The 57259-nt window shown below is 72.6% G+C and carries 48 protein-coding genes (2 of these 48 cut by a window edge); 20 read left to right on the top strand and 28 right to left on the bottom strand.

Annotated features, from left to right (window positions below; all coding sequences use genetic code 11):
- The 5 genes from manA to F1615_RS12190 form a co-directional block, all read right to left on the bottom strand.
- A protein-coding gene (gene manA, locus F1615_RS12210) for a mannose-6-phosphate isomerase, class I (RefSeq protein ID WP_149548929.1) crosses the window boundary here: on the bottom strand, positions 1 to 711 show its 5' portion. It extends 441 nt beyond the left edge of the window; the window shows 711 of its 1152 coding nt (coding positions 1–711); it begins with the start codon at positions 709 to 711; its stop codon lies beyond the left edge, outside the window.
- Between the two features lie 91 nt (positions 712 to 802).
- Positions 803 to 1930 (bottom strand): SIS domain-containing protein, encoded by a 1128-nt coding sequence (locus F1615_RS12205; RefSeq protein WP_149548928.1) that lies wholly within the window; start codon positions 1928 to 1930, stop codon positions 803 to 805.
- 88 nt (positions 1931 to 2018) lie between these two features.
- Positions 2019 to 2189: a Trm112 family protein gene (locus F1615_RS12200; RefSeq protein ID WP_149548927.1), complete on the bottom strand. Its 171-nt coding sequence runs from the start codon at positions 2187 to 2189 to the stop codon at positions 2019 to 2021.
- A 128-nt stretch (positions 2190 to 2317) separates the two neighbouring features.
- Positions 2318 to 3688, bottom strand: coding sequence for a phosphomannomutase/phosphoglucomutase (locus F1615_RS12195; RefSeq protein WP_149548926.1), 1371 nt, complete (start codon positions 3686 to 3688; stop codon positions 2318 to 2320).
- A gap of 137 nt (positions 3689 to 3825) precedes the next feature.
- Positions 3826 to 4248, bottom strand: coding sequence for a DUF3499 domain-containing protein (locus tag F1615_RS12190; RefSeq protein ID WP_037940096.1), 423 nt, complete (start codon positions 4246 to 4248; stop codon positions 3826 to 3828).
- Positions 4249 to 4531: 283 nt separating this feature from the next.
- On the opposite strand from F1615_RS12190, the gene F1615_RS12185 reads away from it, so the two are divergent.
- Positions 4532 to 4993, top strand: a complete 462-nt coding sequence (locus F1615_RS12185) for a metallopeptidase family protein (RefSeq protein WP_149548925.1) — start codon at positions 4532 to 4534, stop codon at positions 4991 to 4993.
- 323 nt (positions 4994 to 5316) lie between these two features.
- Here F1615_RS12185 and F1615_RS12180 read toward each other — a convergent pair whose 3' ends face one another.
- The 3 genes from F1615_RS12180 to F1615_RS12170 form a co-directional block, all read right to left on the bottom strand.
- Positions 5317 to 6774 carry a DUF5719 family protein gene (locus tag F1615_RS12180; protein WP_149548924.1) on the bottom strand — a complete coding sequence of 486 codons (1458 nt, stop codon included), beginning with the start codon at positions 6772 to 6774 and terminating at the stop codon, positions 5317 to 5319.
- Entirely contained in the window at positions 6771 to 10409 is a 3639-nt protein-coding gene (locus tag F1615_RS12175; RefSeq protein ID WP_149548923.1) for a glycosyltransferase family 2 protein, read from the bottom strand. The genes F1615_RS12180 and F1615_RS12175 overlap by 4 nt, the downstream gene beginning before the upstream one ends.
- 214 nt (positions 10410 to 10623) lie before the next feature.
- A complete protein-coding gene (locus tag F1615_RS12170) occupies positions 10624 to 10887 on the bottom strand; it encodes a WhiB family transcriptional regulator (protein ID WP_003975777.1) in 264 nt (87 codons plus the stop codon).
- A 715-nt stretch (positions 10888 to 11602) separates the two neighbouring features.
- On the opposite strand from F1615_RS12170, the gene F1615_RS12160 reads away from it, so the two are divergent.
- The 4 genes from F1615_RS12160 to F1615_RS12145 all read left to right on the top strand — a co-directional run bounded on the left by F1615_RS12160 (position 11603) and on the right by F1615_RS12145 (position 15539).
- A complete protein-coding gene (locus F1615_RS12160) occupies positions 11603 to 12145 on the top strand; it encodes a cysteine dioxygenase (protein ID WP_149548921.1) in 543 nt (180 codons plus the stop codon).
- A gap of 33 nt (positions 12146 to 12178) precedes the next feature.
- Positions 12179 to 13162 (top strand): 2-phospho-L-lactate transferase, encoded by a 984-nt coding sequence (cofD, locus tag F1615_RS12155; protein WP_149548920.1) that lies wholly within the window; start codon positions 12179 to 12181, stop codon positions 13160 to 13162.
- Complete coding sequence (locus F1615_RS12150) at positions 13159 to 14475, top strand: coenzyme F420-0:L-glutamate ligase (protein WP_149548919.1); 1317 nt, start codon at positions 13159 to 13161, stop codon at positions 14473 to 14475. The genes cofD and F1615_RS12150 overlap by 4 nt, the downstream gene beginning before the upstream one ends.
- A gap of 62 nt (positions 14476 to 14537) precedes the next feature.
- Positions 14538 to 15539 (top strand): DNA-3-methyladenine glycosylase family protein, encoded by a 1002-nt coding sequence (locus F1615_RS12145; protein ID WP_149548918.1) that lies wholly within the window; start codon positions 14538 to 14540, stop codon positions 15537 to 15539.
- Positions 15540 to 16113: 574 nt separating this feature from the next.
- On the opposite strand, the gene F1615_RS12140 is transcribed toward F1615_RS12145, so the two are convergent.
- The gene (locus tag F1615_RS12140) at positions 16114 to 17196 is read right to left on the bottom strand and encodes a sugar phosphate nucleotidyltransferase (protein ID WP_149548917.1); all 1083 of its coding nucleotides are present in this window, start codon (positions 17194 to 17196) and stop codon (positions 16114 to 16116) included.
- Positions 17197 to 17292: 96 nt separating this feature from the next.
- Positions 17293 to 18744 (bottom strand): peptidoglycan recognition protein family protein, encoded by a 1452-nt coding sequence (locus tag F1615_RS12135; RefSeq protein ID WP_149548916.1) that lies wholly within the window; start codon positions 18742 to 18744, stop codon positions 17293 to 17295.
- 129 nt (positions 18745 to 18873) lie between these two features.
- Between F1615_RS12135 and F1615_RS12130 the strand changes: the two genes are divergently transcribed.
- From F1615_RS12130 to F1615_RS12110, 5 genes are all read left to right on the top strand, one after another.
- The gene (locus tag F1615_RS12130) at positions 18874 to 19635 is read left to right on the top strand and encodes a TIGR03089 family protein (protein ID WP_149548915.1); all 762 of its coding nucleotides are present in this window, start codon (positions 18874 to 18876) and stop codon (positions 19633 to 19635) included.
- A gap of 162 nt (positions 19636 to 19797) precedes the next feature.
- Positions 19798 to 21006 (top strand): LCP family protein, encoded by a 1209-nt coding sequence (locus tag F1615_RS12125; protein ID WP_149548914.1) that lies wholly within the window; start codon positions 19798 to 19800, stop codon positions 21004 to 21006.
- A gap of 243 nt (positions 21007 to 21249) precedes the next feature.
- Positions 21250 to 23028 carry an LCP family protein gene (locus tag F1615_RS12120; RefSeq protein WP_149548913.1) on the top strand — a complete coding sequence of 593 codons (1779 nt, stop codon included), beginning with the start codon at positions 21250 to 21252 and terminating at the stop codon, positions 23026 to 23028.
- 80 nt (positions 23029 to 23108) lie between these two features.
- Positions 23109 to 24731, top strand: a complete 1623-nt coding sequence (locus F1615_RS12115) for an LCP family protein (protein ID WP_208818294.1) — start codon at positions 23109 to 23111, stop codon at positions 24729 to 24731.
- 161 nt (positions 24732 to 24892) lie between these two features.
- Positions 24893 to 26467: an LCP family protein gene (locus tag F1615_RS12110; RefSeq protein WP_149548912.1), complete on the top strand. Its 1575-nt coding sequence runs from the start codon at positions 24893 to 24895 to the stop codon at positions 26465 to 26467.
- A gap of 50 nt (positions 26468 to 26517) precedes the next feature.
- On the opposite strand, the gene F1615_RS12105 is transcribed toward F1615_RS12110, so the two are convergent.
- On the bottom strand, positions 26518 to 27555 hold the full coding sequence (locus F1615_RS12105) for a glycosyltransferase family 2 protein (protein WP_149548911.1): 1038 nt from the start codon (positions 27553 to 27555) through the stop codon (positions 26518 to 26520).
- A gap of 242 nt (positions 27556 to 27797) precedes the next feature.
- Here F1615_RS12105 and F1615_RS12100 point away from each other — a divergent pair, with 242 nt between their 5' ends.
- Positions 27798 to 29159 (top strand): LCP family protein, encoded by a 1362-nt coding sequence (locus F1615_RS12100; RefSeq protein ID WP_244328705.1) that lies wholly within the window; start codon positions 27798 to 27800, stop codon positions 29157 to 29159.
- 7 nt (positions 29160 to 29166) lie between these two features.
- Here F1615_RS12100 and F1615_RS12095 read toward each other — a convergent pair whose 3' ends face one another.
- Complete coding sequence (locus tag F1615_RS12095) at positions 29167 to 29724, bottom strand: acyl-CoA thioesterase (RefSeq protein WP_149548910.1); 558 nt, start codon at positions 29722 to 29724, stop codon at positions 29167 to 29169.
- A 120-nt stretch (positions 29725 to 29844) separates the two neighbouring features.
- On the opposite strand from F1615_RS12095, the gene F1615_RS12090 reads away from it, so the two are divergent.
- Positions 29845 to 31116, top strand: a complete 1272-nt coding sequence (locus F1615_RS12090) for an LCP family protein (protein WP_208818293.1) — start codon at positions 29845 to 29847, stop codon at positions 31114 to 31116.
- A 58-nt stretch (positions 31117 to 31174) separates the two neighbouring features.
- Here F1615_RS12090 and F1615_RS12085 read toward each other — a convergent pair whose 3' ends face one another.
- Entirely contained in the window at positions 31175 to 31540 is a 366-nt protein-coding gene (locus F1615_RS12085) for a four-helix bundle copper-binding protein (protein WP_149548909.1), read from the bottom strand.
- A 230-nt stretch (positions 31541 to 31770) separates the two neighbouring features.
- Here F1615_RS12085 and F1615_RS12080 point away from each other — a divergent pair, with 230 nt between their 5' ends.
- A complete protein-coding gene (locus tag F1615_RS12080; protein ID WP_149548908.1) occupies positions 31771 to 32934 on the top strand; it encodes a phospholipase D-like domain-containing protein in 1164 nt (387 codons plus the stop codon).
- A gap of 41 nt (positions 32935 to 32975) precedes the next feature.
- On the opposite strand, the gene F1615_RS12075 is transcribed toward F1615_RS12080, so the two are convergent.
- Positions 32976 to 34133, bottom strand: coding sequence for an acyl-CoA dehydrogenase (locus tag F1615_RS12075; RefSeq protein WP_149548907.1), 1158 nt, complete (start codon positions 34131 to 34133; stop codon positions 32976 to 32978).
- A 176-nt stretch (positions 34134 to 34309) separates the two neighbouring features.
- Between F1615_RS12075 and F1615_RS12070 the strand changes: the two genes are divergently transcribed.
- Positions 34310 to 35653: a UDP-glucose dehydrogenase family protein gene (locus F1615_RS12070; RefSeq protein ID WP_149548906.1), complete on the top strand. Its 1344-nt coding sequence runs from the start codon at positions 34310 to 34312 to the stop codon at positions 35651 to 35653.
- A 255-nt stretch (positions 35654 to 35908) separates the two neighbouring features.
- On the opposite strand, the gene F1615_RS12065 is transcribed toward F1615_RS12070, so the two are convergent.
- A complete protein-coding gene (locus F1615_RS12065) occupies positions 35909 to 36415 on the bottom strand; it encodes a CGNR zinc finger domain-containing protein (protein WP_149548905.1) in 507 nt (168 codons plus the stop codon).
- Positions 36416 to 36552: 137 nt separating this feature from the next.
- On the opposite strand from F1615_RS12065, the gene F1615_RS12060 reads away from it, so the two are divergent.
- Entirely contained in the window at positions 36553 to 36912 is a 360-nt protein-coding gene (locus F1615_RS12060) for a VOC family protein (RefSeq protein ID WP_149548904.1), read from the top strand.
- A 17-nt stretch (positions 36913 to 36929) separates the two neighbouring features.
- Positions 36930 to 37322 carry a VOC family protein gene (locus tag F1615_RS12055; RefSeq protein ID WP_149548903.1) on the top strand — a complete coding sequence of 131 codons (393 nt, stop codon included), beginning with the start codon at positions 36930 to 36932 and terminating at the stop codon, positions 37320 to 37322.
- Between the two features lie 9 nt (positions 37323 to 37331).
- On the opposite strand, the gene F1615_RS12050 is transcribed toward F1615_RS12055, so the two are convergent.
- From F1615_RS12050 to F1615_RS12035, 4 genes are all read right to left on the bottom strand, one after another.
- Positions 37332 to 38459 carry a dipeptidase gene (locus tag F1615_RS12050; protein ID WP_149548902.1) on the bottom strand — a complete coding sequence of 376 codons (1128 nt, stop codon included), beginning with the start codon at positions 38457 to 38459 and terminating at the stop codon, positions 37332 to 37334.
- Between the two features lie 122 nt (positions 38460 to 38581).
- Positions 38582 to 39760 carry a dipeptidase gene (locus F1615_RS12045; RefSeq protein ID WP_149548901.1) on the bottom strand — a complete coding sequence of 393 codons (1179 nt, stop codon included), beginning with the start codon at positions 39758 to 39760 and terminating at the stop codon, positions 38582 to 38584.
- Positions 39761 to 39774: 14 nt separating this feature from the next.
- Positions 39775 to 40299: a 5-(carboxyamino)imidazole ribonucleotide mutase gene (purE, locus tag F1615_RS12040; RefSeq protein WP_149548900.1), complete on the bottom strand. Its 525-nt coding sequence runs from the start codon at positions 40297 to 40299 to the stop codon at positions 39775 to 39777.
- On the bottom strand, positions 40296 to 41435 hold the full coding sequence (locus F1615_RS12035; protein ID WP_149548899.1) for a 5-(carboxyamino)imidazole ribonucleotide synthase: 1140 nt from the start codon (positions 41433 to 41435) through the stop codon (positions 40296 to 40298). Before F1615_RS12035 ends, purE begins: the two co-directional genes overlap by 4 nt.
- A 153-nt stretch (positions 41436 to 41588) precedes the next feature.
- On the opposite strand from F1615_RS12035, the gene F1615_RS12030 reads away from it, so the two are divergent.
- Entirely contained in the window at positions 41589 to 42077 is a 489-nt protein-coding gene (locus tag F1615_RS12030; protein WP_149548964.1) for a GtrA family protein, read from the top strand.
- A gap of 31 nt (positions 42078 to 42108) precedes the next feature.
- On the opposite strand, the gene F1615_RS12025 is transcribed toward F1615_RS12030, so the two are convergent.
- Together F1615_RS12025 and F1615_RS12020 are read right to left on the bottom strand one after the other, a co-directional pair.
- Positions 42109 to 43383, bottom strand: coding sequence for an ATP-binding protein (locus F1615_RS12025; protein WP_149548898.1), 1275 nt, complete (start codon positions 43381 to 43383; stop codon positions 42109 to 42111).
- 33 nt (positions 43384 to 43416) lie between these two features.
- On the bottom strand, positions 43417 to 44094 hold the full coding sequence (locus tag F1615_RS12020; protein ID WP_103546455.1) for a response regulator transcription factor: 678 nt from the start codon (positions 44092 to 44094) through the stop codon (positions 43417 to 43419).
- A 512-nt stretch (positions 44095 to 44606) separates the two neighbouring features.
- Between F1615_RS12020 and F1615_RS12015 the strand changes: the two genes are divergently transcribed.
- Positions 44607 to 46103 (top strand): oligopeptide:H+ symporter, encoded by a 1497-nt coding sequence (locus F1615_RS12015; protein ID WP_149548897.1) that lies wholly within the window; start codon positions 44607 to 44609, stop codon positions 46101 to 46103.
- Between the two features lie 654 nt (positions 46104 to 46757).
- Here the strand turns inward: F1615_RS12015 and F1615_RS12010 are convergent.
- Both F1615_RS12010 and F1615_RS12005 read right to left on the bottom strand, forming a co-directional pair.
- Positions 46758 to 47312: an ATP-binding protein gene (locus tag F1615_RS12010; protein WP_149548896.1), complete on the bottom strand. Its 555-nt coding sequence runs from the start codon at positions 47310 to 47312 to the stop codon at positions 46758 to 46760.
- Positions 47313 to 47557: 245 nt separating this feature from the next.
- The gene (locus F1615_RS12005) at positions 47558 to 47935 is read right to left on the bottom strand and encodes an STAS domain-containing protein (protein WP_037939920.1); all 378 of its coding nucleotides are present in this window, start codon (positions 47933 to 47935) and stop codon (positions 47558 to 47560) included.
- Positions 47936 to 48185: 250 nt separating this feature from the next.
- Between F1615_RS12005 and F1615_RS12000 the strand changes: the two genes are divergently transcribed.
- Positions 48186 to 49100, top strand: coding sequence for an RNA polymerase sigma factor SigF (locus F1615_RS12000; RefSeq protein WP_149548895.1), 915 nt, complete (start codon positions 48186 to 48188; stop codon positions 49098 to 49100).
- Between the two features lie 154 nt (positions 49101 to 49254).
- Here the strand turns inward: F1615_RS12000 and hutI are convergent, their stop codons facing one another.
- The 4 genes from hutI to hutU all read right to left on the bottom strand — a co-directional run bounded on the left by hutI (position 49255) and on the right by hutU (position 55041).
- A complete protein-coding gene (gene hutI / locus F1615_RS11995; RefSeq protein ID WP_149548894.1) occupies positions 49255 to 50475 on the bottom strand; it encodes an imidazolonepropionase in 1221 nt (406 codons plus the stop codon).
- Positions 50476 to 50495: 20 nt separating this feature from the next.
- Positions 50496 to 51878: a formimidoylglutamate deiminase gene (locus F1615_RS11990; protein WP_149548893.1), complete on the bottom strand. Its 1383-nt coding sequence runs from the start codon at positions 51876 to 51878 to the stop codon at positions 50496 to 50498.
- On the bottom strand, positions 51875 to 53077 hold the full coding sequence (locus F1615_RS11985; protein WP_149548963.1) for an allantoate amidohydrolase: 1203 nt from the start codon (positions 53075 to 53077) through the stop codon (positions 51875 to 51877). Before F1615_RS11985 ends, F1615_RS11990 begins: the two co-directional genes overlap by 4 nt.
- Before the next feature lie 275 nt (positions 53078 to 53352).
- A complete protein-coding gene (hutU, locus tag F1615_RS11980; protein WP_149548892.1) occupies positions 53353 to 55041 on the bottom strand; it encodes a urocanate hydratase in 1689 nt (562 codons plus the stop codon).
- 121 nt (positions 55042 to 55162) lie between these two features.
- Here hutU and F1615_RS11975 point away from each other — a divergent pair, with 121 nt between their 5' ends.
- Positions 55163 to 56587 (top strand): diaminopimelate decarboxylase, encoded by a 1425-nt coding sequence (locus tag F1615_RS11975; protein ID WP_149548891.1) that lies wholly within the window; start codon positions 55163 to 55165, stop codon positions 56585 to 56587.
- 92 nt (positions 56588 to 56679) lie between these two features.
- Here F1615_RS11975 and F1615_RS11970 read toward each other — a convergent pair whose 3' ends face one another.
- Positions 56680 to 57259, bottom strand: the 3' portion of a protein-coding gene (locus tag F1615_RS11970; protein ID WP_149548890.1) for a hypothetical protein. It continues 5 nt past the right edge of the window; 580 of the gene's 585 nt are visible here — the last part of the coding sequence; its start codon lies off the right edge, out of view; its stop codon occupies positions 56680 to 56682.

Genomic DNA, 57259 nt, shown 5'->3' with positions numbered 1-57259 from the left:
GAGCCGGACGTGGTTGAGGAGCAGCGCGGCGATGACGCCGGGGTCGCCCGGGTAGTGGTGGGCGATGTCGGCGTACGGGGCGTAGTCACCGCCGAGCCGGTCGCAGGCGGCGGCCGTCTCGGTGACGGTGCGGGCCATCTCCTCGGGGTCGGCGGTGAGGATCGCGGTGAGGACCTCGCGCAGGGCCGCCTCTTCCGGGTGGGCGTGCAGCAGGTCGACGTACGGCTTGAGGGAGTCCACGGCGAGGCCGTCGAGCAGCTCGGCGGTGCGCAGCGGGTCGCGGAAGCCGCACAGGCCGTCGAACTCCGTGAGGGCGCAGACCAGTTCGGGCTTGTGGTTGGCGTCCTTGTAGTTGCGGTGCGGGGCGGTCACGGGGACGCCCCGGCTCTCCTCGTCCGCGTAGCCCTCCTTCGCCTGTGCCAGGTCGGGGTGGACCTGCAGGGAGAGGGGGGCGCCGGCGGCGAGGAGTTTGAGGAGGAAGGGCAGACGGGGGCCGAACCTGGCCACCGAGTCCGGGCCGAGTTCCCGCTCCGGGTCGGTGTCGATGACCTCGACGAGGGTGCCCCGCCCGGTGCGCGAGGGTGCGCCGGGATGGGCGCCCATCCACATCTCCGCCTGCGGCTCGCCGGTCGGTTCGGTACCGAGCAGCCGCGGGATGGCGGTGGTGGAACCCCAGGCGTAGGGGCGGATGGTGTTGTCGAGGCGGTCCATGGGGTTCTCTGCGTTCCTTCTGCCGGTTCTCGTGCGGGCGCGCGGTGTCGTGCGGCTGCGCGGAGGGACGTTCAGCGGTACCCGGGCATGATCAGGCCCCCGAGGCGAGCGCCAGGTAAACGGCGGCGAAATCCGTGACGGCGATCAGTTCCGCGAGGGTCTCCAGTTCCCCGCCCTCCTCCGGTTCCAGCTCGCTGATCGGGGTGTCGTGGGAGAGCGCCAGTTCACGGGCGGCGGGGGCGGCGGTGAGGCCGCCGATGGGGCGGTCGCGGAGCAGCACCACACGCGCGTGCAGGGCGGGCGCCTCCTCGACCCGGTCACGGAAGAAGTCCTCCGGGTCCGCGCTGGCGGCGAGCGGGCCGGCGAGCAGCGCGCTGTGCGCGGCGAGCGCCTCAGGCAGTTCGGCGACGACGGCGGGGGTGCCGGAGAGTTCGGCGAGGGCGGCGGCGAAACGGCGGCCCGCCGGGCCTGCCGAGACCCCCTCGGTCCATACGACGGGCAGCGCGTCGGCGAGTTCGGCGGCCAGGGTCTTGGCGGGGTTGCTGTAGGTCGCGATGGCGGGTCCGCAGCGTTCGGCGATGCCGTCGAGACGGTCGGCGACCTTCTCCAGGGCGTCCGGCGGGGCGGTGAGCAGGCCCGCGCGGTCCAGGAGGGCGAGCAGCGGGGTGAGCAGCGCCCACAGGACGCCGGGGGCGGAGGCGGCGAGGGGTTCGTCCTGGTCGTAGGGGGCGGTGGCCATGGGGACGAACATGCCGACGGAGCCGTTCACCGTCTCGGCGAGCGGGGTGCGGGCGGGGGCCACGGCGACGACGGTGCAGCCGCGGCGGTACGCCTGCTCGGCGAGCAGGGACAGGCCCGGTTCGGTGCCGTCCGGGGTGGCGATGAGGAGCAGGTCGACGGAGCCGGCCCAGCCGGGCAGTTCCCAGCGCAGGGCTCCCGCGGCGGGGGCGACGCCGGTGGGGGCGAGCCGGGTGACGGGACTGCCCGCGCCGGCCAGCGTGCCGAGGAGGTCGGCGGTCTGGGTGGCGGCGGCGCCGGGGCCGGCGATCAGCACCGCGCGTGGGCGGCCGTCGGGCTTGAGGGCGTTGACGCCGGCCTCGGCGGCGAGCCGCGCGGCGGTGCGGACGCGGGCGCCGGCTTCGGCGGCGCCGCGGAGCAGGGCGCGGCGGTCGGCCTCGGCGAGGCCCTCCGGTGAGTCGAGAAGCGATTCGTCGAGCATGGGCGGCAGGCTCCGATCTTCGATCGGCGGGGCGGCGTCGGTGCGCGGGGCACCGGGCCGCGGGCGCGGACGCGGGCCGGATCGTCGGTTACGCGGGGCGGCGGGCTTCGTCGACGAGGAGGACGGGGATGCCGTCGCGGACGGGGTAGGCCAGGCCACAGTCCTGGCCGGTGCAGATCAGCTCGGCGTCCTGCTCCTTGAGGGGGGAGTGGCAGGCCGGGCAGGCGAGGATCTCCAGGAGGCCGGCTTCGAGTGGCATGGGGGTCCCTTCGCTGGGTGGATGTGCTGGTCAGGGTACCGCCGGTGGAGGGGTGGGCGGCGGGGTTGGCAGATGGGGCGACGGTGGGTGGTGCGACGGCCGGGGTGGCGCGACGGTGGGTGGCGTGGTCAGGAGGATCTGATGAGGGCCAGGGCCTCGTCGCGGATCTTCGTCATCGTCGCCTCGTCCCGGGCCTCCGCGTTCAGGCGGAGGAGGGGTTCCGTGTTGGAGGGGCGGACGTTGAACCACCAGTCGGTGGAGATGACGGTCAGGCCGTCCAGTTCGTCCAGGGTGATGCCCTCGCGGCCCTCGTACGCGGCTCTGATCGCGGCGAGGCGGGCCGCCTGGTCGTCCACGGTGGAGTTGATCTCGCCGGAACCGGTGTAGCGGTCGTACTGGGCGACCAGCGCGGAGAGGGTGCCCTGCTGACCGCCGAGGGCGGCGAGGACGTGCAGGGCGGCCAGCATGCCCGTGTCGGCGTTCCAGAAGTCGCGGAAGTAGTAGTGGGCGGAGTGCTCTCCGCCGAAGATCGCGCCGCTCCTGGCCATCTCGGCCTTGATGAAGGAGTGGCCCACGCGGGTACGGGCGGGCGTGCCGCCGTTCTCCCGCACGACCTCGGGGACCGACCAGGACGTGATCAGGTTGTGGATGATCGTGCCCTTGCCGCCGTTGCGCGCCAGCTCGCGGGAGGCCACGAGGGCGGTGATCGCCGACGGGGAGACCGGTTCGCCGCGCTCGTCGACGACGAAGCAGCGGTCGGCGTCGCCGTCGAAGGCGAGGCCGAGGTCGGCGCCCTCCTCACGGACCCGCTTCCGCAGGTCGACGAGGTTGGCCGGGTCGAGGGGGTTGGCCTCGTGGTTGGGGAAGGTGCCGTCGAGTTCGAAGTACATCGGGACGAGGGTGAGCGGCAGGCCGGCGAAGACCGTCGGCACGGTGTGCCCGCCCATGCCGTTGCCCGCGTCGACGACGACCTTCAGGGGGCGGACGGACGTCAGGTCGACGAGCGAGCGCAGGTGCGTGGCGTAGTCGTCCAGCGTGTCGCGCCGGGTGATCGTTCCGGGTCCGCCGGCGGCCGGCTCGGGGGCGCCCGACTCGCTCCACCGCTCGACGAGTTCACGGATCTCCGTCAGGCCCGTGTCCTGGCCGACCGGGGCCGCGCCCGCGCGGCAGAGCTTGATGCCGTTGTAGCGCGCCGGGTTGTGCGAGGCCGTGAACATCGCGCCCGGGAGGTTCAGGGCGCCCGAGGCGTAGTACAGCTGGTCCGTCGAGCACAGGCCGATCTCGGTCACGTCGACGCCCTGGGCCGCCGCTCCGCGCGCGAACGCGCCCGACAGGCCGGGGGACGACGGTCGCATGTCATGACCGGTGACGATGGCGGTCGCGCCGGTCACCCGGGCGAAGGCGGCACCGAGGAGTTCGGCGAGCGTCTCGTCCCACTGGTCGGGGACGACCCCGCGCACGTCGTACGCCTTCACGATCTGCGACAGATCAACAGCCACGGCCAACCCTTCCGGAAGTCCTGTCGGTCACCACAAACTACCCGTAGGGGGTGACGCCCCGCCCCGGTGTCCGGACCGGCCGGTGAACGGCTCGGGTGGGGGCTGGTGTCCGGGGAGTACTGGGGAGTACTACGGGGTTAGTTGTCCGGGGAGCGGAGGACGCGCAGGTGGCCGCGGCGTGCGACCTCCATGGGGTCGGCCGTGCGGGAACCGCCGGCGGCTCCGGCCGCTCGTTCCTGCGGGCGGGCCGCCTCGCGCACCGCGTTCGCCAGCGCTTCCAGGTCGTCACCACTGGGCTGGGCCGGGGCCGAGCCGTCGAGGAGGCGGACGACCTCCCAGCCGCGCGGTGCGGTGAGGCGCTCGGAGTGCTCGGCGCACAGGTCGTAGCAGTGGGGTTCGGCGTAGGTGGCGAGGGGGCCGAGGACCGCGGTCGAGTCGGCGTAGACGTACGTCAGCGTCGCGACGGCGGGACGGCCGCAGGCGGTGCGCGAACAGCGACGTACAGGGCTCACGATGTTGGACGGTACCGCACTCTTGAGCGGGCCGCGACGACTCTCCACCAGGTCACTCCACCGTGTCGTAGTGTGAAACGCCCCACATACCCCTTTGGGCTTACCTTGCTGACCTGGTTCTACGCGCGGGTGGGCGGAGATGGCCGGTTCTGATTTCGGTCACCAGTTGGCACAAACACCGTCAAATGCCTTGAGATCATCGGTCCGGGAGGGATACGGAAACGAGCCCAACCTTGGCCGGAATGGTCATGTTGTGACATGGCGCTCGGGTCGGCGCGAAGGCGTGTGGGGATCGGGCGGGGCGGCCGCGTGACGACTACCCTTCGCTGTGATGGACAGCCCTGTGACTCCCCGTCCCGCCGGCCCCGTGCCCCGACGCCGTGATCGCCACGGCCGGGGCATGCGCGGGCCGATCGCACCACCCCAGGTGCCGCTCGCCGCCAGCCGCGCGGAGACGTTCGCGGATCTGGTGCAGGACTCGGTGGAACGGCTCGAGCGGCGGTGGCCGCAGCTCGCCGACATCGATTTCCTCGTGCTGGACGTTCCGCGGCTGGACGGGGCGGGAGCGGGGGCGGGAGCGGGGTGGAGCGACGAGGCGGTGCCGCTGGGCGGGACCGTGACCGCTCGTGAGGGGCGGCCTGCGCGGGTGGTGATCTACCGGCGGCCGGTCGAGATCCGGACGAAGGGGCGTGACGAGCGGGCGGCGCTTGTGCACGAGGTCGTGGTCGAGCAGGTGGCGGACCTGCTGGGGTTGACGCCGGAGACCGTGGATCCCCGGTACGGGGAGGACTGACGGGGGGCTGGCCGCGGGTCGTATGCCTGCGGCGCAGCGGGCTGTGCGGTGGGGGTGGGCGTAGCGCCTGGTGCCGGTGGGTGGGTCGGGGCCGGGTCGGGGGTGTACGTCCTCGGACTGGCGCGACCGGGTCGCTCGGTGGAGGTGCGGGGCGTTGACTCGCACCAGCCGCTGCGGGCGCACACCCCCGCCCCGTCCCCTCCGCGCCGTACGCGGCTGTCCCACGCCCACCGCCAGCCGCGCTCTGCGCCGTACGCGCTGCTGCTCCCGCGGGCCGCCACCACCCTGGGCCGGGGGGCGTGGCGCATCCCCGGCGCGCGGCACTACTTCTGCAGGACCGACAGGTCCTCCGTCGCCTCCGGTACCGCCACCGTGCCCCGGTCGTCCGGGAGGGGCTGGACGGTGAAGAACGGGACGCCGTCCGTCGTCGTCGCGAGTGTGCGGGACGCGTAGACCGGCGTGTCCGACTCGGGTTCGAGCGTGAGCGCGTACGTCCCCTTGGATCCGGAAGGCGCCTCGATGTGCTGCGTGGTGCCGGACTTGATCGTGTACGTCTTGGACGAAGGCGTACCCCCCTCCGTGCCCGCGGAGGCGGTCACCTTGACCGTGGCGGTGGCCTCGGGTGCGGTCACCGAGAGCGTCGTGCCCTTGGCGGTGTTGTCCACGGCCGTCGCGCGCGTGCCCACCGGTCGTGCCGCCGGGATGAACGCCGACTCCTGCTCGTCCCCCTTGCCGCGCAGCACCCGTACCGCCGCCACGACCGGCACGGAGCCGTCCGGCGCGGTCAGCACCAGGGAGCCGGCCTCGCCGCGTGTGATGTCGCCCAGGTCGACGGCCGCCGTCGTGCCGCCCTTCAGATGCAGCGTCTCGTTGCCGGCCGGGGTGATCAGGCCGGAGGGGGAGGCGAGGCGTACCTTCAGGTCGACGTCGGCGTCGTTGGGGGTGAAGGCGACCAGGCGTACGGCGGTGGCGTCCTTCGGGATGCCGGGCAGGACCAGGCTGTTCGACGGGTCGGTCGACGCGGGCAGCCAGTCGCCGCCCAGCTTGTCGTCCAGGGCCTGTACGGCCGCGCCGACCCGGCCGCTGCGGACGACCACGTGCACGGTCACGTCGGTCTGCTTCTCGTCCGTGAGCGTGGACAGCAGGACCGGCTCGGAGGAGTGCGGCTGGACCGTGATGCCCTCCCCCACGGTCGTCTTGAGGGCGCCGTCCTTGCCGTAGAGCTCGATGTCCACGACCGCCGCCGAGTCGTCGGGGTTGGTCAGGTGGACGTAGTCGGTTCGGTCGGCGCCGGTGCTCGTGGCCGGGAACCAGAACTCGGTGTCGGCGGCCGTGCAGGTGACGCCCTGCAGGCCGCGGCCGGTGCCCGCGGCCACCTCGGTCGTCTGCTGCACGGTCCAGCCGGGCGCGAAGCGGCCCTCCGCGGTGCCGACGAGGGCGGGGGCCTCGCCTCCGGAGGCGTCCCCGGTGACCGGTTTGCCGGGGTCACCGGGCTTCAGTACGGGCTTGTCGCCGGACTTGGGGTTCTTCGTGGCCGGGCGGAGTTCGGCCCCGCCCTCGTTCTCCGTGCCCTCCGTGACCGGCGTGAACGACGTGTACGTCGTCTCGGCCAGGTCGGAGGTGCTGGGCTGGGGGCACAGCAGGGTCGTGCGTTCCACGGGGAGGTGGGCCGCCGCCCTGGCCGGCTCGTCGGTGGCGCCCGGTGAGGACACGGCGGCGAAGCCGGTGACGGCGGCGAGGGCGGTCGCGCCCGCGATCAGGGACAGGGTCGTGCGGTTCACTGCTGGCTCCCGTCGGGACGCTCACTGCCCGTGCCGTTGGGGTCGTACGAAGTGTCGTAGCCCTGCGTGTAGTTCTGGTCGTAGCCGCCCTGGGTGTACGTCTGGTCGTACGGCTGCTGCTGGGTGCCGTACGCGTACGGGTCGTACTGCTGCTGGTAGGGGTCCGGCTGGTACGGGCGGCCGTAGGCGTCCGTGGGGTACTGCTGGTACTGGTCGGCCGGGTAGGCGTTGTCGGTGGGGGGCGTCGCGTCCCAGTCGCCGTGGTCGGGCTGCCGGGGGACGGGAGCCGGGGGGTGCTCCGGCGGGGCGGGGACGTCGCCTTCGGCGGCTGCTTCCTCCGGGGCGGCCTCCGCCTCCGCCTGGGCGCGCAGGCGGCGGGCCCGGCGGCCCTCGCCGGCCAGGGCCTCGGCGGGGACGGACGGTTCCTCGGGCAGGTCGTCGTCGACGTCGCGGCGGCGGCCGGGCAGTGCCATGACGACGAGGACCACGGCGAGCAGGCCCTGGGCCCACAGCCACGCGGTGTGGGTGACCGGGTCCTCGTAGGTGACGTCCAGCGTGCCGCCGAAGGAGGGGAGTTCGAAGCCCTGGGCCCAGCCGTCGACCGTGGTGCGGGTCAGCGGCTTGCCGTCCAGGGTGGCGGTCCAGCCCTCGTCGGCGGCGTCGGCGAGACGCAGGACGCGGCCCTCGGCGCCGTTCGGGATCCTGGTGTGGATCTCGACCGGACCGGCTGCGACGGGTTGTGGCTCCGCGTCGCCCTCCCGGGCGGGGACGATGCTCGCGCGGGCGACCTGCCGGTCGACCCGCCACAGCGCGCCGCCCGCCTGCTGGCTGAGCCGGCTGAGGCCGGGCGTGGCGTCCAGGACGCGGGTGACCTCGCGCGGCGCTCCCTGGTGGACCAGGACGTAGCGGACGGCGAAGCCGCCGAGTTCGTCGGCCTGGTCGGCGCCGGAGCCGGCGACGAGGTTGGCGACGACCTTGTCGAGTCTGGTGTTCTCGCCGTCCACAGCGGCGATCTCGGCGTCGCCCATGCGGGCGCCGGAGCCGCGGACCAGCACGTAGCCGACCCGGGCGGTGGAGTCGCTGTCGAGGACCAGGGTGCGGGCCTGGTCGCGGGTGCCGCTCTCCTCGGCGACGAAGGCGGGCACCTGGACGGGGTCGCGCCGCTCCACGGGTCCGTCGGCGCCGCGGATCATCCAGCCGGCGGCGAGGACCAGCGGGCCGGCGGCGCAGGCGAGGGCGATCAGGGCGGCGACCGGCTGGCGCCAGCCGAAGCTCTGCTCGGCGACACGCGAACGCGCGCCGTCCGCGCCGAGCGTGGCGGCGGCCAGGACGGCGATGCCGTAGACGAGGGTGGCGGGGCCGGCCCAGGTGGAGTTGTTGGACAGGACCGCGAAGACGATGCCCACGAGGGCGGCCGTCCACGCCGTGAGGATCGCCGTGCGGCGTTCGGAGCGGAGCAGCGCGGCGAGGGCGGCGAGCACCAGGCCGGTCAGCACCAGGCCGCCGCCGGTGCCGGGGCCGCCCGGGCTCGCGCCGAGCAGGTCGAGGGCGGACGCGGCGGAGGGGCCGTACTCCAGGCCGGCCTCCCGGAAGAAGCCGAACGGGAGCAGGGAGAGCGACCACGGGGCCAGGACCAGCAGGGGCGTGCCCAGCTGGGCGAGGAAGCGGAGTCCGTAGGCCGGGATGTCGGTTCTGCGCAGGGCCAGTACGCCGACGCCGAGGACCAGGGCGACGGGCCACACGATCGGGGTGAACGCGGTCGTGATGGTGAGCAGCAGCGCGTACGCCCAGGTGGCGCGCCAACTGCCGCGCACACCTGAGGGGTTGCTGAGGCCGCTCGCGGCGATGCCCGCGCGCGCGACGAGCGGCAGCAGCACGGCGAGTACGGCGGTGCCGATGCGGCCGCCGGCCAGGGCGCCGGTCGCGGCGGGCAGGAAGGCGTAGGCGACGGCCGCCCACGCGCGCAGCAGCCGGGACTCGACGAGCGGGCGGGAGGCGAGGTACGCGGTGAAGCCGGCCAACGGCACCGAGAAGACCAGGAGAATCGTGACGGCGAGGCCGGTGGAGCCGAGGAGGAGCGAGGCGAACGCCGCGACGACCGCCAGGTAGGGCGGTGCGGATCCGGTGCCGCCGGCGCCCACGGCGTGCCAGGCGTCGGTGTAGCGCGCCCACAGGTCGCCCGCGTCGGCGGGCGCGGGGAGCAGGGCGCCGCCCGCGAGCGCGCCGCCGCCGAGGAGCCCGCGGCAGGCCGCCAGGGAGACGAGCAGCAGGACGAGGAAGAGCACCGGGCCGGGCTTGCGCGCGATGCGCTTGAGGCGGGCGAACTGCTCGACCTCGAGGAAGTCGGCGTCGTCGCCGCCGGGGCCGGACTCGATGGCGCTGCCGTGCCGTCCCGCGCCGGAGGCGGCCTCGGGGTCGGAGCGGCCGACGAGGTTGCTCGCGACCTGTTCCACGGTGACGCGGACGGTCGCGCCGGGCGGCGGGAACAGTGGCCGCAGTTCGCCCTTGTCGGTCTGCGGGCTGCCGCGGTGGCGCCGTCCGGCGAGGATCCGTTCGGGTCGCAGCAGGGTGCCCATGAGGCCGCGGATCTCGTCGACGGCCTGCCCGGGCGCCTTGCCGACGAGGTAGGCGAGGGTGCGCAGCAGGGTGCCGAGGACGACACGGAGCAGCACCCAGGGCAGCACGGCGGTACGGGCGTTGACGAGCAGGGTGTAGACGGCGCCGGCCTTGTCCACCTTGTGCGGGGAGGCGGCGGTGCGGCCCACGCAGTCGACGGTCCGGCGCTCGCGGGAGGCGGCCTCGGCGTGCCGGACGACGGCCTCGGGGGCGATCAGGACCCGGTGTCCCGCCAAGTGCGCGCGCCAGCACAGGTCGACGTCGTCGCGCATGAGGGGCAGGTGCCGGTCGAATCCGCCGAGCCGGTCGAAGACGTCGCGGCGGACCAGCATGCCCGCGGTGGACACCGACAGCACGGGCCGTACGTGGTCGTGCTGGCCCTGGTCCTGCTCGCGGCGGTCCAGGCCGGTCCAGCGGCGGCCGGAGTTGGCGATGGAGACGCCGACCTCGAGGAGCTGCCTGCGGTCGTACCAGCCGCGGAGTTTGGGACCGACGACGGCCACGTCGTCGCGGCCGAGTTCGTACTCGTTCTCCACGACGCGCAGCAGCTGGGCCAGCGCGTCGGGTTCGGGGGCGCAGTCGTCGTGCAGGAGCCAGAGCCACTGCACCGGTTCGCCGTGCGGGAGTTCCGGCATGTCGTACGCGTCGTCGCGCCAGCTGCGGGTGACCGGGTCCCAGCCGCTCGGCCGCTTCAGGTACGGCAGGTCGTCCGGTGTGAGGTGCGGTGCGCTGCGGTTGCACTCCTCGACCGCCTGGCCGAAGCCGGTGCGCCGGGCGAGATGCAGCACGTGGTCGTCGCCGAGGGCCTCGGAGACCAGCCGGGCGGAGTCGTCCGCGCTGCCGGTGTCGGCGCCCATGGCGAACTGGACGGGGCGCTCCTGGCCGAGCAGCCCGGCGAGCGCGTCGGGCAGCCAGCGGGCGCCGTCGTGGGAGACGAGGACCGCGGTCACCACGTGACGCGGGAACTCAGGACTGGCAGCGAGGTCTTGCCGGGCTGCCGTGTGGCTGTGCACGGACATCGAGGTACGGGCCCCGGTTCGGTGGACTGTGGGGGACGCCTGTGCCCGATGGGGGCAGCGGGGCGTCTCGGACGAGCGACCACACTATCGGCTGGGCACCACAGCGGCCCGCCGCCTGTGGACAACCACCTGCGACGGGCCTTAAGTGACGTATGTACGAAGTGACGTGCCTACGACGGAGATGACGCGCGTACGGCGGTGACGCGCCGTTTCGTCAGACGGCCGCCTTCTTGAGCCGGCGGCGCTCGCGCTCGGACAGGCCGCCCCAGATGCCGAAGCGTTCGTCGTTGGCGAGGGCGTACTCGAGGCACTCGGAGCGGACCTCGCAGGCGAGGCAGACCTTCTTGGCCTCCCGGGTCGAGCCGCCCTTCTCGGGAAAGAAGGACTCGGGGTCGGTCTGGGCGCACAGCGCGCGCTCCTGCCAGCCGAGTTCCTCGTCCGCGTCGTCGACCAGCAGTTGCTGCACCAGCTCGGTCATGTGCGCCCCTCGTCTGTCTTTCGCGTCCCCGTGATCTAGCCGTTACCGATTCCGGCTGAACGACACGAGTGAAATTACAAGTGTGCTGCTCCGGGCGAGTCAAGCCGAGATCTGCTATTGGGCCCCTTATTCACTCTGCGGAACCAAGGCCGAGCAGAAAGTGTTCAAATCACCCTAAACCTTGACACACGCACGGGACCCGCGAGGGCTTCCAGCCCCACGCCGAGCCTCTACAGGGAGGACGCCCAGTGGATCGATCCCGTTCCGACACACGCGACGAAGCGAACCGGATCACAGTCGGATCACGGAATCGCAACGGCGCGCCTGCCGCCCGGCCGTGCGCACCTTGTGTCCCGGGAAACGAGTGAGCAAACCTTTCACCTGCGAGATGAACCGGATGAGGTGAACCATGTCCCACATACCGGGCGTCGAGTTGACAGTGCACGAGTGAACCGGTGTCCTAGTGGGCATGCTCGCGAATCAGGCACTCACCACGACCCGCTCCGCCGGGTTCCTCGGTGCTGCCCGCGCTCGCTGTAGCTGTCGCTGTTCCGGCTGTTGAGCTTTCCCCCATCGCTCCCGCCGGCGCCGAGTCCCACACGACCCGGCCGCTGTCTCCTCCGCTCCCACCGGGGCACCCTCGCCGTCGCCCGCGATCCGGGCGTGACGCGGCAACGCTCCCCCACCGCTTCCCCGTCAAGGAACCCCCGCGCCCATGAACAGCGACAGCGATCTCCAGATCGCCGGTGACATCCTCGAAGTCCCGCACCTGCTCCAGCCGCCGCGCGAGCACCCGGCCACCGTCGCCGAGTTCGCCGGTCTGGCCCGCTCCATCGCCGCCGACCGCTCCCAGTGGGAGCACCTCGTCCGGTACGACGCCACCAGCCGCTGGTACCACCGGCTGCGCACCGGCCCGGGCTACGAGGTGTGGCTGCTGTCCTGGGTGCCCGGTCAGGGCAGCGGGCTGCACGACCACGGCCGTTCCTCCGGCGTGCTCACCGTCCTGGACGGCGCACTGACCGAGCGCACCGAACGCGGCACGCGCGCGTTGCGGGCAGGCGCGCAGCGGGTGTTCGCACCCGGCTACGCGCACGAGGTCGTCAACGACGCGCTGGATCCCGCGGTCAGCCTGCACATCTACTACCCGGGCCTGACCGAGATGCCGATGCTCCTTCCGTCCGGGCTTCGTTCGGCCGGGGAACCCCCTGTCGCCCCGCACTGCGAGGCGCGCCCGGCACCCGGTCCGGTGACTGCCTGACGCGATGCCGTAGCGGCCTGCGAGGATGGCCCCATGCGCATTGTGGTTCTGGCAGGCGGCATCGGCGGTGCCCGTTTCCTGCGCGGTCTGAAGCGGGCCGTGCCGGACGCGGACATCACCGTCATCGGCAACACCGGGGACGACATCCACCTCTTCGGGCTGAAGGTCTGCCCGGACCTCGACACGGTGATGTACACGCTCGGCGGCGGCATCAACGAGGAGCAGGGCTGGGGGCTGACCGACGAGACCTTCCGCCTCAAGGAGGAGCTCGCGGCGTACGGCGTCGGCCCTGAGTGGTTCGGGCTCGGCGACCGCGACTTCGCCACGCACATCGTGCGGACGCAGATGCTCGGCGCCGGGTATCCGCTCAGCGCGGTGACCGAGGCGCTGTGCGACCGGTGGAAGCCCGGTGTGCGCCTCATCCCGATGACCGACGACCGCGTGGAGACGCATGTGGCCGTCACGCTGCCGGACAGCGGCTCCGCCGCGGGGCCCGGCGAGCGCAGGGCGATCCACTTCCAGGAGTACTGGGTGCGGCTGCGGGCCTCGGTGCCGGCCGAGGCGGTCGTACCGGTCGGCGCGGAGCAGGCGAAGCCGGCCCCGGGGGTCCTGGAGGCGATCGCCGAGGCCGACGTCATCCTCTTCCCGCCGTCCAACCCGGTGGTCTCCGTCGGCACCATCCTGGCCGTGCCCGGCATCCGGGAGGCGATCGCCGACGCGGGCGTCCCGGTGATCGGCCTGTCGCCGATCGTCGGGGACGCGCCCGTGCGCGGCATGGCCGACAAGGTGCTCGCGGCCGTCGGCGTGGAGTCCACGGCGCCCGCGGTGGCGGAGCACTACGGCTCGGGCCTGCTGGACGGCTGGCTGGTCGACACCGTGGACGCGGGCTGTGTGGAGCGCGTCGAGGCGGCCGGGATCCGCTGCCGGGCCGTACCGCTGATGATGACCGACGTCGACGCGGCCGCGCGGATGGCGCGCGAGGCGCTGACGCTGGCCGAGGAGGTCCGGGCGGTATGAGCGGCGCGCGCCCCACGCCCGGCGGCTACCGCGTCTGGGCCGTACCGGGTCTGCCCGAGGTCCGCCGGGGCGACGACCTGGCCAAGCTGATCGCGGCCGCCCAACCGGACCTGTCCGACGGCGACGTCCTGCTCGTCACCTCGAAGATCGTCTCCAAGGCGGAGGGGCGGATGGTCGAGGCGGCCGACCGGGAGGCGGCGATCGACGCGGAGACGATACGCGTCGTGGCCCGGCGCGGGCCCCTGCGCATCGTGGAGAACCGGCAGGGCCTGATCATGGCCGCGGCCGGGGTCGACGCCTCCAACACCCCCGCAGGCACGGTCCTGCTGCTGCCCGAGGACCCGGACGCCTCCGCGCGGGCGATCCGCGAGGGCCTGCGCGCCGCGCTCGGCGTCGAGGTCGGCGTGCTCGTCACCGACACCTTCGGCCGCCCCTGGCGCGCGGGCCTGACGGACGTCGCGATCGGCGCGGCGGGCGTACGGGTGCTCGACGACCTGCGCGGCGGCACCGACGCCCACGGCAATCCCCTCGGCGCCACCGTCGTCGCCACGGCCGACGAGCTCGCCGCCGCGGGCGACCTGGTCAAGGGCAAGGCCGCCGGCCTCCCGGTGGCCGTCGTCCGGGGGCTGCCGCACGTGGTGGCGTCCGATGACGGCGAGGGCGCGCGGGCGATGGTGCGCGGCGCGCGCGACGACATGTTCCGCCTGGGCACGTCGGAGGCCGTACGGCAGGCGGTGACCCAGCGCCGTACGGTGCGGGCCTTCACGGACGAGCCGGTCGACCCGGGCGCGGTGCGCCGCGCGGTGGCGGCGGCGGTGACGGCACCGGCCCCGCACCACACCACGCCGTGGCGCTTCGTCCTGCTGGAGTCCGCCGGGTCCCGCACCCGTCTCCTGGACGCGATGCGCGACGCCTGGATCGCGGACCTGCGCCGTGACGGCAAGACGGAGGAGTCCATCGCCAAGCGCGTCCGCCGCGGCGACGTCCTGCGCAACGCGCCCTGTCTGGTCGTACCCTGCCTGGTCATGGACGGCTCGCACACCTACGGGGACGAGCGGCGGGACGGGGCGGAGCGGGAGATGTTCGTGGTCGCCATGGGCGCGGGTGTCCAGAACTTCCTGGTCGCGCTGGCCGGGGAGCGGCTGGGCTCGGCCTGGGTGTCGTCGACGATGTTCTGCCGCGACGTGGTCCGCGAGGTGCTGGACCTGCCCGCGAGCTGGGACCCGATGGGCGCTGTCGCGGTGGGTCACCCGGCCGGGGATCCACGCCCGCGGCCCGAGCGGGAGGCGGGCGGCTTCATCGAGGTGCGGTGAGCCGGGCGCGCGGGCGCCTACCCTCTTAGAGGCCCCGCTCTCCTCTCCACCCTGGGACTCCCGTGGCAGGACGATTCGCTCCCCGCCCCACCCGCACGACCGTGCGCGGCGGTCACGTCGCCGTGCCCGCGGGCGTCCCCCGCCAGGCACCGGCCCCGGCACGGGTGCGGACGTATGTGCCGGACGGTCCGCTGGACCTCGGCCTGGTGCTCGGGCCACTGCGGCGCGGGCCCGGCGATCCGACGTTCCGGGCGCTGCCGGACGGCTCCGTGTGGCGGGCCAGCCTGACGCCTGCGGGCCCGGGGACACTGCGGGTGACGCAGCGGGCCGGTGAGGTCCGGGGCGAGGCGTGGGGCCCGGGCGCCGAATGGCTCCTGGAACGCCTGCCGGAGATGCTCGGGGCGGCCGACGACCCGTCCGCCTTCGTCCCCCGGCACAGGCTGCTGGCGCTGACCCGGCACCGGCGGCCCGGACTGCGGCTGACGCGGACCGGGCTCGTGCTCGAGTCGCTGATCCCGTCGATCCTGGAGCAGAAGGTCACGACGGGTGAGGCGTACCGGGCGTGGCGGCTGCTGGTACGGAAGTACGGCGAGCCGGCGCCCGGGCCCGCGCCGGAGCGGATGTCGGTGATGCCGGCGCCCCGTACCTGGGCGCTGATCCCGTCCTGGGAGTGGCACCGCGCCGGGGTCGACAACAAGCGGGCGTCGACGGTGCTGCGGGCGGTGCGGGTCGCCGCGCGGCTGGAGGAGGCGGTGGGAATGCCTCCGGAGGCGGCACAGGAGCGGTTGGAGCTGGTCTCGGGGATCGGGCCGTGGACGTCCGCGGAGACGGTGCAGCGGAGTCATGGCGCGGTGGACGCGGTGACCGTGGGGGATCTGCATCTGCCGGGGATCGTGGGGTGGGCGCTGGCGGGGGACCGGTATGCGGATGACGCGGTGATGCTGTCGCTGCTGGAGCCGTATGCGGGGCAGCGGCACCGGGCCGCGCGGTTGGTTCTGCTGAGTGGGTGTGTGCCGGGGAGGCGGGCGCCGCGGATGCCGTACGGCGACATCGGGCGGCTGTGACGCCCGGTTGCCCCGTGAACCGGCGTTGACGCGTGCCGGGGGATGCTCGCGCAGCCCGGCGCCTACGGGGTGCCGTCGCGCCCCCCATCGCCCCAGCGGCACGACTGCCCGCGGGAACGACGGTGGCGGCCCGCGAGAGCGGCAGGCGCGTACGGCACGGAGCACGGCTCACGGTCGGCGCGAGACAGGCCCGTACGGCACGGAGCACGGCTCACGGTCGGCGCGAGACAGGCCCGTACGGCACGGAGCACGGCTCACGGTCGGCGCGAGACAGGCCCGTACGGCACGGAGCACGGCTCACGGTCGGCGCGAGACAGCCGCGTACGGCACGGAGCACGGCTCACGGTCGGCGCGAGACAGCCGCGTACGGCACGGAGCACGGCTCACGGTCGGCGCGGGACAGGCGCGTACGGCGCGGAGGGGTCGGGGCGGGGGTGTGCGCCCGCAGCGGCTGGTGCGAGTCGACGCCCCGCACCTCCACCGGGCAACCCGGTCGCGCCAGTCCGAGGACGTACACCCCCGACCCGGCCCCGACCCACCCACCGGCAGAAGGCGCTGCGCCGGCCCGCGACGGCTACTGGTCCGAGGAGAAGCGGACCGCGCCCGCCGGGATGCGGGCGTCGCACCACACGCGGACGCCCTCGCGGAGTTCGTTGCGTGCGCCTATGACCGCGCCGTCGCCTATGACCGTGCCGGTCAGGACCGACCGTTCGCCCACCCGTGCCCGCGTCCCGATCAGCGAGTCGGTGACGACCGCGCCCGGTTCGATCACCGCACCCGGCAGGATCGTGCTCCCGAAGACGCGCGCGCCCTCCGCCACGAACGCGCCCTCGCCCACCACCGTCCCGCCCGCGAGCTTCGCGTCCGCCGCCACCGTCGCCGTGGGCAGCACCAGCCGGTCACCGCAGCGGCCGGGCACCGCGGGCGACGGCGCACGCCCGAGCACCAGGTCCGCCGAGCCCCGTACGAACGCCGCCGGCGTCCCCAGGTCCAGCCAGTACGTCGAGTCGACCATCCCCTGCAGATGCGCCCCCGCCGCGAGCAGCCCCGGGAACGTCTCCCGCTCCACCGACACCACCCGCCCCGCCGGAATCGTGTCGATCACCGAGCGGCGGAAGACGTACGCCCCCGCGTTGATCTGGTCGGTGACGATCTCCTCCGGCGTCTGCGGCTTCTCCAGGAAGGCCAGCACCTTCCCGGTGTCGTCCGTCGGGACCAGCCCGTACGCCCGGGGATCGGTCACCTTCGTCAGATGGAGCGAGACGTCCGCCCCCGACGTCTCGTGCGTCCGCACCAGCGCCCGGATGTCCAGCCCCGTGAGGATGTCCCCGTTGAAGACCAGCACCGGCTCGTCCGGCCCCGAGTGCAGCCGGGACGCGACGTTGCGGATGGCGCCGCCCGTACCGAGCGGCTCCTCCTCCGTCACGTACTCGATGTGCAGCCCCAGCGCCGAGCCGTCCCCGAAGTACGGCTCGAAGACCTCGGCCAGGTAGGACGTGGCCAGGACGATGTGCTCGACGCCCGCGGCTCTGGCTCTCGCCAGCTGGTGCGTCAGGAAGGGCACCCCGGCCGCCGGGACCATGGGCTTGGGCGTGTGCACCGTGAGCGGTCGCAGCCGCGTGCCCTTGCCTCCGACCAGGAGGATCGCTTCTGTCACCTGTCGTCTCTGCTTCCTGCCGGGACCGGCCGAGCTGTCTTTCGGCCGGCCAGTGTATGCAGACCGTTCTCCGGCAGGAAGAAACGCCGGCCCGCCTCAACGCCCCTGGTAGCGGGCCGCCGTGGAACGCACGGTGCCGAGCTTCTTGTAGAGCTTCCCCCCTGGGCACGAGGTGTTGAACCCGTCCCGGTGACCGGAGATCACGTTCAGTCGTACCTTCTTGCCTTTTCGGTAGAGATTGCCACCGCCGGACTTCAGATATGTCTTGGCGCGTGGATTCATGCCGTGCAGCCCGAGTTTCCACGCGGTGAGCCGGGCGACGGCCTTCTGGGCCGAGGACGACGGCTTCTTGGAGCCGTAGGAACCGATCACCGCGATGCCCGTGGTGTTGCTGTTGAAGCCCATGGTGTGGGCCCCCTTGACCGCCTTCGCCACTCCACCGGCCCTGCCCTCGTAGATCCTCCCGCACTTGTCCACGAGGAAGTTGTAGCCGATGTCGCGCCAGCCCAGGCTCCTCACGTGGTAGCGGTAGAACCCGCGGACGAGCGAAGGCGCCTGGGCACACGTGTAGTTGCTGCCGGAGGCGGTGTGGTGCACGAAGGCCGCCTTGACCTTGCCCGTGTACACGAACTGCTTCTCCCGCAGACTCTCGTTCGCTCCCCAGCCGCGCCGGGTGACGATGGCGGGGCGCGGCCCGATGTACGGCTTCGCCCGCTGCTCCTCGGTCAGTTCGGTCCCGCGCAGGGTGAGGAGTTCCTGCCGGGTCTGCTCGGCGTTCAGCGCCGGGATCTCGGTGGCGCCCGGGGCCACGAGTGAGGAGTTGGCCGCGGAGGCGGCGGTCGCCTCGGCGCTCATGGGGCTCGTACGGGCGTCGGCGGCCTCGGCCGGGAGCGGAGCGGCCGCATCCCCGGGGTCGATGAGTTCGAGCCGCAGCCCGGACGGCAGCCCGGGGGACGCGCCGGCGGCGGAGTCGGCCCCGGACCCGTCGGCCCCGGACCCGTCGGCCCCGGACCCGTCGGCCCCGGACCCGGCGGCCTCGGACCCGGCGCCCGGTTCGCCGTGCTCCGGCCGCACCCGGACCTCCACGCCGTCCGACTCCCCCACCCACAGCGGCGCCGTGGCGCCCCGCACCCGGCCCGAGGCGGCCTCCGGGGTGCCCGGGTCGGCACCGTGCTCGGTGTAGTGGGTCTCGACGTCCTGCCAGTCGGACCAGCCGCCGTCGGCGGCCGCGCGGGTACGGACCTGGACGCGCCCGTGGAGTTCGGCGGCGGGATCGTCCCAGATGACGCCGAGGAGGGAGAAGTGCCGCACGGCCCGCGGGGCGAGGCCGTGGACGGCGGCGCCGGAGGCGCGGTCGTGGCCGAGGAGTCGCAGGGGCAGCGACTGGGTGCTGCCGGGGACGTCGGGCCGGTCCGTCACTGCCGCGCGCGTGGCCGCTTCTGCCGTGGGCGCCGGTCTCGCGGCCGCCGCGGTGGCGGGCGGAGCGAGCGGAAGGGCGAGGGCGGCGGCGCAGGTGACACCGATTGAGGAAGCAAGAATTCCACGCATGCTCCTGAGCTTGGACATAGTCAGACAAATCTGTCCATCGGGGAGTTGACGGGCTGTCGGAGGACGTTCCCCCGAACCGGTGCCCCCGACGGGCGGTGCGCGGGGACGGGCCCGCGTACGCTTGCGCGGGTGAACGCCACCGACCGCACCCCTGCCGACCTGCTGAGTTCCGCGCTCGCCGCGGACCCGGGACGCCCCCTGGTGACCTTCTACGACGACGCCACGGGCGAACGTGTCGAATTGTCCGTGGCCACCTTCGCCAATTGGGTGGCCAAGACCGCCAACCTCCTCCAGGACGAGCTGTCCGTCGAGCCCGGCGACCGGGTGGCGCTGCTGCTGCCCGCGCACTGGCAGACGGCCGTGTGGCTGCTGGCGTGCGCGTCGGTGGGCGTGGTCGCGGACGTGGCCGGGGACCCGTCGGCGGCGGACGTGGCGGTGAGCGGTCCGGAGCCGGAGTCCCTGGAGGCCGCGCGGACCTGCTCGGGACCGCGGATCGCGCTGGCGCTCAGGCCGCTCGGCGGACGCTTCCCGCAGCCGCCGGAGGGCTTCGCCGACTACGCCGTGGAGGTACCGGGCCAGGGCGACCGGTTCGTGCCGTACGCGCCCGTCGACCCGGAGGAGCCGGCGCTCATCGTCGCGGGGCGGGAGTTCACCGGGGCGGAGGTGGTCGAGCGGGCCCGGGCGGAGGCGCCGGAGCTGGGTCTGACCGGTCCCGGCTCGCGGATCCTGTCGGGGCTGCCGTTCGACACGTGGGAGGGCCTGAACTCGGGTCTGTACGGGCCGCTGGCGACCGGCGGCTCCGTGGTCCTGTGCCGGAACCTGGACCGCCTCGGGGACGACGCCCTGGACAAGCGGGTGGAAAGCGAACGCGTGACGGTCATCGCCCGCTGACGCCACCCCGGGGCCCACCACCCGGCAGAGCCGTCCCCTCCCCCGTTCGGCGCAGCACCACCCCTCACGCGTCCCGCTTCCGGTCCATCGTCGTAGACAGCGGCACGCACCACACACCCGTACGCCGTCCGGTCCCGTACGCAGTGAGGGGTGGACCCGGCCATGAGCGACACCGCAGGCGCCCCCTCCGGACGGCCGGAGGACGGGAGCGCCCAGGACCCGGCGGCGGGGTCCTCGCCGGGCGGGCGGGGTCGGATCCGCCGTGGGCGGCGGCGGCGCTGGGCCCGCGGCACCGGGCTGACGGTCGCGGCCGTGCTCGTCGCCGCAGGGGGCGCCGGGTGGGCGGTGTACTTGAAGCTGGACGGGAACATCACTCCGGACGAGGCGGCGGCGGCCGAACTGGCGCGGCTCGAGAAGGACCGCCCCACCGCGCTGGTCAAGGACGCCCGGAACATCCTGCTCATCGGCTCGGACACGCGCTCAGGGGACGAGAACGGCCGCTACGGGCGGGATCCGGGGACCGAGCGTTCGGACACCGTGATCCTGCTGCACCTGTCGGCGGGACGGCGCAGCGCCACCGCGGTGTCCATACCCCGGGACCTGATGGTGGACGTGCCGGACTGCCGCCGCCCCGACGGCTCACGTTCCGAACCGATGTTCGCCGCCTTCAACTCGGCCTTCGAGGTGGGCGGTTCCGCCTGCACCATCCGCACGGTCGAGAAACTCACGGACATCCGCGTCGACCACCACGTCGTCGTCGATTTCGACGGTTTCAAGGACATGGTCGACGCGGTGGACGGCGTCGAGGTGTGCCTGCGCGAACCCATGGACGACAAGGACGCGGAACTGAAACTCCCGGCGGGCCGGGTGACACTGAGCGGGGAGCAGGCGCTCGGTTACGTCCGGGCCCGCAAGAGCCTCGGCGACGGCAGCGACACCGGCCGGATGGAGCGGCAGCAGCGCTTCCTCGGCGCGCTCGTCAACAAGGTGCGCGGCAATGACGTTCTGCTGAATCCGGTGAAGCTGTATCCCGTTCTGAACGCGGCCACCTCGTCCCTCACCACCGACCCGGAGCTGGCCAGCTTGCGCGGTTTGTACGAACTCGTTCGGGGCCTGCGTGAGATCCCCACGGAAGACGTGCAATTCCTGACCGTGCCCCGGGAGTCGTACACCGGGGACGTCAATCGCGACCAGCTCGCGCAGCCCGCGGCGGAAAACCTGTTCGAGCGGTTGCGGACGGACGCACCCGTGGCGGTCGATACGGAACGTGACCGGAAGGGCACGGAAAGGGAATCGGGGGAACCGTCCGACGGCAGTTCTCCCGCTCCGACCTTCCCGGGGAACACGGCCGCCGAGGACACCTGTACGTAAAGGCTGCCCCAAACCAACTCCACGACTGCGAACCCTTGTCCAGGGAAATGGGTGGATTGCCCCCTTGTGAGGACGTGGAATTCGTCACCGGCGTCGCCCGGGGCCGATCAGGACCGTTAGTGTGAGCGCTCCGGTGCGTCCGTTCCTTCAGGCCCGTCCTGAGGTCCCGCACTGTGTGACCGAGACCCGAGCGCCTGGGAGGGGAAAGGCGCCGCGTGGCCCCGACGGAGGATTCGAGCGACCGTGGACGCGCAAAGCCGTGGGCGGGGAGAGAACATCGATCCCGCAGATCAGTGGGTGCTCAATCCGGACACGGGTGAATACGAACTGCGACTGGGCCCTTCCGCACCGCAGTCACCCATTCCTGGCCCTCGCGGGCCGCGCCCCCCGGGTGCCCGGAATCCGGGTGCCCGCAACGCCGGCACCAAAACCCCCGCGGGCCGCGCGCCCGAGCGTCCCGGCCGCGGAGCGCCGGGGCGGGAGACGCCCGGCCGGGAGGTGCCGCCGCAGCGCAGGCGCCGGGGCGTGCCGGAGGAGCCGCCGCCGGGACGGCGCGGGCGCCGGCCGGCGAAGAAGAACGCCAAGGCGAAGAAGGTCCTGCTGTGGACCAGCGGGACCATGGCCTTCCTGGTGCTCGGCGTCGGCATGGCCGGCTACCTGTACCTGGAACACCTGAACGACAACATCACGTCCGTCTCCGACGACGGTGCCAGCACGGGTGGCTTCAAGAAGGACGAAGCGATCAACATCCTGCTGATCGGCACCGACAAGCGCACCGGTTCGGGCAACGAGGGCTACGGCGACAAGGGCAGCGCCGGGCACGCCGACACCACGATCCTGCTGCACGTCTCCAAGGACCGTTCCAACGCGACCGCGCTGAGCATCCCGCGTGACCTGATAGTCGACATCCCCGACTGCCCCACCGAGCAGGAGGACGGCAGCCAGAAGGTGATCCCGGGCTCCCCCGGCGTCCGCTTCAACACCAGCCTCGGCCAGAGCGGCCGTACGCCCAGCTGCACCATGCGGACCGTGACCGAGCTGACCGGGATCAAGCCGGACAACTTCATGGTGGCGGACTTCAACGCGGTCAAGACGCTGACCTCGGCGGTCGGCGGCGTCGAGGTGTGTCTGGCGAAGGACATCGACGACCCGGACTCGCACCTGGAGCTGCCCAAGGGCACGCACACCATCGAGGGCGAGCAGGCGCTGGCGTTCGTCCGCACCCGGCACTCCGTCGGCACCGGCGGCGACCTGAGCCGGATCGGGCTGCAGCAGCAGTTCCTGAGCGCGCTGATGCGCAAACTCAAGTCGAACGACACGCTCACCAGCCCCTCGAAGATGATCAAGCTGGCCGAGGCGGGCACCGAGGCGCTCACCGTCGACTCCCAGCTGGACAGCATCAACAAGCTCAAGGACCTCGGTCTGGAGCTGGGCAAGCTCAACGTCAAGAACCTGACGTTCACGACCGTGCCGGTGGTCGACAACCCCGCGGAGACGGTGAAGGCGACCGTCGTCCTCAACGAGGGCAAGGCCCCGGAGGTCTTCGACCTGATCCGCAACGACGTCTCGTTCACCGAGGTCAAGCAGAAGCAGAAGCAGGAGAAGGCCGCGGTCGCCGCCCGGCTGAAGGGCGAGAAGGCACCGGCCTCCGAGGTCAGGGTGCGGATCCTCAACGGCGGTGCCCCCGGGGGCAGCGCGCAGGAGATGCTCAGCTGGCTCCAGGTCGAGCAGGGCGTCACCAAGTCGGAGAACGCCGGCAACGCGCCCGGGGAGCTGAGCAGGACGACGCTCGAGTACGCTCCCGACCAGGCCGACCAGGCACGCCGCCTGGCCGACATCCTGGGCCTGTCCGGATCGGCGATGAAGCCCGGCGAGAGCGTCACCAACGCGCAGGGCGTGCCCGCGATGACCCTGACCCTCGGCAAGGACTTCAAGGGTGCCGGTGTGTCGCTCACTCCGCCGGACAAGGCGCCCGACGACATCGAGAAGTCCACGGCGGACAAGGTCGAGTGCGCCAAGTAGGACTGGCCTGACGGGCCTGCCGCGCGTCCCACGGGGCGCGGGCGGGCCCGTTTCACGTGCAGGGGTGGGGAGACGCAGGGATGACGCGGAGCAGTGTGCACGAGGAGGCGGCACGGCCGGGCGACGCCCCGCGCGGCGGGCGGCCGGACCCCGACGGCGACGACGTCCCGGGAAGACGCGGAGGCCGGCCGCCCGGCGGGCGGGGCCGGCGCGCGCTGCGCTGGTCGGCGACGACCCTCGCCGTGCTCATACTCGGGACGGCCGGCGCCGGTTACCTGTACTACGAGCATCTGAACGACAACCTGGTGAAAGGTGAGCGCAGCAGCGGCGACTCCAAGGCCCGCAGGACCGGGGCGAACGCGGCCGGGCAGACGCCCCTGAACATCCTGCTGATCGGCTCCGACAGCCGCGCCTCCGACGCGAACGTCGCGCTCGGCGGCAGCCGGGACAACCGCGGCAACCCGCCGCTGGGCGACGTGCAGATGCTGATCCACCTCGCCGCGGACCGGGAGAGCGCGGCCGTGGTGAGCGTCCCGCGCGACACCCGGGTCGACATCCCGGAATGCACCGACCCGGAGTCCGGGAAGACGTACCCGGCGGTCAACGACATCATCAACACCTCGCTGTCCCGCGGCGGCGCCGGATGCACGCTGGCCACCTGGGAGAACCTCACCGGCGTCTACATCGACCACTGGATGACGATCGACTTCGCGGGTGTGGTGCGGATGGCCGACGCCGTCGGCGGTGTGGAGGTCTGCGTCAACCAGAACGTGTGGGACCGTCCGCTGCCCGGCGTGCCCGGCGGCTCGGGCCTGAAGCTGGAGGCCGGGTCGACCGAGGTGGAGGGCGAACAGGCGCTGCAGTGGCTGCGTACCCGGCACGCCTGGGGCAGTGACGTCCTGCGCACCCGGGCGCAGCGCATGTACATGAACTCGATGATCCGCACCCTGCGGGACCAGAACGTCTTCACCGACACCGGCCGGCTGACGGACCTGGCCGAGGCGGCGACCGAGTCGCTGCAGGTCTCCGAGGAGATCGGCTCGGTGAAGAAGCTGTACGACCTGGGGATGCAGCTCAGGACGGTGCCGCCGGACCGCATCACCATGACGACGCTGCCCACGGTCGAGGACCCGCAGAACCGCAACCACCTGCTCCCGGCCGGCGCCGGCGCCGAGCGGATGTGGGCCCTGCTCCGTGACGACGTGCCGTTCGACGGCAAGGGCGGCGCGAAGGACGCGGGGAAGGCGGCCGCCAGGGACGGGGCCACCTCGAAGGACCCGGCCGCACCGGACGGCGAGATCGGTGTCCTGGTGCGGAACGCCACCCGGTCCGCGACCCTCGGCCCGGTCGGCGGCCGTGCGGGCGCACTCGCGCGGGCGCTGGTCGCCCAGGGCTTCACGCGGGCCGCGCCGGACGCCTCGGCCGCCGTCGCCGAGGAGCGGACCGTGGTGCGCTATCCGAGCGCCGAGCTGCAGGGCGACGCCGAGCGGGTCGCCAAGGCCCTCGGGATCCCGGCGAGTTCGGTCAGGCGGACCACCGGCGTCTCGGGCGTCACCCTGGTGGTCGGCGCCGACTGGCGCGAGGGCACGGTCTATCCGAAGCAGGCGCCGCCCCGGGCCGGAGACCTGCCGAAGGACGCCGACGCGCTCAACGGCTCGGAGACCGGCACGTGCATGGACGTGTACAAGCCCTACCGCTGGTAGCCGGTCCCGGCGGCGGTGAGAACGGCTCCCGGCCACGCCGAATTCGTTGAACTCGGTCGGATTCGCAGGGCAACTGACGGGCCCGTCGTGCGTCTAACAGGACGCGGGACGGGCCCGACGGCCGAGGTGAGGAGATTCCAGGGGTGGGGAGGACGGGGGCAGTGACGCAGAACGCCACGCGGGAGACGCTCCGTGACGAGGAGCACGAGGAGGACCCGGACGAGGGTCCGCCCGCCGGTGACAGCGGCCCCCGAGCGCGGCGCGCACGCCGGGTGCTCAAGTGGTCGGCCGCGGTCCTCGCGCTGCTCATGATCGGCGCTGCCGGAGCGGGTTACCTCTACTACCGGCAGCTGAACGGCAACATCAAGAAGGACGCCCTTAACCTGGGCGACAACAAGGTGGCCGAGCCGACGCCGAACGCGGCCGGGCAGACCCCGCTGAACATCCTGCTCATCGGCAGCGACGCGCGGGACACCGAGGAGAACCAGCAACTCGGCGGCGCCCGGGAGACGTTCGGCTCCACCCCGCTCGCCGATGTGCAGATGCTGGTGCACCTGTCCGCCGACCGGACCAACATGTCCGTGATCAGCATGCCGCGCGACACCCTGGTCGAGATCCCCAAGTGCACCGACCCGGACGACGGGACCGTCCACCCTGCGAGCAACGGCCGCACGATGACCAACCAGAGCCTCGGGCACGGCGGTCCGGGCTGCACGGTGGCCACCTGGCAGGAGCTCACCGGCATCCACATCGACCACTTCGTCATGGTCGACTTCGCAGGCGTGGTCTCCATGGCGGACGCGGTCGGTGGCGTCCCGGTGTGCGTCGACGCCAACATCCACTCACGGGACGGCCAGGGGCACGGCTCCGGGCTGAAACTGGAGAAGGGCACCCATCCCGTCAAGGGCGAGCAGGCCCTGCAGTGGCTGCGCACGCGCTACGGCTTCGAGGACGGCAGCGACCTCGCCCGCGCCAGGGCCCAGCACATGTACATGAACTCGCTGGTCCGCCAGCTGCGTGCGAACGCCACCCTGAGCAGCCCCAACATGCTGCGCAGACTGGCCGAGAAGGCCACCGGGGCCCTCACCGTCGACCCCGGGCTCGACACCGTGAAGAAGCTCTACGACCTGAGCACCGAGCTGCGCAAGGTGAAGCCGGAACGCGTCACCATGACCACGATGCCCAACCGGTACGTGGGCGCCCGGGTGGAACCGACCGAGGACGCCGAGACGCTGTTCCGTCTGGTACGCGAGGACATCGCCCTCGACGGCAGGGACGCCACACCGCGGAAGGCCGAGGAGAAGACGCCCTCCGCCCCGGCCGCCGACGACGCCGCGATCGCCGTCCAGGTGCTCAACGGCACCCGCACCGACACCCTCCCGGCCGCCTCGGGACGGACCGGCGCGGTCGCCGGGGCGCTGCGGGAGAAGGGCTTCACCGGCGCGACCGCCGACACCACCCGCTCCGTCAGCGAGAAGCGGACGGTGGTGCGGTATCCGGGCGCCGACCTCGAGGGCGACGCCCGGCGCGTCGCCGACGCCCTCGGCATCCCGGCCGGCCAGGTCGAGCGGTCCACCGACGTGTCCGGCGTCACCCTGGTGGTGGGCGCCGACTGGCGCGAGGGCACGGAGTACGCGGCACCGGGGAAGGACGACACCACCCCGGAGTCGGCGAACGCGCTCAACGGGGCCGACGAAGAGGCCTGCATGCACGTCGATCCCGCCTACACCTGGTGAACGCGCGGGGCCCCTTCCTGGCCGGGAAGGGGCCCGCGGTCGAAGCGGCGTCAGGCGGCCGGCGCGTCCGCGTGGACGGCGGGGCGCCGCGAGGCGATGACCTTCCTCGCCAGCGAGCGCGGGCTGGTCAGGAAGCCCCAGCCCCACGACATGTGCATGGTGGCCAGCGCCACCGGGATCTGCAGCCGCGCCTTCAGCGGCAGTCCCACGCCCGCGGGTATGGACCCCGCCACGATCGCCGCGAGATAACCGCCCGGCACCACGAAGCCCCACGGGGTGAGCACCGCGCCCACCAGGATCCCGGCCGCGATCGCACACACCGCGGCCGGCGGGGCGAGGTAGCGCAGGTTGATGGAACCGGAGTGGTAGCGGGCCACGACGTGCCGCCAACGGCCGTAGTCCTTGTACTGCTTGGCCAGGGCGCGCACGCTCGGCCGGGGGCGGTACGACACCTTCAGCTCCGGCGAGAACCAGATCAGTCCGCCGGCCTCACGGATGCGGAAGTTCAGCTCCCAGTCCTGGGCGCGGATGAACTCCACGTTGTAGCCGCCCTGCTGCTCCAGCGCCTCGCGCCGGAACACACCCAGGTACACGGTCTCGGCGGCTCCGGCCTCACCACCGGTGTGGAAGGCGGCGTTGCCCACACCGATCTTCGACGTCATCGCGGCGGCGACGGCGTGCTCCCAGTCGTTCTCACCCTCGGCGTGCATGATGCCGCCGACGTTCTGCGCGCCGGTCTCCCGAAGGAGCCGCACGGCGGTCGTGATGTAGTTCGGGGAGAGCATCCCGTGCCCGTCGACGCGGACCACGATCGGATGGCGCGAGGCCTTGATCGCCGCGTTGAGGGCGGCCGGGGTGCGGCCGGTCGGATTGGGCACGGTGTGCACCCGCGGGTCCTCGGCCACGAGCTCGGCGGCGATCTCGTCCGTGCGGTCCGTGGACGGACCGAGGGCGATCACGACCTCCATCTCGCCGGCGTACTCCTGGGCGAGGATCGCGCGGACGGCGCCACGCAGATGCCGCTCCTCGTTGAGGACGGGCATGATCACGGAAACGGCGGGGAGCCGCACGTCGGGATTGGCGTTCATAGGGGGCTCACGTTACCGCGAACGGGGGACACGGTTGCGCGCGCCGGGGTGCTGTGCGCCGGGCCGCAGATCGTATCGGCCTACGGTGCTCACGATCCCACGCACGGCCGTCCTCCGGAGGTGCCCCCTTGCCCACGCCGCCGCGGTCCCCCCGGCCCCGCACCTCGTCCCGGCACCCGGCGCGACCGCCCCGCCGGGGCCCCCGGCCGCCCGTGCCGCCGCGCCGCAAGCCGCGCTGGGCGATGCGCACCGTCACCACGCTGTCGGTCGTGGTGCTCGCCTCGGCCGGGATCGGGCACGCGGTGCTCAGCAGCCTCGGCGAGGACATCACCCGGGTCGACCCGTTCCGCGACATGAAGAACCGGCCCGAGGCCGGCCACGGCATGAACATCCTGCTCGTCGGCACCGACGGCCGGGAGAGGATCGGGAAGGAGGAGCGGGAGAAGTACCGGCTCGGCGGGGCACCCTGCCACTGCACCGACACGATCATGATCGTGCACATCTCGGAGAACCGGGACCGCGCCAGCGTGGTCAGCCTGCCCCGCGACTCCTACGCCGAGACGCCCCCGCACACCGACCGCGTGAGCGGCGAGCAGCACCGGGGACACCCCCTCAAACTGAACGCGGCGTACGCGGAGGGCGGCCCGCGGCTGACCGTGCGCACGGTGGAGAGGATGACCCGGGTGAAGATCGACCACTACCTGGAGGTCGACTTCACCAGCTTCATGAAGACCGTCGACGTCGTCGGCGGCGTGGAGATCTGCACCGACCGGCGGCTCAGGGACCGCCACACCGGACTGGACCTGCCGGCCGGCCGGCACACCCTCAAGGGCGGCGAGGCCCTGCAGTACGTCCGGGCCCGGCACGTCGACGGCGCCTCCGACCTCGGCCGGATGAAGCGCCAGCAGCACTTCATGGCGGCGCTGGTGGACCGCGCCACCTCCTCCGGGATCCTGCTGAACCCGATGAAGTTCCGCGACGTGACCCGGGCCGTGCTCGGCTCGGTCCGCGCCGACAGGGGTTTCGGCACCGGCGAGCTGCTGGACCTCGGCCGGGCGATGCGGAACTTCTCGCCGTCCTCCTCCGAGTTCATGACGGTGCCCATCGCGAAGATGGGCCACGCCGTGAAGGGCGTCGGCTCGACACTGAAGTGGGACGCCGAGAAGGCCGGGCACATCTTCGACGCGCTGCGCCGGGACCAGCCGCTCACCGCGCGCCGCTCCCCCGACGCGGCACTGCCGGTGCCGGTGGACCCCCGGCAGATCCGCGTCCAGGTCGAGAACGGCACCCGCACCGCGGGCCTCGGCCGGCGCGTGGACGCGGCACTGGCGGCGACCGGCTTCCGCACCACCCGCGTCCCGGCCAACGCCGCCGAGCAGAACGTGCGGCGGACCGTCGTCGCCCACGACCCCCGCTGGGACCGCTCCGCGAAGTCCCTCGCGGCGGCCCTTCCCGGCAGCGAGCTGCGCGCGGTGAAGGGCCAGGGCCCCACGCTGAAGGTGATCGCGGGCACCGACTTCGTCAAGGTCCGCAAGGTGCGGGCCGAGGACCCGGGGCAGGGCGAGTTCGGGGTGGTACGGGGCGACGAGGTGAACTGCTCCTGAGGTCCGCCTAGTCCTCGAACCCCTCCGCCGCCCGCTTCTCGCGCAGTTCCATGATCGCCCGGCGGCGGGCCAGCCGGTGCGTGCGGCGGATCTGGGCCTCCTGGTAGCGGCGCTTGTCCTGCTCGGTCTCCGGTATCACCGGCGGCACCCGGCGCGGCTTGCCGTCGGCGTCGACGGCCGCGAACACCAGGTACGCCGAGCCGACCTGGGTGGGCGGCGTGGACTCGTTCCAGCGCTCCGCCAGTACCCGCACGCCGACCTCCATCGAGGTCCGGCCGGTCCAGTTGACCTGGGCCTTCACATGGACCAGGTCACCGACGCGGACCGGCTCCAGGAACGCCATCTCGTCCATGGAGGCGGTGACGGCCGGCCCTCCGGAGTGCCGTCCGGCGACGGCGCCCGCCGCGTCGTCGACCAACTTCATGATCACCCCGCCGTGCACCGTGCCCAGGAGGTTGGTGTCGTTGTGGGTCATGATGTGGCTGAGGGTCGTACGGGACGCCGCGATGGGCTTGCCCGGGATGTCCGGACTCTCCGTGGCTGCGGCTGTGGCCTGGTCTGTCATGGACTCCACCTTATGCCGACGTGCCGTCCGCCCTGTTTTGTGTCAGCTTCGCAACAGCGCTGACCTGATTTTCCGACGACCCTTGTATGGCGCAGTGCCCGGACCTGCACACTGTCTCCCATGACTGATTGGCCCGAGGCACGGTCCGACGACAACCGCGGCGGACGCTACGGACGCGGGAGCGCGAGCGCACGGCCCGAGGGCGCCCGCGTCATGCGGCAGGTCCGCCGCGGCCCGGCGGCACCTCCCGGGCAGGGCGCCTACGGTGGCGTCCCGCAGCAGCCGTCGTACGTGGACGGGCACGGGCACGGCCCCGACGGCTACGACAGCGGCTACAACACCGGCCAGGTCTACGGCACGCCCGGCGGCGGTGGCCCCGGCGGTGACGGCGGCTACGGCCCGCAGCGTCCCGCGCCCGACTGGCGCCGCCGCATCAAGTGGACGGCGATCACCCTGGTGACCGTGCTGGTCGTGACGACCGTCGGCACCTACTTCTGGGCCGACTCCAAGCTCAACCGCGAGGTCGACCTGTCGAAGGTGATCGAGCGGCCGGAGAAGGGCTCGGGCACCAACTACCTGATCGTCGGCTCCGACAGCCGCGCGGGCATGTCCGCCGAGGACAAGAAGAGGCTGCGCACCGGGTCCGCCGAGGGCAAGCGCACGGACTCGATGATGATCCTGCACACCGGCGACAACGGCCCCACCCTCATCTCGCTGCCCCGGGACTCGAACGTGGAGATCCCGTCCTTCAAGGGCTCCGAGTCGGGCAAGACCTACCCCGCGACCGGACGGCAGGTGAAGCTCAACGCCGCCTACGCCGAGGACGGGCCCGAGCTGCTGGTCCGCACGGTCGAGTTCAACACCGGCCTGTACATCGACCACTACGTGGAGATCGGCTTCGCCGGCTTCGCGAGCATCGTGGACGCGGTCGGCGGGGTGGAGATGGACATCCCGCAGGACATCAAGGACACCAAGTCCGGCGCCGACCTCAAGAAGGGCAAGCAGACCCTGAACGGCGAGGAGGCCCTCGCCTTCGTCCGCACCCGCTACGCGCTGGCCGGCTCGGACCTGGACCGTACGAAGAACCAGCAGAAGTTCCTCTCCGCGCTCGCCAACCAGGTGGCCACGCCGAGCACGGTCCTCAATCCCTTCAGGCTCTACCCGACCATGGGCGCCGGCCTGGACTCCCTGATCGTCGACAAGGACATGGGCCTGTTCGACCTGGCCGACATGTTCTGGTCGATGAAGGGCGTCAGCGGAGGCGAGGGCACGTCCATGAACATGCCGATCGCCGGCAGCAGCGGCGGCAACCTGCTGTGGGACAAGGCCAAGGTGAAGCAGCTGGTGAACCAGCTGAACAACGACGAGAAGGTCACGGTCAAGGGCAACTGACGCGCGATCCGGCCTGGGGCACCCCCGCGGGGGTGCCCCAGGCCGCTTTCCGGCGGCGTCACATCGTGGCGCCCGCCATGGCACGGCACATCTCGGAGCAGCGGCGACAGGACTCCGCGCAGCGCGTCATCCGGTCGTCGTCCGGCATGGACATACACGCCTCGGCGCCCATGTCGCACGCCTGCGCGCACATCATGCACATCTCGTTCGCCAGCGGTGAGCGGCGCATCATCATGTCCGCGCACATGCGGGTCATCTCCGAGCAGTCCATGAGTGCCCGCATGATCTGCATCCGGGCCTGGCCGCCCATCTGGAGACAGGAGCTCATGGTCTCCTCGCACACACCGTGGCAGGACATGCAGGCCTGGACGCAGTCCTGCATCTCCTGGCTCATCGGTTCCGTGGCGGGCTGCTGCTGGGTCATGGTTCCTCCCGGGGGGACGGCGGGGGCCGGCACTCGGCCCCCGCCCCTCCGTCCTACGCCCCCCGCCCCATGACCACCACATGACGGCACCGCCCGCCCGGCTGTCCGCTCGTCGGGCCCGGGAACGGGATGTCTGCTTGGAAGTCCGGGCAACGGCAATAAGTGGTGGGGCGCCCGGGTCGGACCGACGACACGACGAGGGCTCGACGAGTGGCACAGGGAGAGAGGGCATGACACCACAGGCGGAGAGACAGCGGCTGCGCAGACGGCTGGAGCGGCTCATCGGCATCGCCGCGACCGAGGGCAACGAACTCGTGCCGCTGCGCAACGGCGACCAGATCTTCCCCGCGATGCTGGCGGCCGTCCGCGCCGCCGAACACACCGTCGACATGATGACCTTCGTGTACTGGCGGGGCGACATCGCGCGGGAGTTCGCCGGCGCCCTGTCCGACCGGGCCCGCGCGGGAGTCCGCGTACGACTGCTGCTGGACGGTTTCGGGGCCAAGGAGATAGAGCCGGAGCTGCTTCGGTCCATGGAGGAAGCCGGTGTCCAGGTGGCCTGGTTCCGCAAGCCCACGCGGCTGTCGCCGATGCGGCAGAACCACCGCTGCCACCGCAAGGTCCTGGTCACCGACGAGCACACCGCCTTCACCGGGGGCGTCGGCATCGCCCAGGAGTGGTGCGGCGACGCCCGCAACCCCGACGAGTGGCGCGACACCCACGTCCGGGTCCGGGGACCCGCCGTGGACGGCATAGCCGCGGCCTTCGCCCAGAACTGGGCCGAGTGCCACGACGACCTGTACGACGATCACGACCGGTTCACCGCCCAGGAACAGCCCGGGAGCGCCACGGTCCAGGTGGTGCGCGGCTCCGCGAGCTTCGGCTGGCAGGACATGCAGACACTGCTGCGCGTCGTGATCACCTCGGCGCGGGAACGCTTCCGGCTGGCCACGGCCTACTTCGCGCCCGACGCCTACTTCATCGACCTGCTGGCCGCCGCCGCCCGCCGGGGGGTGCGGGTGGAGATCCTGCTGCCGGGACCGCACACCGACCAGCGGGCCTGCCTGCTGGCCGGGCGGCAGCACTACCAGACGCTGGTCGACGCCGGTGTGGAGGTGCGGGAGTACCAGCCGACCATGCTCCACACGAAGATCATCACGGTGGACGGGGTCTGCTCCCTCATCGGCTCCACCAATTTCAACCGCCGCTCGCTGGAGCACGACGAGGAGGTCATGCTGGCCGTCCTCGACGAGGACTTCACCGCTGAGCTCGACTCCGACTTCGACGCCGACCGCAAGCTGAGCGAGCCGGTCGACCCGGCCCGCTGGAAGCGGCGCCCGCTGAGAGAGCGCCTCGCCGAGGCCTCGGTCACGCCGATCCGGCGTTTCCTGTGAGGCGCTCCCGGGCCGGACGTCCCGGCCCGGGAGGGGGAAGGCTACGGCAGGTTGCGGGCCATGACGATGCGCTGGACCTGGTTGGTGCCCTCGTAGATCTGCGTGATCTTCGCGTCGCGCATCATCCGCTCGACCGGGTAGTCGCGGGTGTAGCCGTAGCCGCCGAGGAGCTGGACGGCGTCCGTGGTGACCTCCATGGCGACGTCGGAGGCGAAGCACTTGGCGGCGGCGCCCTGGAAGGTCAGGTCGCTGTCGCCGCGCTCGGACTTGGCCGCGGCGGCGTAGGTGAGCTGGCGGGCGGCCTCGATCTTCATGGCCATGTCGGCGAGCATGAACTGGACGCCCTGGAAGTCGGCGATCGGCTTGCCGAACTGCTTGCGCTCGGTGACGTAGCCCTTGGCGTAGTCGAGGGCGCCCTGGGCGATGCCGAGGGCCTGGGCGGCGATGGTGATGCGGGTGTGGTCCAGCGTCTTCATCGCGGTGGCGAAGCCGGTGCCCTCCTCGCCGATCATGCGGTCGGCGGGGATGCGGACGTTGTCCAGGTAGACCTCGCGGGTCGGCGAGCCCTTGATGCCGAGCTTCTTCTCGGGGGCGCCGAAGGAGACGCCCTCGTCGGACTTCTCGACGACGAAGGCGGAGATGCCCTTGGAGCGCTTGGTGGGGTCGGTGACGGCCATCACCGTGTAGTACTCGGACTCCCCGGCGTTGGTGATCCAGCGCTTCACGCCGTTGAGGACGTAGCTGTCGCCGTCGCGGACGGCCCTGGTCTTCATGCCGGCGGCGTCGGAGCCGGCGTCCGGCTCGGAGAGGCAGTACGAGAACATCGCGTCGCCCTTGGCGAGCGGGGTCATGTACTTCTTCTTCAGCGCCTCGGAGCCGGAGAGGATGACCGGCAGCGAGCCCAGCTTGTTCACGGCGGGGATGAGGGAGGAGGACGCGCAGACGCGGGCCACCTCCTCGATCACGATGACCGTCGCGAGGGCGTCCGCGCCGGCGCCGCCGAACTCCTCGGGTACGTGGACGGCGTGCAGGTCGTTCGCGACGAGCGCGTCGAGCGCCTCCTGCGGGAAGCGGGCCTCCTCGTCCACCGCGGCGGCGTACGGCGCGATCTTCGCCTCGGCCAGTGAGCGGACGGCGTCGCGGAGCATGTCGTGCTCCTCGGACGGGCGGTACAGGTCGAAGTCAGCCGATCCGGCCAAGGTTTCTCACGCTCCAAGACTGCGATGCTGGTCACGCTAACTACCGTTAAGTAACTCAAATTTTATGCCTTCATCCATCGTCGTGGATAGGTGAGCTTGACGACAGCCGACCGGTGCCCGTCCCGGCTCCCCGGATATGCTCGGGCGCGCACTGCCCGATGACCCCTGGAGCACCCATGGCCCTCAAGATCACCGTGATCGGCACCGGTTATCTCGGAGCGACCCACGCGGCGGCCATGGCGGAGCTGGGGTTCGAGGTGCTGGGGCTCGATGTCGTACCGGAGAAGATCGACAAGCTCCGGCGCGGTGAGGTCCCCATGTACGAGCCGGGGCTCGAGGAGCTGCTGCGCCGGCACGTCGCGGGGATCGAGGGGTCGAGCGGACGGCTGCGGTTCACCATGGACTGGGCCGAGGTGGGCGAGTTCGGCGATGTCCACTTCGTGTGCGTGAACACCCCGCAGCGGCACGGTGAGTACGCCTGCGACATGTCGTACGTCGATTCCGCGATCGCCTCGCTCGCGCCGCACCTGAAGGGCGCGGCGCTGGTCGTCGGCAAGTCCACCGTGCCGGTGGGCTCGGCCGACCGGCTGGCCGCCTACCTGGCGGAGCACGCCCCGGCCGGCGAGGACGCGGAGCTGGCGTGGAACCCGGAGTTCCTGCGCGAGGGCTTCGCCGTCGACGACACACTGCACCCGGACCGGATCGTGGTGGGCGTGCGCAGCGAGCGGGCGGAGAAGCTGCTGCGGGAGGTGTACGCCGGTCCGGTCGGGGAGGGTTCTCCGTTCGTGGTGACGGACTTCCCGACGGCGGAGCTGGTGAAGACCTCCGCGAACTCCTTCCTGGCCACCAAGATCTCCTTCATCAACGCGATGGCGGAACTGTGCGAGGCGACGGGCGGTGACGTCGCCAAGCTGGCGGAGGCCATCGGCTACGACGACCGGATCGGCGCGAAGTTCCTGCGGGCCGGGATCGGTTTCGGCGGCGGCTGTCTGCCCAAGGACATCCGGGCGTTCATGGCGCGGGCGGGTGAGCTGGGCGCCGACCAGGCGCTGACGTTCCTGAGGGAGATCGACTCGATCAACATGCGCCAGCGCGGCCGGATGGTGGAGCTGACCCGGCACGCGCTGGGCGGCGGGCCGTTCCTCGGCAAGCGGGTGGCGGTGCTGGGCGCGACCTTCAAGCCGGACTCGGACGACGTCCGGGACTCGCCGGCACTGAACGTGGCCGGGCAGATCCACCTGCAGGGCGGCCAGGTCACGGTCTACGACCCGAAGGGCATGGACAACGCCCGCAGCATCTTCCCGACCCTGGGGTACGCCGGCTCGGCGCTGGAGGCGGTGCGCGGGGCGGACGTCGTCCTGCATCTGACGGAGTGGCGGGAGTTCCGCGAGCTGGACCCGGCGGAGCTGGGCGAGGTGGCGGCCGAGCGGCTGATCCTGGACGGGCGCAACGCGCTCGACGCCGAGACGTGGCGGCGGGCCGGGTGGCGCTTCCGTGCCATGGGGCGCCCCGGCGCCTGACGGGCGCCCGGTACGACGGGCGCCCGGTACGACGGGTGACGCCGGTTCGGCCGAGGCTCAGTCGGCCGAACCGGCGTCCTGTTGCATTCTGCCCCACCGGGCGCGGGCGCGGTGCGGCTACGCGCCCTTCCCAACGGGTCCGGCGAAGTCCGCCGGGGTTCGGCAGCGCCCTGAAGGGGCGCGGGGAACCGCGCGACCGGCCACGACGGCGCCGCAGACGATCGACGGCACGTCGCCGTACTTCCAGCGGAGCGCTCAGGCACCCTTCGCCCGGTACCGGCGCATCTTCGCGCGCGCCCCGCACACCTGCATCGAGCACCAGCGGCCGCGTCCGGCGGGGCTGCGGTCGTAGTAGGCCCAGTGGCAGTCGGCGGCCTCGCACGCCTTCAGCCGGTTCCAGGTGCCCGCCGTGACCGCCTCGGCGACGGCGGCGGCGATCCTGGAGAGCAGGGGCCCGTCGTCGACCGGGGCGAGGGCGGCGGAGCCGTCGGCGGTGTCGACCGTGACCACCAGGGGCGCCCCGGCGAGCAGGTCGCCCAGCGGGGTGACGGCGCGGTGCGGCGGGTGGCCGGCGTGGGCGAGCAGGGTCGCGCGCAGGGACTCGCGCAGTTCGCGGGCGGAGTCGGCGGTGTCCTCGGTGAGCCCGAAGGGCGCCCGGCCGTCCGCGGTGTCCAGCGCGTCGCCGCCCGTTTCGACGTCCAGCGTGTTGACCAGGGCCTGGACCAGGGCGAGCCCACCGGGCGGGGCCGATCTCTCACTCATGCCTGGACCGTACCTCTCGGCTCTCGGCTCTCCGGCTCAATCCCCTTGCGGCGTTACCTCCTATGGTGCAGCATGCAGTAACGGTTACCTGTTGCTTGCAGATACAGGTAACAGCTTTCGGCATCGAGGAGGAAGTCATGTCCGTGGCCAAGGTGGGCGCCGTCGTCCTGGACTGTCCCGATCCGCGTGCGCTGGCCGGGTTCTACGCCGGGATCGTGGGCGGCACGGTGGAGGACGAGGGCGACTGGGTGGACCTGAAGGTGCCCGGCGGCCCGGCGCTGGCCTTCCAGGCGGCCCCGGGACACGTACCGCCCCAGTGGCCGGCGGCGGACCGCTCGCAGCAGTTCCATCTGGACCTGACCGTCGAGGACCTGGACGCGGCCGAGAAGGAGGTGCTGGCACTGGGCGCGAAGCCGCTGGACACCGAGGACCGGTCGCGGACCTTCCGGGTTTACGCGGACCCGGCCGGGCACCCGTTCTGCCTGTGCGCCTGCTGACATCCCGGGAGGAATCCATGGCCGCGGTGGCCCGCCTGCGCAGTGTCGTCCTCGACTGCCCCGATCCGCGCGAACTGGCCGTCTTCTACGCGGCCGTGGGCGGCGGCACACCCGTCGAGGAGGACCCGGACTGGGTGGTGCTCCAGGTCCCCGCGGGGCCGCGGCTGGCCTTCCAGCGGGCGCCGGGGTACACCCCGCCGGACTGGCCGCGCGCCGACCACGGCTCCCAGCAGTTCCATCTCGACTTCGACGCCGGGGGGACCTGGGAGGAGGTCGACGCGGCCGAGGAGAAGGTACTGGCGCTGGGGGCACGGGTGCTGGACCGGGAGGACGACAGGAACAAGGACTTCCGGGTGTACGCCGATCCCGCGGGGCATCCCTTCTGCCTGTGCCGGATCGAGCAGCCGTAGGGGGCGGGCTCAGCCGTCCAGCTCGGCGATCGTCGCCGTCGACGGGGGGCGGCGCTGCTGGGCGGCGTGGGCGGTGAAGTCGGCGCCGCGCAGCACCCGCTGGACGTTGCCCCAGGTCAGCAGGGCCACGTCGGCCTCCTCCCAGCCGCGCCGCAGCAGTTCGGCGATCAGGGTGGGGTAGCAGGAGGTGTCGCGGAGTTCCCGCGGGTGGGCGCTCCTGGTGTCGTAGGTGCCGGACAGGCCGACGCACTCCGGCCCGGCGAGGGTGCGGATGTGGTCGAGGTGGTCGGCGACGTCACGGACGGTCGGGCCGGCCTGTTCGGCGGTCAGCGGCACCAGGCACAGGCCCTTGGCCTCCCCCACCTCGGCGAGCAGTTCGTCGGGGAGGTTGGCCGGGTGGGGGCGCAGGTCGCGGGCGGCCGAACGGGTGAACATCACGGGCGCCTTGGAGAGGGCGAGGACCCGCCGGATCGTCGGGGTGGAGGCGTGGGAGAGGTCGGCGACCAGGCCGAGCCGGTTCATCTCGCGGACGACCTCCTCGCCGAACCGGGTGAGCCCCGCCTCGCCCGCCCAGGAGGCCCCCGCCAGGGTGAGCACGCGCAGCCCGAGGGCGTGCAGCGAGCGCAGGACGCTCAGTGAGTCGCCGAGGGCGGCGGCACCGGCGGGGCCGAACAGCACCGCCACCCGGCCGCAGTTGCGGGCGTCGACGATCTGCCCGGCGGTGCGGGCGGGCCGCAGGCCCTCGGCGTGGGCGGCGACCACCGCCTTCGCCAGGTCCAGCTGCTCCAGGGTCGCGCCGACGGCCCGGTCGCCGTCGTGTCCCTCGGGCAGGTGCAGCGACCAGAACACGGCACCGACCTGGCCCCTGCGCAGCCGGGGCACGTCCGCGTCGACGGCGCTCTCCCCTAGGTCGAGGTCGTACCAGGGCAGCCGGCGCAGCGCCTGGGGCAGCCCGCTGTAGCCGTCGGCGACGGGGTGGGCGGCTAGGACGGCACGGGCCCGGGTCAGCGGGGCGTCGTCCGGATCGGAGACGGGTTCGTACACCTCCGGCCCGACGACCACCGCCTCCTCCGGGTACGGCTCGTCGGCCCGCCCGGCCTCGGCGGCGGGGTGCAGGTCGTCCTGGAGATCGGCCATAACGGGCTCCGTACGTCGTGACCTCGGCAGTACGGTCACCGTCGCACGGAGCACCCGCGGCCTTCCTGGTGGACGCGGCGTTCGGGGGTACGGCCGCCCCGGAGCCCCGCCGGCGGGGCGGGTCAGGCGTCGAGGGACTCCAGGGTGGCGTGGGACGGTGCGCGCGTCGACCGCAGGTCCCGGGCCACGTCCTCCGCGGCGCCCAGCACCCGTACCGCGTTCTGCCACGTGAGCTTGGCGAGGTCGGACCTGGACCAGCCGCGGTCGAGGAGCTCGGCGATCAGGTTCGGGTAGGCGGAGACGTCGTTCAGGCCGTCGGGGGTGAAGGCCGTGCCGTCGTAGTCGCCGCCGATCCCGAGGTGGTCGATGCCGGCGGCCTCGCGCATGTGGTCCAGGTGGTCCGCCACCGTGGAGACCGTGGCGACCGGACGCGGGTGGGTCTCCTCGAAGGCTCGGTGGACCTTCATCCCCTCGGCGGTGGTGTCGAGGTGGTGGAAGCCGTGCGCGCGCATGTTCTCGTCGGCCGCGGCGGTCCAGTCGACGGCCGCCTGGAGCACGAACTTCGGGACGAACGTCACCATCGCGATGCCCCCGTTGGCGGGCAGCCGCTCCAGTACGTCGTCCGGGATGTTGCGCGGGTGGTCGCAGACCGCGCGGGCGGAGGAGTGGGAGAAGACCACCGGCGCGGACGTGGCGTCCAGCGCGTCCCGCATGGTCGTCGCGGCGACGTGGGAGAGGTCGACCAGCATGCCGAGCCGGTTCATCTCCCGGACCACCTCGCGGCCGAACGCCGACAGACCGCCCACGCCTGGCTCGTCGGTCGCCGAGTCCGCCCACGGCACGTTGAAGTTGTGCGTGAGGGTCAGGTAGCGCACCCCGAGGTCGTACAGCCCCCGGAGCGTCCCGAGGGAGCACGCGATGGAGTGGCCGCCCTCCGCGCCCATGAGGGAGGCGATACGGCCCTGGGCGCGTGCCGCCTCCATGTCGGCGGCGGTCAGCGCGGGCGCCAGGTCCTTCGGGTGACGCGCCATCAACCGCCGTACGCAGTCGATCTGTTCCAGCGTCGCCGGGACCGGGTCCGGCAGGTCCGCGCGGACGTACACCGACCAGAACTGCGCCCCGACGCCGCCCGCGCGCAGCCGGGGGATGTCGGTGTGCAGGTGGGCGGACTGGTCACCGGCGATGTCGCGGGCGCCGAGGTCGTAGCGGACCTGTTCGCGCAGCGCCCAGGGCAGGTCGTTGTGCCCGTCGACGACGGGGAACTCGGCGAGCAGCGCGCGGGCGTCGTCGAGGGACGTCATGGCACCCACCCCGCTCACGTGCCGAAGCCGAAGCCGCCGCCGGACCCCTCGGCCTTGGCGCGCAGCCGCTTGCCCTTCTCGGTGGCCTGGTCGTTCAGCTCCTGCTGGAAATCCCGCATCCGGCCGAGGAGTTCCTCGTCGTGGGAGGCGAGGATCCGGGCCGCGAGCAGGCCCGCGTTGCGGGCTCCGGCCACGGAGACCGTGGCGACCGGGACACCGGCCGGCATCTGCACGATGGACAGCAGGGAGTCCATGCCGTCGAGGTACTTCAGGGGCACGGGCACGCCGATGACGGGCAGCGGGGTGACCGAGGCGAGCATACCGGGCAGGTGGGCGGCGCCGCCCGCGCCGGCGATGATCACCTTCAGGCCCCGGTCCGCGGCCTGCTCGCCGTACGCGATCATCTCGCGGGGCATGCGGTGCGCGGACACGACGTCGACCTCGTAGCCGATCTCGAACTCGTCGAGGGCCTTGGCCGCCGCCTCCATGACGGGCCAGTCGGAGTCCGACCCCATGACGATGCCGACAACTGGGCTCATTCGGTGATCGTGCCTCTCAGGTAACCGGCTGCGTGACGGGCGCGCTCCAGCACGTCGTCCAGGTCGTCGCCGTAGATGTTGACGTGTCCGACCTTGCGGCCGGGCTTCACGTCCTTGCCGTACATGTGGATCTTCAGCTGGGGGTCGCGGGCCATGCAGTGCAGGTACGCGGAGTACATGTCCGGGTAGTCGCCGCCGAGGACGTTGACCATGACCGTCCACGGCGCGCGCGGGCGCGGGTCGCCGAGCGGGAGGTCGAGGACCGCCCGGACGTGGTTGGCGAACTGCGAGGTGATCGCGCCGTCCTGGGACCAGTGGCCGGAGTTGTGCGGGCGCATCGCGAGCTCGTTGACGAGGACGCGGCCGTCGCGGGTCTGGAACAGCTCGACGGCGAGATGGCCGACGACGCCGAGTTCCTTGGCGATGTTCAGCGCCATCTCCTCGGCCCTCAGGGCGAGGGTCTCGTCGAGGCCGGGAGCGGGCGCGATGACCGTGTCGCAGACGCCGTTCACCTGGCGGGACTCCACCACCGGGTAGGCGACGGCCTGGCCGTGCGGGGAGCGGACCACGTTGGCGGCCAGCTCGCGCACGAAGTCGACCTTCTCCTCGGCGAGGACGGGGACACCGGCCCTGAACGGCTCGGCGGCCTCCTCGGCGGAGTCGACGACCCATACGCCCTTGCCGTCGTAGCCGCCGCGGACCGTCTTGAGGACGACGGGAAATCCCTCGCCCTCCGCCGCGAACGCGGCCACGTCCTGCGGATCGGCGACGATGCGGTGCCGCGGGCAGGGCACGCCGATCGCGTCGAGCTTCGCGCGCATCACGCCCTTGTCCTGGGCGTGCACGAGCGCGTCGGGGCCCGGGCGGACGGGGATGCCGTCCGCCTCCAGGGCCCTGAGGTGCTCGGTGGGCACGTGCTCGTGGTCGAAGGTGATCACGTCGCAGCCGCGCGCGAACGCGCGCAGCGTCTCCAGGTCGCGGTAGTCGCCGACGACGACATCGCCGACGACCTGCGCCGCGGAATCCTGCGGAGTGTCACTGAGGAGCTTGAATCTGATGCCGAGCGGGATGCCCGCCTCGTGTGTCATACGAGCGAGCTGGCCCCCGCCGACCATGCCGACTACCGGGAACGTCACGCCCCCAGGGTATCGGCCCGCGCCACGGTGGCCGATTTCGCACCCGTCGCACGGGAAGGACCGCGGTCACCGCCCGCGTCCGCAGGAAGATCGCGCGGGTGGGTGGTTAGCATGGCTGGGTTGACGCATTCGACGGACGGGAGCCTGCAGACGATGGAACGCGGTTCCTCGGGGCTTCGGCGGCTCTTCCGGGAAGTGGCCAAATTCGGCGCGGTGGGAGGAGCCGGAGTACTGGTCAACCTGGGCGTCTTCAACCTGGTCCGCCAGGTGACCGACCTCCAGGTGGTCCGGGCGAGCGTCATCGCCACCGTCGTGGCGATCATCTTCAACTACGTCGGATTCCGCTACTTCACCTACCGGGACCGCGACAAGTCCCGCCGCACCCGGGAGATGTCACTCTTCCTGCTGTTCAGCGCGGTCGGCCTGGTGATCGAGAACGGCGTCCTGTACGCGGCTACCTACGGCTTCGGCTGGGACAGCCCGCTGCAGAGCAACGTCTTCAAGTTCCTGGGCATCGGCGTCGCGACCCTGTTCCGCTTCTGGTCCTACCGGACGTGGGTGTTCCGTGCGCTGCCGGCCCGGGGGCCGGTGGCCGGGTCGGGCCCGGTCACCGGGGGCCGCGCGAAGCAGCGCGTCCCGTAGGGGGTGTCCGGCACCCCCTGGCCCGCCCCGCTCAGCGCACCGTCCGGCGGTTCTCCTCGTCCGCGGACCGCTGCGGGGGCGTGCGGGACAGGAACAGGCCGAAGACGGCCGGGCTGGCCTGGAGCATCTCCAGCCGGCCGCCGTCCGCCTCCGCCAGGTCCCGGGCGACGGCGAGTCCGATGCCGGTGGAGTTGCGGCCGCTGATCGCCCGTTCGAAGATCCGTGCGCCCAGGTCGGCGGGGACACCGGGACCCTCGTCGGTGACCTCGACGACGACCTGGTTGCCGGTGACCCGGGTGCGCAGGGCGACCGTGCCGCCGCCGTGCATCAGCGAGTTCTCGATCAGCGCGGCCAGCACCTGCGCGACCGCGCCCGGCGTGCCCACCGCCCGCAGCTCCCGCTTGCCGGAGGTGACGATCGCGCGGCCCGCGCTGCGGTAGGCGGGGCGCCACTCGGCGAGCTGCTGCTTGATCACCTCGTCGAGGTCGAAGGTGACCGCGGAGCCGGTACGGGGGTCGCGGGAGTTGGTGAGCAGCCGCTCCACCACGTCCGTCAGCCGCTCCACCTGCGTCAGCGCGATCGTCGCCTCCTCCTTCACCGTGTCCGGGTCGTCGGTGAGGGTGATCTCCTCGAGGCGCATCGACAGGGCGGTGAGGGGGGTGCGCAGCTGGTGGGAGGCGTCGGCGGCCAGGCGCCGCTCGGCGGTCAGCATGCGGGCGATGCGCTCGGCGGAGGCGTCCAGCACGTCCGCGACCCGGTCCAGCTCGGGGACGCCGTAGCGGCGGTGACGGGGGCGCGGGTCGCCGGAGCCGAGACGTTCGGCGGTCTCGGCGAGGTCGGTGAACGGGGAGGCGAGCCGGCTCGCCTGGCGGATCGCCAGCAGCACCGCCGCGATCACCGCGAGCAGCGCCACCAGGCCGATGATCAGCAGCGTGCGGCCGACCTCCCGGGTCACCGAGGAGCGCGGTTCCTGGACGGTGACCGTCTCGCCCTCCTCGCCGGGTGCCGAGGCGCTGATGACGTCGCCGTCCGGCTTGGCGCCGACCTCGATGGGCGGCTTGCCGGGGATCCGGACGACGGCGTACCGGTCCTCGGTGATCTGGTCGCTCAGGATCTCGGCGGTGACCTTGTCCTCGACGAGCAGCCGGCTGTCGACGATGCTGGCCAGCCGCACCGCCTCGGACTCCACCCGCTCCCTGGCGGTCTCGCTGATCGTGCGGGTCTCGACGATCACCAGGGAGACGCCGAAGACGGCGATCACGACGAGCACCACGGCGAGCGTGGACTGGATCAGGCGGCGGCGCATGTTCTCTTACCCACTGCGAACCCCGGGCGGGGTTCAGCTCTTCTCGAAGCGGAAACCCACACCGCGCACGGTCGCGATGTAGCGGGGGTTGGCCGCGTCGTCGCCGAGCTTCTTGCGCAGCCAGGAGATGTGCATGTCGAGGGTCTTGGTGGAGGACCACCAGGTGGTGTCCCAGACCTCGCGCATCAGCTGGTCGCGGGTGACGACCCGGCCCGCGTCGCGCACCAGGACCCGCAGCAGGTCGAACTCCTTGGCGGTGAGCTGGAGCTCCTCCTCGCCCATCCACGCCCGGTGCGACTCGACGTCGATGCGCACCCCGTGGGTGGCGGGCGGCTGCTGGGGCTCGGTTGAGCCGCGCCGCAGCAGGGCGCGGACCCGGGCGAGCAGCTCGGCGAGGCGGAACGGCTTGGTGACGTAGTCGTCGGCGCCCGCGTCCAGGCCGACGACCGTGTCCACCTCGTCGGCGCGCGCGGTCAGGATCAGCAGCGGCACCGTGTGCCCCTCGGAGCGGAGCCGGCGGGCGACCTCGAGGCCGTCCATGCCGGGCAGTCCGAGATCCAGCACCACCAGGTCGACGCCGCCCTGCATGCCGGCGTCGAGTGCGCCGGGTCCGTCCTCACGCACCTCGACTTCGTAGCCCTCCCGGCGCAGGGCGCGGGCCAGCGGCTCCGAGATGGACGCGTCGTCCTCGGCGAGCAGTACACGGGTCATGCCAGTGATGGTAGACCCGCCGCGGTGGGCCCCGGGGTGTGATCGCCGCGCTTGGTTCTTACCTCGGGCACACCGTCCTCTCACCTTCGGTGAACCTGGTACGGACCTGGGTCTGTGAGGTGCGATCCTGGAAGGACCTTCGAATGGGTGATCGCGGTTCCTCTGAAACCTGTGATCCGTGTCTCAAGTCCTTCCATATCCGGCACTGTCCTGCCGTATGGTGAATCAACGCCTGTTGCACCACGGGGACCTTTGGCTGGCACTGACGCCGAGGGTCTCTTTTGTGTGCGGGCCGGTTCCCGCCGGCCCCGGAAGGAATGACCTGTGGCCGGGCCTCACCGTGCGTGGACGCGCGCGGAGGAGGCGTGGATCCCGGTGGTCGCCGTCCGCCGCTCCGCGATCCGGAGCGGCCTCCCCCGGGCGTGGGGTGGACGGTACGGCCCGCCGGTGCCGGCCGCCCCCACCGGGCGCGTACACGCTCGCGCGACGCGTCCCGACAGCAAGGATCGACCATGGCGTCCAGCCTGACGAAGGACTCGGTCACCCCGGGCACCCCCGGGTCCGGGAAGACCTTCTTCGGCCACCCCCGCGGACTGGCCACACTCTTCATGACCGAGATGTGGGAGCGCTTCTCCTACTACGGCATGAGGGCTCTGCTCCCGCTGTACCTCGTCGCCCCGGGCGGACTGGGCCTGAGCGCCGGCACCGCCACCGCGATCTACTCGGTCTACCTCTCGCTGGTGTACCTGCTCACGATGCCGGGCGGCTGGTTCGGCGACCGCGTGTGGGGCCCCCGCAAGACCGTCGCCGTCGCCGGCGGAATCATCATGCTGGGCCACCTGACGCTGGCCCTGCCGTCCTCCGGCACCTTCTACGCGGGGCTGGGGCTGGTCGCCATCGGCTCCGGCCTGCTGAAGGCCAACATCTCCACGATGGTCGGCCAGCTCTACCAGGGCCCGGACGACCCGCGCCGGGACGGTGGCTTCACCGTCTTCTACATGGGCATCAACCTGGGTGCCTTCGCCGCGCCGCTGATCATCGGCACCATCGGTGAGAACGTCGACTGGCACCTGGGCTTCGCCCTGGCCGCGCTCGGCATGGGCCTCGGTGTGGCGCAGTTCCTGCTGGGCAGCCGCCACCTGGACGCGCAGTCCAGCGTCGTCCCGAAGCCGCTCTCCGACCAGGAGAAGGCCTCGACGCTGCGCAAGGCCGCGCTGTGGGCGGGCATCGCCGTGGTGGGGTACGCCGTCGTCGGCTTCACCGGCAACTACACCCTGAACTGGGTCCTGGTCCCGCTGACGCTGCTCGGCGTGATCGTCCCGGTGATGGTGATCGCCCGCATCAAGCGCGACAAGGACCTGGACCGGGCCGAGCAGTCGAAGATGTCCGCGTACATCTGGTTCTTCGTCGCCGCCGCGATCTTCTGGATGATCTATGACCAGGGTGGCTCGACCCTGTCGATCTTCGCCGACTCCTCGGCCGAGAACAGCGTCTTCGGCTGGGACTTCCCGGTCTCCTGGTACCAGTCGGTCAACCCGGTCCTGATCATGGCGCTGGCCCCGGTCTTCGCCTGGATCTGGCTGGCGCTGAACCGGCGCGGCAAGGAGCCGAGCACGATCGTGAAGTTCGCCTCCGGCCTGATGCTGGTCGGCGTGTCGTTCTTCCTGTTCCTGGCCCCGCTGTCGATCGCCGAGGGCGGTCACAAGGCGGCCGCGCTGTGGCTGGTGGCCATCTACTTCACGCAGACCGTCGGTGAGCTGCTGCTCTCCCCGGTCGGCCTGTCGGTCACCACGAAGATGGCGCCCGCGAAGTACGCCTCGCAGATGATGGGCGTCTGGTTCCTGGCCGTCACCGCCGGTGACGCCACCACCGGTCTGCTGTCCATCGCCGGTGTCGATCTGAACAAGACGGGCATCGTCGCGATGGAGGCCACGCTCGCCGTGGTCGCCGGTGTGGCGGTGTGGATGTACCGCAACAAGGTCAAGAGCCTCATGGGCGACGTCCGCTGAGCCGTCCCCCTCGCAGCGCCTGGAGGGCCCCGCATCCGCCTGGATGCGGGGCCCTCCGGGCTTTCCGCACGGGCCCGCGCCGGTTGGGGCGGGGCGCGCCGGGGCCGGGGGCCCGCCCCGCCGTACGCGAGCGCGGAGGGCGCGCGTGAGCCCCGGGGCCGGGGCAGGGTGCGATGCCTCGGCGGGGTGGGGGGCCGTGCGCGCCGCGAACGGCCGTACGCGAGCGCAGGGGCCGGGCGGGGGGCCGGCGCGAGCCGCGAACCGGGACGCCTGGCACGGATGCCGGTGCCGTACGCGAGCGCAGGGGCGGGGCCAGGGCCGTGCGCCGGCGCGGTACCAGGCCGGGCGTGAGGCCACAGACGGGAGCGGACGCCGGGCGCGGTGCAGCCGGGCGTGAGCCCACAGGCAGGAGCGGACGCCGGGCGCGGTGCGGACAGGCCGGGGCGCGCGGGATCGGGTAAGGGGTGGGCGCCCGGACGGCTTCGGGCGCCGGACTGTGCCGGGCCGGGCCGGGACGGGCGCAGGGCGGGGACGGGCGCAAGGTGCCGGGTCGTGTGTGCGGGCGCGGGAGCGAGGCGGGAGCGAGGCGGGTGCGGGGCGGGTGCGGGGCCTGTCCCGGAGTGGGTTCGGTGGACGCCGGGGTGAGGTGCCGGGTCAGGCGGGGGTGCCGAGTTCGGCCCAGACCGTCTTGCCCGCGACGTCCGGAACCCGCACGACGCCCCAGTCCAGGCAGAGCCGTTGCACGATGAACATGCCGTGGCCGCCCGGCCGGCCCGCCTGGTGCGGGGTGCGCGGGGCCGGCTGGCCCGTGCCCCGGTCGGTGACCTCCAGCCGTATCACCTTCCTGTCGCAGGTGATGGCCAGGTGGTCGGGCCCCTCCGCGTGCAGGCACGCGTTGGTGACGAGTTCGGAGACGACGAGCAGGACGTCCTCCGCGGCCGCCCGCTGGTCGGCGGAGGCCGCGGGCAGCCAGCCCCACTCGTACAGCGCCTGACGGGTGAAATCACGGGCGAGCGGCACGACGCCGCTCTGGCCGTCGAAGCTCAGCCGGCGGATCCGGCCGCCGTCCGGGGGACCCGACGGCGCGGCCGGCGCGGTCACGCCGCTGTCGGACGCGCCCCCGGCCGGCACCGCGTCCCCGGGCATCCCGGAAGCGCCGCCGGGCTCCTGACCGCGGTCGCCCGGCGAGTAGGGCCGGGTGGTGCTCATCAGCGCTTCACCTCACCGTGTCACCAGTTCACAATGAAAAATTCGCCGTACTCGGTTGGTCACGCGTGCACGGCACATCCGGTTCCCGGAACCCTCGTGACCATCGCGTCCGGCACGTTCAGGAAGTCTCCTGCCCGGGCAGACCGAGGGGACACCCCTGTATTCGCACGAAAAGACGCGACGGACGGTCCTCTCCGGCAGCGGGTGCGACGGGTGCGTCCCGCCGCCGGACGTGCCCCGGCGGCTCACGCCGAATCGTCGGCCAGAGCCGCCTCGAGAGTGTCGTGCACGGTGAACACCGCGTCCGCACCCGTGATTTCGAACACGCGCGCGACCACGGGCTGCATTCCCACGAGGTGAACCCCACCCCCGCCCGCCTCGGCCTTCAGCCGGGCACCGAGCAGTACGTTGAGCCCCGTGGAGTCGCAGAACTCCAACCGGGAGCAGTCGATAACGAGCCGCTTGAATCCCTTGGCGAGGCAGCCCTCCAGTGGCTCACGCAACAAATCGGCGGTGTGGTGATCCAACTCACCCGCCGGAGTCACGACGGCACTGGGGCCCTCTTCTCGCACCTCGACCAGAAGCCGGCCCGACTGTGCGCTGCCGACCGTCCCGCGGTCCATGCCGTCTCTCTCTCCCGAGGTCGTGGCTGCATGCTGACGCCTTCGAACATTACGCCTTCCGGCCACGCATCGACACTCTAACAATCACGCACAAACAGACATATGCGCACAGAGCGCACTTGCGATGAGGTTGCGAGAGCCGGTAGGGCTAGTAGGACACGTACCCGACACGGCCGGCTTTGGAGGCGCCGCACACCGCAGTGCACGTATCGGCTTCGGCAGCCATATGCCGAGAACGATGGAGGACATCATGTCACCCCGGCTCGACGCATCGCCTACCCCTGAAGCGACGTCGACACCCACTCCGGAACATCTGGATCCCATCGAGCGGGACGACCTGGCTGTCGTCCCGGACGACCTGCTCGCCGGACTGCCGGAGATCCCCCCGTACGACGAGGTGGGCCCGGTCGACGCACGGGCTCTGTCCAAGACCCTCTTCGAGCGCCTCGAGTCGCTCGAGGAAGGCACCCACGAGTACTCGTACGTACGCAACACGCTCGTCGAACTGAACCTCGCCCTGGTCAAGTTCGCCGCCTCCCGCTTCCGCTCGCGCAGCGAGCCGATGGAGGACATCATCCAGGTCGGCACCGTCGGCCTGATCAAGGCGATCGACCGCTTCGAGATGTCGCGCGGTGTGGAATTCCCCACGTTCGCGATGCCGACCATCATCGGCGAGATCAAGCGCTTCTTCCGCGACACCTCCTGGTCCGTGCGCGTACCGCGCCGGCTGCAGGAGCTCCGGCTCGACCTCGCCAAGGCCGGTGACGAACTGGCCCAGCAGCTCGACCGCGCGCCGACGGTGGCCGAGCTGGCGGAGCGTCTGGGCATCACCAGGGAAGAGGTCGTCGAGGGCATGGCGGCGTCGAACGCCTACACCGCCTCCTCGCTGGACGCCCAGCCCGAGGAGGACGACGCCGAGGGGGCGCTGGCGGACCGGATCGGTTACGAGGACCACGGGCTCGAAGGCATCGAGTACGTCGAGTCGTTGAAGCCGCTGATCGCCGAACTGCCGCCGCGGGACCGGAAGATCCTGTCCCTGCGCTTCGTCGCGGGCATGACCCAGTCGGAGATCGGCGAGGAACTGGGCATCTCCCAGATGCACGTCTCCCGCCTGCTCTCCCGGACCCTGGTGAAACTGCGCAAGGGACTCACGGTCGAGGAGTGACGGACCCCACGTCCCCTTCCAAGTGACGTGACCGCGCCCCGCGCCCCGCGGGCGCCGGATGCCCGTCCAGGGCACCGGGCACCCGCCGGGCGCGGGGCGCGTCCTGTGGACCGTGGCCGGGTGACGGACCCGTCCCACCCGGCCGCGGCTCGGCTCACACCGGCCGCGGCTCCACCCTGCGTCCCCTCCGCCAGACCGCGCGCACCAGGGGCACCCCCGGCCGGTAGGCCAGGTGGACCGGGGACGGGGCGTCGAGGATCACCAGGTCCGCGTACGCGCCCGGGGTGAGGCGGCCGACGTCGTCGCGGCGCAGGGCCCTGGCCCCGCCCGCCGTGGCCGACCACACGGCCTCGTCGGGCGTCATCCCCATGTCCCGCACCGCGAGCGCGATGCAGAAGGGGACCGAGGAGGTGAAGGACGAGCCGGGGTTGCAGTCGGTGGACAGCGCGACCGTCACCCCCGCGTCCAGCAGCCGGCGGGCGTCCGGCCACTCGGCGCGGGTGGAGAACTCGGCCCCGGGGAGCAGGGTGGCGACCGTGCGGCTGCCGGCGAGGGCGTCCACGTCGGCGTCGGTGAGATGGGTGCAGTGGTCGGCGCTGGCCGCGTCGAGCTCGACGGCGAGCTGGACGCCGGGGCCGTACGAGAGCTGGTTGGCGTGGACGCGCGGGTGCAGGCCCCTCGCCCTGCCCGCGGTCAGGATCGCGCGGGCCTGGTCGCCGTCGAAGGCGCCCTTCTCGCAGAAGACGTCGATCCAGCGGGCGTGCGGCGCGCAGGCGTCCAGCATCTCGCCGGTGACCAGGGCGACGTATCCGGCCGGGTCCTCGGCGTACTCGGGGGCGACGATGTGGGCGCCGAGGAAGGTGACCTCGTCGGTGTGCCGGGCCGCCAGGCGCAGGGCCCGGGACTCGTCCTCGGTGGTCAGGCCGTAGCCGGACTTGGTCTCGAAGGTCGTGGTGCCCTGGCGCAGTGCCTCGGCGAGGAAACGGGTGAGGTTCGCCTCCAGTTCCGCGTCGGTGGCGGCGCGGGTGGCGGTGACGGTGGTGCGGATGCCGCCCGCGCTGTACGGGCGGCCGGACATGCGGGCGTTGAACTCCTCGGTGCGGTCGCCCGCGAAGACCAGGTGGGAGTGGGAGTCGACGAATCCCGGGAGGACCGCCCGGCCCCCGGCGTCGACCCGGTTGTCGGTGGCGGGTGCTTTGCTTGATTCACCGGTCCACACCACGCGGTCGCCCTCGATGACGACGGCCGCGTCCCGGACCAGACCGAGAGGAGAACGTCCCCCACTCCCGAACTTGCTCGAGCTGGGGGAACCCGGCCCGAGGGAGGGGTCGTTGGTGACCAGCGTGGCGATGTTGCTGATGACGGTGCTGCTCATGGTGTCCTCATGGGGGGTCGTCAGGCGCGCAGTGCCTCGACTGCCTGCGCGAGGGCTCCGGGCACATCGGGTACGAGCGTGTGCGCCCCGTCGCGTACGACGTGCCGGCCTCCCACGATCGTGTGGCGGACGTCCGCTGCCGTCGCGGCGAATACGGCCGCCTCGGCTCCGAACCGGGGCAGTGGCCCCGCGGTCCTGACGGAGTCGAGGGCGAGGGTGACGAGGTCGGCGCGCGCCCCGGCCCCGATGCGTCCGGCGTCGTCCCAGCCGAGGGCGGCGTGGCCGTCGGCGGAGGCGGCACGCAGCAGGGCGGCGGCCGTCCAGTGGCCCCGGGTGCGGGTGCGCAGCCGCTCGTTCAGCTCCATCGCGCGTGCCTCTTCGAACAGGTCGATCACGGCGTGGCTGTCGGAGCCGAGGGAGAGCGGGGAGCCCTCGTTCTGCAGGGCCGCGGCGGGGCCGATGCCGTCGGCGAGGTCCCGTTCGGTCGTCGGGCACATGCAGGTTCCGGTGCCGCTGCCGCCGATGAGCGCGATGTCCTCGGCGGTGAGATGGGTGTTGTGGACACCGGTGGTGCGCGGGCCGAGCACCCCGTGCACGGCCAGGAGCTGCGTCGGGGTGCACCCGTGCGCCTCGCGGCAGGCGTCGTTCTCGGCGGTCTGCTCGGACAGGTGCACGTGGAGCGGGGCCCGCCGCTCCTCGGCCCAGCGTGCCACGGTCGCCAGCTGCTCCGCCGGTACGGCCCGTACCGAGTGGATGGCGGCCCCGATCCGTGCGTGATCCCGTTCCTTGAGAACCGAACAGCGTTCGGCCCAGGCGTCCGCGTCGCCGTCGGAGAAGCGGAGCTGGTGGGTGGTGGGCGGTCGTCCGAAGCCGGAGGAGAGGTAGGCGGTGTCGAGGAGGGTGATCCGGACACCGGCTTCGGCGGCGGCCGCGACGAGCGCCTCCCCCATGGCGTTGGGGTCGGCGTAGGGCACGCCGCCGGGGGCGTGGTGGACGTAGTGGAACTCGCCGACGGCCGTGATGCCCGCCAGTGCCATCTCGGCGTACACGGCCCGGGCGAGGGCGTGGTAGGTGTCCGGCGTGAGCCGGTCGGCCGTGGCGTACATGACCTCGCGCCAGGTCCAGAAGGTGCCGGAGCCCACCTGGACGGTGGAGCGCAGGGCACGGTGGAAGGCGTGGCTGTGGGCGTTGGCCAGTCCGGGGAGGGTCAGTCCGCGCAGGATCTCGGCGCCGGGCGGCGGGGCGGGCGTGTCCGGACGGACGGCGGTGACGCGTCCGTCCCGAACCTCCACGGTCACGCCCGGCTCGATGGGGGTCCCCCCTGCTCGAGCGGAGCCGAGAGCTCGGGGGAGGGTGCCGAGCCAGGCGTGCTCCAGCCAGTACGTCCGCTGGGTGGCAGTCACGTGCGGGCCAGTCCTTCCAGTACGTCGGCGAGGGCGAGGACCCCGGCCACGCAGTCGTCCTCGGTGGCGGACTCGGCCGGGGAGTGCGAGACGCCGGTGGGGTTGCGCACGAACAGCATCGCGGTCGGGACGCGTCCGGAGAGGATTCCGGCGTCGTGTCCGGCGCCGGTGCCGAGGACCGGCACCCTCAGGTCCGTGTCGCTGCCCAGGATGCGGGCCAGTTCGTCGCGCAGGGCGTGGTCGAACTCGACGACGGGGGTGAAGGACTCGCGTGCGACGTCGAGGCCGACGCCGTGGGCGGCGGCGTGGGCGCGGGCGGCTTTCTCGACCCCGGCGACCACGGCGTCCAGGCGCTCCTGGTCGGCGGCGCGGGAGTCGAGCCAGCCGCGTACCAGGGAGGGGATGGCGTTGACGCCGTTCGGCTCGACGGCGATCTTGCCGAAGGTCGCGACGGCACCGGCGAGTTCCGCCTCGCGGCGGGCGGCGAGGACGGTCTCGGCATACGGCAGCATCGGGTCGCGGCGGTCGGCGAGCCGGGTGGTGCCGGCGTGGTTGGCCTCTCCCCGGAAGTCGAACCGCCACCGGCCGTGCGGCCAGATGGCGGACGCGATGCCGACGCGGTCGCCGGACAGGTCCAGCGCCCGGCCCTGTTCGACGTGGAGTTCGACGAAGGCGCCGATGCGGCCCAGCCGTTCGGGGTCGGCGCCGATGGCGTCGGGGTCGTGTCCGGCCGCCTCCATGGCCCGCGGGAGCGTGATGCCGTCCCCGTCGGTGAGCCGGTGGGCCTGCCCGACCGTGAGGGCGCCCGCGGTGAGCCGGGAGCCGACACAGGCGAGCCCGAACCGGGCGCCCTCCTCGTCCCCGAAGTTGACGATGCCGAGGGGCTTGGCGAGCCGCACGCCCCTGCGGCGCAGTTCGTCGAGCGCGGCGAAGGCGGACACGACCCCGAGGGGCCCGTCGAAGGCCCCGCCGTCGGGCACGGAGTCCAGGTGCGACCCGGTGACCACCGCGTCCCCCCGCGCGGGATCCCCGAGCCAGGCCCACTGGTTCCCGTTCCGGTCGACCTCGTAGGCCAGCCGCCGGCCGCGGGCCTGCTCCTCGAACCAGGCCCGGCAGTCGGAGTCGGCCCCGGTCCAGGCGAACCGCCGGTACCCACCGGAGACGGCGCTGCGCCCGACGGGCAGCAGCTGACGCCACATCTCCTGGAAGGAGGGCTGGGCACCACCGGGCAGTGAACCGCCACCGGGCTGCGGACCGCCGCCACCGGGCTGCGGACCGCCACCGCCGGGCTGCGGACCGCCGCCGGGCTGCGGACCGCCACCGCCGGGCTGCGGACCGCCGCCGGGCTGCGGGCAGTCGTTCCGCGGGGCGGTGGGGGTACCTGCCCCGCCCTTCGCGCCATGGGGAAGGGCGGGCACAGCCGAAGCCGCCGGCGGCGGCGAGGCCTCCGCCCCCACCGAGGAGTCGCCGCCGCTCACGCCGAGTCACCCTCACGCATCGGCACGCGCACACCCCGCTCGCCGGCCACCGACTCCGCGATGTCGTACCCCGCGTCCACGTGCCGGATCACTCCCATCCCGGGGTCGTTGGTGAGCACCCGCCGGATCTTCTCCCCGGCCAGCGCGGTCCCGTCGGCCACCGTCACCTGCCCGGCGTGGATCGACCGCCCCATGCCGACCCCGCCACCGTGGTGGAGGGACACCCACGACGCCCCGGAAGCGACGTTCACCATGGCGTTCAGCAGCGGCCAGTCGGCGATCGCGTCGGACCCGTCCAGCATCGCCTCGGTCTCCCGGTAGGGAGAGGCCACCGACCCGCAGTCGAGGTGGTCCCGCCCGATGACGACCGGCGCGGCCAGCTCCCCGCTCGCGACCATGTCGTTGAACCGCTCGCCGGCCTTGTCGCGCTCGCCGTATCCGAGCCAGCAGATGCGCGCGGGCAGCCCCTGGAAGTGGACCCGCTCCCCCGCCATCCTGATCCAGCGGGCCAGGGACTCGTTCTCCGGGAAGAGCTCCAGGACCGCCTTGTCGGTCCTGGCGATGTCGGCGGGGTCGCCGGACAGCGCGGCCCAGCGGAACGGGCCCTTGCCCTCGCAGAAGAGCGGCCGGATGTAGGCGGGGACGAAGCCGGGGAAGGCGAACGCGCGGTCGTAGCCCGCGAGCCGGGCCTCGCCGCGGATCGAGTTGCCGTAGTCGAACACCTCGGCACCGGCGTCCTGGAAGCCGACCATCGCCTCGACGTGCCGGGCCATGGACTCGCGGGCGCGGGTGGTGAAGCCGGCCGGGTCCTTGGTGGCGGCGTCGGCCATGTCCTCGAAGGCGACGCCGACGGGGAGGTAGGCCAACGGGTCGTGGGCGGAGGTCTGGTCGGTGACGATGTCGATGGGCGCGCCCATGGCGAGCAGCTGCGGGACCAGCTCGGCGGCGTTGCCGAGGACGCCGACGGACAGGGGGCGGCGGGCGTCGCGGGCCTCGGTGGCCAGCTGGAGCGCGTGGTCGAGGCTGTCGGCCTTCACGTCCAGGTAGCGGTGCTCGATGCGGCGGTCGATGGCGCGGGGGTCGCAGTCGACGCAGATCGCGACGCCGTCGTTCATCGTCACGGCGAGCGGCTGGGCGCCGCCCATGCCGCCGAGGCCCGCGGTGAGGGTGATGGTCCCGGCGAGGGTGCCGTCGACCCCTTTGCCCGTTGAATGCAGCTTGGCGGCGACGGCGGCGAAGGTCTCGTAGGTGCCCTGGAGGATGCCCTGGGTGCCGATGTAGATCCAGGAGCCGGCGGTCATCTGCCCGTACATGGTCAGGCCGAGGGCCTCCAGGCGGCGGAACTCCTCCCAGGTGGCCCAGTCGCCGACGAGGTTGGAGTTGGCGATGAGGACGCGCGGGGCCCACTCGTGGGTCTGCATGACGCCGACCGGCCTGCCGGACTGGACGAGCATCGTCTCGTCCTGCTTGAGGGTCCTCAGCGTCCGCACCATCGCGTCGAAGGAGCGCCAGTCGCGGGCGGCCTTCCCCGTCCCCCCGTAGACGACGAGCTTGTCGGGGTGCTCGGCGACCTCGGGGTCGAGGTTGTTCTGCAGCATCCGCAGGGCGGCCTCCTGCTGCCAGCCCAGGGCGCTCGGTTCGGTGCCGCGCGGCGCTCGGACGGGGCGGGGTCCGGGTCCGGCCATGGTGTGCCTCCTCGTGCTGCGGATGATTACGGCGGATATTCATATCCTCAGCTCCTGAATAGACCTAGTCAAGACGGGGGGTGTGCCGGCACCGCCGGGAGCGGGATGTTTGGCTGGAGGCATGCGCGCGAACAGGGAGCACACCGAGGGGACGGGGGACGCGGTGGCGTACGACGACGGTCTGACGGACGAGGTGGACCCGCGGGGTACCGGGCGGGCGGCCCGGCGGGACGAGGCGGTGCGGGCCGCCGTCGAGCAGGGGCTGCTGGACGCCGGCACTCCCCTGGTGGCCCTGCTCGACGTCACCGGCATCCGGGAGTCGGCGGCCGGGCTGCGGGCGGCGTTCGACGCGGTGACGGCGCCGGGCACGCCCGTGCTGCACGCGTTCGCGGTGAAGGCGAGCCCGCTGGTGCCGGTGCTGCGGCTGCTGCGCGAGGAGGGCATCGGCGCGGAGGTGGCCAGCCCGGGTGAGCTGGCGCTGGCGCGGGCGGCGGGAGTGACTCCGGAGCGGACGGTCCTCGACTCGCCCGCCAAGACGGCCGCCGAGCTGCGGGAGGCCCTGGCGCTGGGGATCGCCGTGAACGCGGACAATCCGCAGGAGCTGGAGCGCATCGACGCCCTGATGGCCGGGTCCGGCTCCCGGTCGCCCATCGGAATCCGGGTGAACCCGCAGGTCGGCGGCGGCTCCATCGAGGCGCTGTCCACGGCGACGGCGACGTCGAAGTTCGGGGTGGCGCTGCGCGACGAGGGGGCGCGGGAGTGGGTGGTGCGGGCCTGCACGGACCGGCCGTGGCTGACCCGGCTGCACGCGCACTCCGGTTCCCAGGGCATCGAGCTGTCCATGATGGCGCGGGGGATCGCGGAGACGTACGCCCTGGCGGAGGAGATCAACCGGCGTGCGGGACGGCGGCAGATCGACACCATCGACATCGGCGGCGGGCTGCCGGTGAACTTCGCGTCCGAGGCGAGCAGCCCGACGTACGGGGAGTACGCGCGGCTGCTGCGCGAGACGGTGCCGGGGCTGTTCGACGGGCGGTACGGGCTGGTCACCGAGTTCGGCCGGTCGCTGCTGGCCAAGCACGGCACGGTGGTCGCGCGCGTGGAGTACGCCAAGAGCGCGGGCGGGCGTCCGGTCGCGGTGACGCACGCGGGCGTGCAGGTGGCGACGCGCACGGTGTACGCACCGGAGTCGTGGCCGCTGAGGATCGCCGCCTACGACGCAAAGGGGCGGCCCAAGGAGGGGCCGGCGGTCGTGCAGGACGTGGCGGGACCGGCCTGCTTCGCGGGCGACCTGCTCGCGCAGGGGCAGGAGCTGCCGCTGCTGGAGCAGGGCGACTACGCGGCGGCGCTGGACACGGGCGCGTACTACTTCGCCCACCACTACGCGTACAACTCGCTCCCCCGCCCCGCCGTCCACGGCTTCGTCCCGGACGGGACGGGAGGAGTCACCTTCGCGACCGTACGCAGCCCCCAGACGATCGAGGAGATCGTCACCGAGTCGGGGGCGGCCCACGCCGACGCCCTCACCGCGGGCCCGACGCCCTGAACACCACCCGCTGGGGCGCGGGACCGTGCCGATGGCGGCGCCGCCGCGCGGGCACGGGCCACCGCACCCGCGCCCGCGGGACGCCCCGTCCCTCAGGCCGCCGCGGCAACCCGTCGGCGGGAGCCGCCCGGGGCCGCGTCGCCCGCCGCGACACCCGTGGTGCGGTAGGCCTTGACCGCCTCGCCGGCGGGCCGTCCCGCACCCGCGCGCAGCCAGTCGACGCGCACCCACAGCAGGACCTCGCCCGCCTGCTCCAGCCGGCCGATCCAGGACGCCTTCCACCACAACCCCGCCCCGCACCCGGCGAGCAGCAGACCGCCGGCGGCGGGTGCGGCGAACGCCGTGCCCAGGGCGGCGAGGAAGGCGAGCAGCAGCCACCAGCGGTGCACCCGGCGCCAGTTGCGCACGGTCACCGCGCGGTCCTGGAGCACGTCGTGCTTGCCCGCGCGCGCCGCCGTGCGGGCCAGCGCGCGGTACCGCCCCCGCCGCCCGTACGCCACGACGGCCGCCGCCACGAGGAACAGCGCGGCGCCCGCCAGGACACCGATCCGGCGCCCGGTCGCTCCCGGCACCAGCACCCCGATGCCCGCGGCGAAGAATCCCAGCCACCACAGTGGCGCGGCCCCGGCCCGCACGACGACGGCCACCCGCGCCAGCCCCTGTACTCCGCGC

The organism is Streptomyces marokkonensis (genome assembly GCF_008312835.1).
GTDB classification, from domain to species: Bacteria; Actinomycetota; Actinomycetes; order Streptomycetales; family Streptomycetaceae; genus Streptomyces; species Streptomyces marokkonensis_A.
The sequence above is the reverse complement of the archived record's forward strand: the minus strand, read 5'-3'. Positions and strand labels throughout refer to the sequence as shown.

Excerpts from the sequence above, each read along its gene's own strand:
- F1615_RS12205 (WP_149548928.1), bottom strand. The coding sequence starts at position 1,930 with ATGCTCGACGAATCGCTTCTCGACTCACCGGAGGGCCTCGCCGAGGCC.
- F1615_RS12200 (WP_149548927.1), bottom strand. The coding sequence starts at position 2,189 with ATGCCACTCGAAGCCGGCCTCCTGGAGATCCTCGCCTGCCCGGCCTGC.
- F1615_RS12185 (WP_149548925.1), top strand. The coding sequence starts at position 4,532 with ATGGACAGCCCTGTGACTCCCCGTCCCGCCGGCCCCGTGCCCCGACGC.
- F1615_RS12175 (WP_149548923.1), bottom strand. The coding sequence starts at position 10,409 with ATGTCCGTGCACAGCCACACGGCAGCCCGGCAAGACCTCGCTGCCAGT.
- F1615_RS12170 (WP_003975777.1), bottom strand. The coding sequence starts at position 10,887 with ATGACCGAGCTGGTGCAGCAACTGCTGGTCGACGACGCGGACGAGGAA.
- F1615_RS12160 (WP_149548921.1), top strand. The coding sequence starts at position 11,603 with ATGAACAGCGACAGCGATCTCCAGATCGCCGGTGACATCCTCGAAGTC.
- cofD (WP_149548920.1), top strand. The coding sequence starts at position 12,179 with ATGCGCATTGTGGTTCTGGCAGGCGGCATCGGCGGTGCCCGTTTCCTG.
- F1615_RS12150 (WP_149548919.1), top strand. The coding sequence starts at position 13,159 with ATGAGCGGCGCGCGCCCCACGCCCGGCGGCTACCGCGTCTGGGCCGTA.
- F1615_RS12135 (WP_149548916.1), bottom strand. The coding sequence starts at position 18,744 with ATGCGTGGAATTCTTGCTTCCTCAATCGGTGTCACCTGCGCCGCCGCC.
- F1615_RS12125 (WP_149548914.1), top strand. The coding sequence starts at position 19,798 with ATGAGCGACACCGCAGGCGCCCCCTCCGGACGGCCGGAGGACGGGAGC.
- F1615_RS12115 (WP_208818294.1), top strand. The coding sequence starts at position 23,109 with ATGACGCGGAGCAGTGTGCACGAGGAGGCGGCACGGCCGGGCGACGCC.
- F1615_RS12105 (WP_149548911.1), bottom strand. The coding sequence starts at position 27,555 with ATGAACGCCAATCCCGACGTGCGGCTCCCCGCCGTTTCCGTGATCATG.
- F1615_RS12100 (WP_244328705.1), top strand. The coding sequence starts at position 27,798 with ATGCGCACCGTCACCACGCTGTCGGTCGTGGTGCTCGCCTCGGCCGGG.
- F1615_RS12095 (WP_149548910.1), bottom strand. The coding sequence starts at position 29,724 with ATGACAGACCAGGCCACAGCCGCAGCCACGGAGAGTCCGGACATCCCG.
- F1615_RS12090 (WP_208818293.1), top strand. The coding sequence starts at position 29,845 with ATGACTGATTGGCCCGAGGCACGGTCCGACGACAACCGCGGCGGACGC.
- F1615_RS12085 (WP_149548909.1), bottom strand. The coding sequence starts at position 31,540 with ATGACCCAGCAGCAGCCCGCCACGGAACCGATGAGCCAGGAGATGCAG.
- F1615_RS12080 (WP_149548908.1), top strand. The coding sequence starts at position 31,771 with ATGACACCACAGGCGGAGAGACAGCGGCTGCGCAGACGGCTGGAGCGG.
- F1615_RS12070 (WP_149548906.1), top strand. The coding sequence starts at position 34,310 with ATGGCCCTCAAGATCACCGTGATCGGCACCGGTTATCTCGGAGCGACC.
- F1615_RS12065 (WP_149548905.1), bottom strand. The coding sequence starts at position 36,415 with ATGAGTGAGAGATCGGCCCCGCCCGGTGGGCTCGCCCTGGTCCAGGCC.
- F1615_RS12060 (WP_149548904.1), top strand. The coding sequence starts at position 36,553 with ATGTCCGTGGCCAAGGTGGGCGCCGTCGTCCTGGACTGTCCCGATCCG.
- F1615_RS12055 (WP_149548903.1), top strand. The coding sequence starts at position 36,930 with ATGGCCGCGGTGGCCCGCCTGCGCAGTGTCGTCCTCGACTGCCCCGAT.
- F1615_RS12050 (WP_149548902.1), bottom strand. The coding sequence starts at position 38,459 with ATGGCCGATCTCCAGGACGACCTGCACCCCGCCGCCGAGGCCGGGCGG.
- F1615_RS12045 (WP_149548901.1), bottom strand. The coding sequence starts at position 39,760 with ATGACGTCCCTCGACGACGCCCGCGCGCTGCTCGCCGAGTTCCCCGTC.
- purE (WP_149548900.1), bottom strand. The coding sequence starts at position 40,299 with ATGAGCCCAGTTGTCGGCATCGTCATGGGGTCGGACTCCGACTGGCCC.
- F1615_RS12030 (WP_149548964.1), top strand. The coding sequence starts at position 41,589 with ATGGAACGCGGTTCCTCGGGGCTTCGGCGGCTCTTCCGGGAAGTGGCC.
- F1615_RS12025 (WP_149548898.1), bottom strand. The coding sequence starts at position 43,383 with ATGCGCCGCCGCCTGATCCAGTCCACGCTCGCCGTGGTGCTCGTCGTG.
- F1615_RS12020 (WP_103546455.1), bottom strand. The coding sequence starts at position 44,094 with ATGACCCGTGTACTGCTCGCCGAGGACGACGCGTCCATCTCGGAGCCG.
- F1615_RS12015 (WP_149548897.1), top strand. The coding sequence starts at position 44,607 with ATGGCGTCCAGCCTGACGAAGGACTCGGTCACCCCGGGCACCCCCGGG.
- F1615_RS12010 (WP_149548896.1), bottom strand. The coding sequence starts at position 47,312 with ATGAGCACCACCCGGCCCTACTCGCCGGGCGACCGCGGTCAGGAGCCC.
- F1615_RS12005 (WP_037939920.1), bottom strand. The coding sequence starts at position 47,935 with ATGGACCGCGGGACGGTCGGCAGCGCACAGTCGGGCCGGCTTCTGGTC.
- F1615_RS12000 (WP_149548895.1), top strand. The coding sequence starts at position 48,186 with ATGTCACCCCGGCTCGACGCATCGCCTACCCCTGAAGCGACGTCGACA.
- hutI (WP_149548894.1), bottom strand. The coding sequence starts at position 50,475 with ATGAGCAGCACCGTCATCAGCAACATCGCCACGCTGGTCACCAACGAC.
- F1615_RS11985 (WP_149548963.1), bottom strand. The coding sequence starts at position 53,077 with ATGTGGCGTCAGCTGCTGCCCGTCGGGCGCAGCGCCGTCTCCGGTGGG.
- hutU (WP_149548892.1), bottom strand. The coding sequence starts at position 55,041 with ATGGCCGGACCCGGACCCCGCCCCGTCCGAGCGCCGCGCGGCACCGAA.
- F1615_RS11975 (WP_149548891.1), top strand. The coding sequence starts at position 55,163 with ATGCGCGCGAACAGGGAGCACACCGAGGGGACGGGGGACGCGGTGGCG.